At 70.2% G+C, this 57,671-nt stretch carries 45 protein-coding genes and 2 pseudogenes (1 of these 47 running past the window's edge); 16 read left to right on the top strand and 31 right to left on the bottom strand.

Annotated features, from left to right (window positions below; translation table 11 throughout):
* On the bottom strand, positions 1–601 hold the 5' portion of the coding sequence (locus ACFP1K_RS23950) for an LLM class flavin-dependent oxidoreductase (protein ID WP_380757071.1). It extends 290 nt beyond the left edge of the window; the window shows 601 of its 891 coding nt (coding positions 1–601); the start codon lies at positions 599–601; the stop codon falls past the left edge of the window.
* Between the two features lie 118 nt (positions 602–719).
* Positions 720–1,322: a TetR/AcrR family transcriptional regulator gene (locus ACFP1K_RS23945; RefSeq protein ID WP_380757069.1), complete on the bottom strand. Its 603-nt coding sequence runs from the start codon at positions 1,320–1,322 to the stop codon at positions 720–722.
* Between the two features lie 121 nt (positions 1,323–1,443).
* Between ACFP1K_RS23945 and ACFP1K_RS23940 the strand changes: the two genes are divergently transcribed.
* The 3 genes from ACFP1K_RS23940 (at position 1,444) to pdxR (ending at position 4,974) form a co-directional block, all read left to right on the top strand.
* Complete coding sequence (locus ACFP1K_RS23940; protein ID WP_380757067.1) at positions 1,444–2,004, top strand: hypothetical protein; 561 nt, start codon at positions 1,444–1,446, stop codon at positions 2,002–2,004.
* A gap of 1 nt (position 2,005) precedes the next feature.
* The gene (locus ACFP1K_RS23935; protein WP_380757065.1) at positions 2,006–3,445 is read left to right on the top strand and encodes a dihydrolipoyl dehydrogenase family protein; all 1,440 of its coding nucleotides are present in this window, start codon (positions 2,006–2,008) and stop codon (positions 3,443–3,445) included.
* A gap of 104 nt (positions 3,446–3,549) precedes the next feature.
* Positions 3,550–4,974: a MocR-like pyridoxine biosynthesis transcription factor PdxR gene (gene pdxR / locus ACFP1K_RS23930; protein ID WP_380757063.1), complete on the top strand. Its 1,425-nt coding sequence runs from the start codon at positions 3,550–3,552 to the stop codon at positions 4,972–4,974.
* Between the two features lie 44 nt (positions 4,975–5,018).
* Here pdxR and ACFP1K_RS23925 read toward each other — a convergent pair whose 3' ends face one another.
* The 5 genes from ACFP1K_RS23925 to ACFP1K_RS23905 form a co-directional block, all read right to left on the bottom strand.
* Complete coding sequence (locus ACFP1K_RS23925) at positions 5,019–6,374, bottom strand: FAD-binding oxidoreductase (RefSeq protein WP_380757061.1); 1,356 nt, start codon at positions 6,372–6,374, stop codon at positions 5,019–5,021.
* A 90-nt stretch (positions 6,375–6,464) separates the two neighbouring features.
* Positions 6,465–7,205 (bottom strand): FadR/GntR family transcriptional regulator, encoded by a 741-nt coding sequence (locus ACFP1K_RS23920; RefSeq protein WP_380757059.1) that lies wholly within the window; start codon positions 7,203–7,205, stop codon positions 6,465–6,467.
* 92 nt (positions 7,206–7,297) lie between these two features.
* Positions 7,298–8,068, bottom strand: a complete 771-nt coding sequence (locus tag ACFP1K_RS23915; protein ID WP_380757057.1) for a FadR/GntR family transcriptional regulator — start codon at positions 8,066–8,068, stop codon at positions 7,298–7,300.
* 189 nt (positions 8,069–8,257) lie between these two features.
* Positions 8,258–10,345 (bottom strand): family 43 glycosylhydrolase, encoded by a 2,088-nt coding sequence (locus ACFP1K_RS23910; protein WP_380757055.1) that lies wholly within the window; start codon positions 10,343–10,345, stop codon positions 8,258–8,260.
* Between the two features lie 105 nt (positions 10,346–10,450).
* Positions 10,451–12,970 (bottom strand): non-reducing end alpha-L-arabinofuranosidase family hydrolase, encoded by a 2,520-nt coding sequence (locus ACFP1K_RS23905; RefSeq protein ID WP_380757053.1) that lies wholly within the window; start codon positions 12,968–12,970, stop codon positions 10,451–10,453.
* A gap of 934 nt (positions 12,971–13,904) precedes the next feature.
* Here ACFP1K_RS23905 and ACFP1K_RS23900 point away from each other — a divergent pair.
* The 3 genes from ACFP1K_RS23900 to ACFP1K_RS23890 all read left to right on the top strand — a co-directional run bounded on the left by ACFP1K_RS23900 (position 13,905) and on the right by ACFP1K_RS23890 (position 17,464).
* Positions 13,905–15,212 carry a hypothetical protein gene (locus ACFP1K_RS23900; protein WP_380757051.1) on the top strand — a complete coding sequence of 436 codons (1,308 nt, stop codon included), beginning with the start codon at positions 13,905–13,907 and terminating at the stop codon, positions 15,210–15,212.
* Between the two features lie 360 nt (positions 15,213–15,572).
* Entirely contained in the window at positions 15,573–16,406 is an 834-nt protein-coding gene (locus ACFP1K_RS23895) for an SAM-dependent methyltransferase (RefSeq protein WP_380757048.1), read from the top strand.
* Positions 16,407–16,531: 125 nt separating this feature from the next.
* Entirely contained in the window at positions 16,532–17,464 is a 933-nt protein-coding gene (locus ACFP1K_RS23890) for an extracellular catalytic domain type 1 short-chain-length polyhydroxyalkanoate depolymerase (RefSeq protein WP_380757046.1), read from the top strand.
* A gap of 59 nt (positions 17,465–17,523) precedes the next feature.
* Here the strand turns inward: ACFP1K_RS23890 and ACFP1K_RS23885 are convergent, their stop codons facing one another.
* The gene (locus tag ACFP1K_RS23885) at positions 17,524–17,991 is read right to left on the bottom strand and encodes a MarR family winged helix-turn-helix transcriptional regulator (RefSeq protein WP_380757044.1); all 468 of its coding nucleotides are present in this window, start codon (positions 17,989–17,991) and stop codon (positions 17,524–17,526) included.
* A gap of 256 nt (positions 17,992–18,247) precedes the next feature.
* On the opposite strand from ACFP1K_RS23885, the gene ACFP1K_RS23880 reads away from it, so the two are divergent.
* Complete coding sequence (locus ACFP1K_RS23880) at positions 18,248–19,594, top strand: extracellular catalytic domain type 1 short-chain-length polyhydroxyalkanoate depolymerase (protein WP_380757043.1); 1,347 nt, start codon at positions 18,248–18,250, stop codon at positions 19,592–19,594.
* Positions 19,595–19,673: 79 nt separating this feature from the next.
* Here the strand turns inward: ACFP1K_RS23880 and ACFP1K_RS23875 are convergent, their stop codons facing one another.
* Positions 19,674–20,507 (bottom strand): PaaX family transcriptional regulator, encoded by an 834-nt coding sequence (locus ACFP1K_RS23875; protein WP_380757041.1) that lies wholly within the window; start codon positions 20,505–20,507, stop codon positions 19,674–19,676.
* A gap of 158 nt (positions 20,508–20,665) precedes the next feature.
* Between ACFP1K_RS23875 and ACFP1K_RS23870 the strand changes: the two genes are divergently transcribed.
* The 4 genes from ACFP1K_RS23870 (at position 20,666) to ACFP1K_RS23855 (ending at position 25,251) form a co-directional block, all read left to right on the top strand.
* Positions 20,666–21,559, top strand: a complete 894-nt coding sequence (locus ACFP1K_RS23870; RefSeq protein WP_380757039.1) for an amidohydrolase family protein — start codon at positions 20,666–20,668, stop codon at positions 21,557–21,559.
* Positions 21,556–22,014 (top strand): MaoC family dehydratase, encoded by a 459-nt coding sequence (locus ACFP1K_RS23865; RefSeq protein WP_380757037.1) that lies wholly within the window; start codon positions 21,556–21,558, stop codon positions 22,012–22,014. The genes ACFP1K_RS23870 and ACFP1K_RS23865 overlap by 4 nt, the downstream gene beginning before the upstream one ends.
* A 129-nt stretch (positions 22,015–22,143) precedes the next feature.
* Positions 22,144–23,493 carry an MFS transporter gene (locus tag ACFP1K_RS23860; RefSeq protein WP_380757035.1) on the top strand — a complete coding sequence of 450 codons (1,350 nt, stop codon included), beginning with the start codon at positions 22,144–22,146 and terminating at the stop codon, positions 23,491–23,493.
* 12 nt (positions 23,494–23,505) lie between these two features.
* Positions 23,506–25,251: an acyl-CoA synthetase gene (locus ACFP1K_RS23855; RefSeq protein WP_380757033.1), complete on the top strand. Its 1,746-nt coding sequence runs from the start codon at positions 23,506–23,508 to the stop codon at positions 25,249–25,251.
* Here ACFP1K_RS23855 and ACFP1K_RS23850 read toward each other — a convergent pair.
* The 20 genes and pseudogenes from ACFP1K_RS23850 to ACFP1K_RS23755 all read right to left on the bottom strand — a co-directional run.
* Positions 25,132–26,274, bottom strand: a pseudogene (locus ACFP1K_RS23850) (glycosyltransferase family 4 protein); the annotation flags it as partial. The gene ACFP1K_RS23855 and the pseudogene ACFP1K_RS23850 sit on opposite strands and share 120 nt — an antisense overlap.
* On the bottom strand, positions 26,271–27,578 hold the full coding sequence (locus tag ACFP1K_RS23845; RefSeq protein ID WP_380757031.1) for a lipopolysaccharide biosynthesis protein: 1,308 nt from the start codon (positions 27,576–27,578) through the stop codon (positions 26,271–26,273). The pseudogene ACFP1K_RS23850 and the gene ACFP1K_RS23845, both read right to left, overlap by 4 nt.
* Entirely contained in the window at positions 27,575–28,852 is a 1,278-nt protein-coding gene (locus ACFP1K_RS23840) for a glycosyltransferase family 4 protein (RefSeq protein ID WP_380757029.1), read from the bottom strand. Before ACFP1K_RS23840 ends, ACFP1K_RS23845 begins: the two co-directional genes overlap by 4 nt.
* Complete coding sequence (locus ACFP1K_RS23835) at positions 28,840–29,613, bottom strand: NTP transferase domain-containing protein (RefSeq protein ID WP_380757027.1); 774 nt, start codon at positions 29,611–29,613, stop codon at positions 28,840–28,842. Before ACFP1K_RS23835 ends, ACFP1K_RS23840 begins: the two co-directional genes overlap by 13 nt.
* Positions 29,610–30,275: an HAD family hydrolase gene (locus ACFP1K_RS23830; RefSeq protein WP_380757025.1), complete on the bottom strand. Its 666-nt coding sequence runs from the start codon at positions 30,273–30,275 to the stop codon at positions 29,610–29,612. The genes ACFP1K_RS23835 and ACFP1K_RS23830 overlap by 4 nt, the downstream gene beginning before the upstream one ends.
* Complete coding sequence (locus tag ACFP1K_RS23825) at positions 30,272–31,540, bottom strand: 2-phospho-L-lactate transferase CofD family protein (RefSeq protein WP_380757023.1); 1,269 nt, start codon at positions 31,538–31,540, stop codon at positions 30,272–30,274. The genes ACFP1K_RS23830 and ACFP1K_RS23825 overlap by 4 nt, the downstream gene beginning before the upstream one ends.
* A complete protein-coding gene (locus tag ACFP1K_RS23820; RefSeq protein ID WP_380757021.1) occupies positions 31,537–32,340 on the bottom strand; it encodes a glycosyltransferase family 2 protein in 804 nt (267 codons plus the stop codon). The genes ACFP1K_RS23825 and ACFP1K_RS23820 overlap by 4 nt, the downstream gene beginning before the upstream one ends.
* Before the next feature lie 68 nt (positions 32,341–32,408).
* A complete protein-coding gene (locus tag ACFP1K_RS23815) occupies positions 32,409–33,152 on the bottom strand; it encodes a hypothetical protein (RefSeq protein ID WP_380757019.1) in 744 nt (247 codons plus the stop codon).
* Positions 33,153–33,587: 435 nt separating this feature from the next.
* Positions 33,588–36,284: an RICIN domain-containing protein gene (locus tag ACFP1K_RS23810; protein WP_380757017.1), complete on the bottom strand. Its 2,697-nt coding sequence runs from the start codon at positions 36,282–36,284 to the stop codon at positions 33,588–33,590.
* Positions 36,285–36,660: 376 nt separating this feature from the next.
* Positions 36,661–37,878 carry an ROK family transcriptional regulator gene (locus tag ACFP1K_RS23805; protein ID WP_380757015.1) on the bottom strand — a complete coding sequence of 406 codons (1,218 nt, stop codon included), beginning with the start codon at positions 37,876–37,878 and terminating at the stop codon, positions 36,661–36,663.
* A gap of 20 nt (positions 37,879–37,898) precedes the next feature.
* Complete coding sequence (locus ACFP1K_RS23800; protein WP_380757013.1) at positions 37,899–39,737, bottom strand: glycoside hydrolase family 9 protein; 1,839 nt, start codon at positions 39,735–39,737, stop codon at positions 37,899–37,901.
* Complete coding sequence (locus ACFP1K_RS23795; RefSeq protein WP_380757011.1) at positions 39,734–40,702, bottom strand: N-acetylglucosamine kinase; 969 nt, start codon at positions 40,700–40,702, stop codon at positions 39,734–39,736. Before ACFP1K_RS23795 ends, ACFP1K_RS23800 begins: the two co-directional genes overlap by 4 nt.
* The gene (locus ACFP1K_RS23790; protein WP_380757009.1) at positions 40,699–41,961 is read right to left on the bottom strand and encodes a 6-phospho-beta-glucosidase; all 1,263 of its coding nucleotides are present in this window, start codon (positions 41,959–41,961) and stop codon (positions 40,699–40,701) included. The genes ACFP1K_RS23795 and ACFP1K_RS23790 overlap by 4 nt, the downstream gene beginning before the upstream one ends.
* Positions 41,958–42,839, bottom strand: coding sequence for a carbohydrate ABC transporter permease (locus tag ACFP1K_RS23785; protein WP_380757007.1), 882 nt, complete (start codon positions 42,837–42,839; stop codon positions 41,958–41,960). The genes ACFP1K_RS23790 and ACFP1K_RS23785 overlap by 4 nt, the downstream gene beginning before the upstream one ends.
* On the bottom strand, positions 42,836–43,777 hold the full coding sequence (locus ACFP1K_RS23780; RefSeq protein ID WP_380757006.1) for a carbohydrate ABC transporter permease: 942 nt from the start codon (positions 43,775–43,777) through the stop codon (positions 42,836–42,838). Before ACFP1K_RS23780 ends, ACFP1K_RS23785 begins: the two co-directional genes overlap by 4 nt.
* A complete protein-coding gene (locus tag ACFP1K_RS23775; protein ID WP_380757004.1) occupies positions 43,777–45,123 on the bottom strand; it encodes an extracellular solute-binding protein in 1,347 nt (448 codons plus the stop codon). Before ACFP1K_RS23775 ends, ACFP1K_RS23780 begins: the two co-directional genes overlap by 1 nt.
* Positions 45,124–45,357: 234 nt before the next feature.
* Positions 45,358–46,827: a cellulase family glycosylhydrolase gene (locus ACFP1K_RS23770; protein WP_380757002.1), complete on the bottom strand. Its 1,470-nt coding sequence runs from the start codon at positions 46,825–46,827 to the stop codon at positions 45,358–45,360.
* Between the two features lie 171 nt (positions 46,828–46,998).
* A complete protein-coding gene (locus tag ACFP1K_RS23765; RefSeq protein ID WP_380757000.1) occupies positions 46,999–47,382 on the bottom strand; it encodes a VOC family protein in 384 nt (127 codons plus the stop codon).
* Positions 47,379–48,149: an arsenate reductase/protein-tyrosine-phosphatase family protein gene (locus ACFP1K_RS23760; protein WP_380756998.1), complete on the bottom strand. Its 771-nt coding sequence runs from the start codon at positions 48,147–48,149 to the stop codon at positions 47,379–47,381. The genes ACFP1K_RS23765 and ACFP1K_RS23760 overlap by 4 nt, the downstream gene beginning before the upstream one ends.
* A 144-nt stretch (positions 48,150–48,293) precedes the next feature.
* Positions 48,294–48,851: a hypothetical protein gene (locus ACFP1K_RS23755; RefSeq protein WP_380756996.1), complete on the bottom strand. Its 558-nt coding sequence runs from the start codon at positions 48,849–48,851 to the stop codon at positions 48,294–48,296.
* 478 nt (positions 48,852–49,329) lie between these two features.
* Here ACFP1K_RS23755 and ACFP1K_RS23750 point away from each other — a divergent pair, with 478 nt between their 5' ends.
* The 4 genes from ACFP1K_RS23750 (at position 49,330) to pflA (ending at position 56,077) form a co-directional block, all read left to right on the top strand.
* Positions 49,330–50,259, top strand: a complete 930-nt coding sequence (locus tag ACFP1K_RS23750; protein ID WP_380756994.1) for an Acg family FMN-binding oxidoreductase — start codon at positions 49,330–49,332, stop codon at positions 50,257–50,259.
* Entirely contained in the window at positions 50,252–52,840 is a 2,589-nt protein-coding gene (locus tag ACFP1K_RS23745; protein WP_380756992.1) for a bifunctional acetate--CoA ligase family protein/GNAT family N-acetyltransferase, read from the top strand. Before ACFP1K_RS23750 ends, ACFP1K_RS23745 begins: the two co-directional genes overlap by 8 nt.
* Positions 52,841–53,027: 187 nt before the next feature.
* Entirely contained in the window at positions 53,028–55,289 is a 2,262-nt protein-coding gene (gene pflB / locus ACFP1K_RS23740; protein ID WP_380756989.1) for a formate C-acetyltransferase, read from the top strand.
* Positions 55,286–56,077 (top strand): pyruvate formate-lyase-activating protein, encoded by a 792-nt coding sequence (gene pflA / locus ACFP1K_RS23735; protein ID WP_380756987.1) that lies wholly within the window; start codon positions 55,286–55,288, stop codon positions 56,075–56,077. Before pflB ends, pflA begins: the two co-directional genes overlap by 4 nt.
* Positions 56,078–56,298: 221 nt before the next feature.
* Here pflA and ACFP1K_RS23730 read toward each other — a convergent pair whose 3' ends face one another.
* Both ACFP1K_RS23730 and ACFP1K_RS23725 read right to left on the bottom strand, forming a co-directional pair.
* Positions 56,299–56,766, bottom strand: coding sequence for a CBS domain-containing protein (locus tag ACFP1K_RS23730; RefSeq protein ID WP_380756985.1), 468 nt, complete (start codon positions 56,764–56,766; stop codon positions 56,299–56,301).
* A 130-nt stretch (positions 56,767–56,896) separates the two neighbouring features.
* A complete protein-coding gene (locus ACFP1K_RS23725; protein WP_380756983.1) occupies positions 56,897–57,403 on the bottom strand; it encodes a flavodoxin family protein in 507 nt (168 codons plus the stop codon).
* A 170-nt stretch (positions 57,404–57,573) separates the two neighbouring features.
* Between ACFP1K_RS23725 and ACFP1K_RS23720 the strand changes: the two are divergent.
* Positions 57,574–57,671: pseudogene (locus ACFP1K_RS23720) on the top strand (DNA-binding response regulator); the annotation flags it as partial.

Here is a 57,671-nt window from a genome sequence, read left to right as displayed (position 1 = left end):
GGGCCGGCACCGGACGTCCCTGCTCGCTCGCGATCTTCCCCAGCCGCCCGACCGCCTCGCGCAGCCAGGGCAGCGTGAAGCGCAGAGGATGCCACGCGTCACCGAGGCGCACGGCCCGGCGCAGGCCGGCGTCGCTGTTGCCGCCGATCCAGAAGGGGATGTGCCCGGCGCCGTAGTCGCCCTCGTCCTGCCAGGCGGCGCGGATCGCGAGCAGGTACTCGTCGGTCAGCGCGCCGCGCCGTTCGAAGGGCACCCCCAGGGCGGCGAACTCCTGGCGCGCCCAGCCCACCCCCATCCCGAGCACGAGCCGCCCGCCGCTGAGCCGGTCGAGGTTGGCGGCCATGCGGGCGACCAGCAGAGGGTGGCGGTACGGGACGATGAGCACCGTGGTGCCGATCCGGACGCGGCGGGTGATCCCGGCCAGCCACGCCAGGGTGGTGAAGGGCTCGTAGAACGGAGCCGGGTACTGCTCCGCGACGTCCGGGGTCACCGCGACGTGGTCGGAGACCATCAACAGGTCGAATCCCAGGCCCTCCACGGTCTGCGCCCACTGCCGCAGCGTGTCCGGGTCGGTGCCGGGACCGAAATTCGGTACGTTCACCCCTATTTGCACACCGGCCAGGCTATCCACCATGACCTGCCGGGGTCCCGGCAGCGATGAAGAAACCGATGACCTGCCTCCCCGCGCCGCGGGAGTGAGCCGCCGCGTCCTTGCCAGGTCAGCCGGAACGGCTGTACGCGGTGGTGGCATAGACCTCCAGGAGCCTCTCGACTCCGTGCAGGAACGTCTCGCAGATCAGTGTCGGGTCGAACAGGCAGCCGGCGGCCATGGCGCCGTCGCGCATCATTACGAAGTGGCGGGCGGCGGGGGCGGCGCCGGGGGTCTGGATCTTGGCCAGTAGGGCCGTGACGGTTTCCAGGAACCATTGGCGGTGGGCGAGGACGGCCTTGTGTACCGGTGATTCGGGGTCGGGGTACTCGGCGGCGGCGTTGAGGAAGGCGCATCCGCGGAAGCCGGAGGACTGGATGCCTTGGGCGATGGACTTGCTCAGGGCCTGGATGGTGTCGGCGGGCGGTAGGCCGGCGGTTACGGCCTCGTTCGCCTGACTGCGCATGGCGCGGTCGACCTCGTTCAGGTAGGCGAGGACGAGGTCTTCCTTGCCGGGGAAGTGCCGGTAGAGGGTGGCGCGCGTCACCTGCGCCTCGGCGACGATGCGATCGATGCCGACGGCGTGGATGCCCTCCGCGTAGAAGAGACGGGTGGCCGTGTTGAGCAGCCGGGACCGCGCCTCGGACGGCCGGGCTTCGGATTGGCTGGACATATGGCCATCCTAGTGGATAGAACGTTCGGTCTTGACAGTTTGCGCCGTAACTTGCCATGCTGTGGCGAGACAGAACGTTCGGTCTAGTCGAGAAGGCCGCTCATCCACCGAAAGGATCATCATGAGTGCTATCGCTGCTTCGCCTGGTATTTCCGGGACCGCGTCCGCACTGCGGCGGCTGTACTTCGTCCGGTTCGCCTTCGCCGTCGTCTGGGCTCTCGTGATGTTCACGACCGCCTCGAAGCTGGGTCCGCTCGCGGTCGCTCTGCTCGTGCTCTACCCGCTGTTCGACGTGGGTGCCGCCGTCGTGGACGCCCGCGCGTCGCGCGCCACCGGATCACCCGTCCTGCTGTACGTGAACATCGCGGTCAGCCTGATCACCGCCGTCGGGGTGGCCATCGCCTGCACGTCCGGTATCCCGGCGGTGCTGCGGGTGTGGGGCGCCTGGGCGATCGTGGCCGGGGTGGTCCAGCTGATCGTGGGTGTCACCCGGCGCAAGATGGGCGGGCAGTGGCCGATGATCATCAGTGGTGGCATCTCCGTGCTCGCCGGTACGTCGTTCATCATCGGTGCCGCCGCGGAGAGCCCGACGCTGACCAACGCGGCCGGGTATGCCATCCCCGGTGGCATCTTCTTCCTCATCTCGGCCTTCCGTCTCGGCCGGGCCGCGAAGGGAAACTGACATGGACGGCAACACTTACGACGTCGTTGTCCTCGGGGCCGGGCCGGCCGGGGAGAACGTCGCCGACCGGGTCGTGCGGGGCGGGCTCAGCGCCGCCGTCGTCGAGCGTGAGCTCGTCGGTGGGGAGTGCGCCTACTGGGCCTGTATGCCGACCAAGGCGTTGCTGCGCAGCGCGGCGGCGTTGCGGGCGGCGCGTCAGGTGCCGGGAGCGCGCGAGGCGGTGACCAGTGGTCTCGACGTGGCCGCGGTGCTGGGCCGCCGGGATTCCTTCGCCTCGCATTGGAATGATGACGGTCAGGTCGGTTGGCTCGATTCGGCCGGGATCGCTCTGCACCGTGGTCAGGGCCGGTTCGTGTCCGCGAAGGTGGTCGAGGTGACCGGCGGCGACGGCGTCCCGGTCACGTTGACGGCCCGGCATGCGGTGGTCGTCGCGACCGGAAGCAGTGCGCTGCTGCCGGACGTTCCCGGTCTGCGCGAGGCCGCGCCGTGGACCAGCCGGGAGGCGGCCGCCGCGAGCGCGGTCCCCGGCCGGCTCGCGATCATCGGTGGTGGCGTGGTGGCGTCGGAGATGGCGACCGCCTTCGCCGCCCTGGGGTCCTCGGTGACGATGCTGGCCCGTGGCGGTGTGCTGCCGCGGGCCGAGCCGTTCGCCGGGGAGCGGGTCACCGAGGCGTTGCGGGAGGCCGGTGTGTCGGTACGGCTCGGGGTGGAGGCCGCCTCGGTGCACCGCGACCAGGGCGGAACGGTGCACATCACGACGACCGGCGGCGAGCGGGTCGAGGCCGACGAGGTGCTGGTGGCGATCGGCCGGACACCGAACACCCAGGACATCGGTCTCGGCGCCGTCGGCCTGCCACCCGGTGCCTGGCTCCCGGTGGACGACACGCTGCGCGTGGTCGGGGAGGACGGGGCGCCGATCGGAGACGGGTGGCTGTACGCCGCCGGTGACGTCAACCGGCGAGCGCTGCTGACCCATCAGGGCAAGTACCAGGCCCGCGCGGTCGGCGACGTCATCGTGGCGCGGGCGAAGGGCGAAGCGGTCGAGGACGGCCGATGGGGCCGGCACGTGGCCACGGCCGACGAGCGCGCGGTGCCCCAGGTGGTCTTCACCGAACCGGAGATCGCGTCGGTGGGGCTGACCGCCGCCGCTGCCACGGCCGCCGGGGTACGGATCCGCGTCGTCGACCACGACCTGGGTGCCGTCGCCGGGTCCGCCCTGCACGCCGACGGCTACCGGGGGCACGCCCGCATGGTCGTCGACGAGGACAGGAAAGTGATCGTCGGCTGCACGCTCGCGGGTCCGGACGTCGCGGAACTGCTGCACGCCGCGACGATCGCGGTCGTCGGCGAGGTTCCGCTGGACCGGCTATGGCACGCGGTTCCGTCGTTCCCCACGGTCAGCGAGGTGTGGCTGCGGCTGCTGGAGGCGTACGGCCGCTGACCACCTGGTCCCGGCACGGCCGCAGGCACCGTCGGCGCCGGGCTGCCCGGCGTCACCTTGGCAGGAATCGGTACCCGCCGATATGGTCCGCTCATGTGGGCCGATTGAGGACCAATTCAGGGCTTGCCGAGGACCTGCTCATCGAGCTGGACCGCGATGCCGGGGTGCCACTGCACCGGCAGATCGAGGCGTCCATCCGGGCGAGCATCCGGGCCGGGCGGCTACGCGTGGGCGCGTCGCTGCCGCCTACGCGGACCCTCGCGACCGGCCTCGGGGTTTCCCGCGGGGTGGTCGTGGAGGCCTACCAGCAGCTCGTGGCCGAGGGCTATCTTGCCAGTCGATCGGGTGGTTACACCCAGGTCGCCGCTTCGATGCCGCCGACCGGCGCGGATGCCGCGGCTTCGACGGCGCGGGCGGCCGTGCGCGGAGCCGGCTTCAGGGTCGACTTCGGGTACGGGCGCACCGACGTGTCGCAGTTCCCGCGGGCCGCATGGCTGCGATCGGTCCGTACCGTGCTCACCACCACGCCCAACGACCGGTTCGCCTACCTCGACGGGCGTGGCGTGCCGGAACTGCACGGGGCCCTGTGCGACTACCTCAACCGGGTGCGCGGCACATCGTCGGTCCCGGGCAACATGGTGATCTGCAACGGCTACGGGCAGGGCATCTCGCTGCTGATCCAGGTGCTCGTCCGGCACGGTGCCAGGCGGATCGCACTGGAAGACCCCTCGTCCAGCGACGACGCCCGGGTGCTGGCCGCCGCGGCCGGTCTGGACGTGGTCGGCATACCGGTGGGTCCGGACGGCGTTCAGGTCGACGCGCTCCACCGGGCCGACGCCGATGCGGTCGTGCTCACGCCGTCGCACCAGTGGCCCACCGGCGGGGTGCTGTCGGCTGCGGCGAGGGCCGAGGTGATCCGCTGGGCGAAGAGCCGCGGCGCGCTCGTGGTCGAGGACGATTACGACGCGGAGTACCGCTACGACCGGTCGCCGGTGGGCGCCATGCAGGGCCTGGCGCCCGATCACGTCGTCTACTGCGGTACGGCCAGCAAGACGCTCGCGCCGGGGTTGCGGCTCGGCTGGCTGGTGGTGCCTCCCCGGCTGGTCGCCGACGTCGCCGCGGCGAAGGTCCTCGCCGACCGCGGTTCGCCGGTCATCGACCAGTTGACGTTCGCCGACTTCCTCGCGCGCGGCGAGTTCGACCGCCACCTGCGCCGGATGCGTCCGGTGTACCGCCGCCGCCGCGACGCGCTGCTGGACGCGCTGCGCACTCACCTGCCCGATCTGGAACCGGCCGGGGTCGCCGCCGGGCAGCATGTGGTCGCCTGGCTCCCGCCCGATCTCGACGAGGCGGCGGTGGTGACGGCCGCCGCCCGGCACGGGCTCGGCATCCACGGCGTCGGCCCGTACCGGATCGCCGGCGCCGGACCGGGCGGCCTCATCTTCGGCTACGCCATCCTCGGCGAGAGCGCCATCGCCGAGGGGGTCGCGCTGCTGGCGACGGCCATCCGGGAGGTACGGAGCCCCTGATCGCGCAGGGGCGCTCCCCCGGCGGCACGGCCAGGACGTGCGCGTCAGCATGCCGGGCGGATGTTCTGGTTCAGGTGGAACACGTTGCCCGGGTCGTACGCGGTCTTCACCGCGGTCAGCCGGGCCAGCTTCGCGGCCGAGTACGCCCGCCCCACGCCGCGCCGCCCGTCGGCCAGCTCCTCGGCCGTCAGCGAGTTGACGTACACCCCGCTCGCGTACGGCTCGAGCGACGCACCGGCGGCGCGGGCGGCGCCCATCATGGTGTCGTCCTGCGCCGGGTCGGTCCAGCGGGAACCGGCACCGAACTCGAACATCGTGCCGCGGTGGCTGAACGCCGCGTCCGCCTCCGGGACGTCGGCGATCGCGCCGCCGTGCGCCTGGAGGCCTACGCCCGGCAGGTACGGGCTCGCGCTCAGGTCGGTGCCGCCGCGCAGCAGGAACGCCTCGATCGCCGCGGTGGGGAATCGCCGCAGGTAGTGCCCCTTGGAGTAGCGGCGGTAGGCGTGGCCGCCGGTGGAGTCGTCGCGCCGCTGAAGTTCGAGGTACGACGGTGCGGTGACGCGCGACGCGACGGGACGCCCGAGCGCCCGCATCGCGGGGAGCAGCCGGCGGCCCTCGTCCGGGTCGCCGACCCACACGTACCCCAGTGTGGCGATCGGACCGGCGGGACCGCTGCCGACGCCGGCGGTGAACGTCGCCTGCCGGGGCGCGACGGCGTTCAGGTCGCGCCAGCCCTCGATGACCGGGACGGCGTCCTCGGCGCGGAAGTCGAACTCGGCGACCAGCGTCCGAGTGCCGGTGCGGTGCAGCTGGAACTCGAACTCGGTGACGATGCCGAAGTTGCCGCCACCGCCGCGCAGGCCCCAGAACAGGTCGGGGTTCTCGGTGCGGCTGGCGGTCACCACGTCCCCCTCCGCGGTGACCATCGTGTAGGAGATGACGTTGTCGCAGGCCAGGCCGTGCTGGCGGGCCAGCCAGCCCATGCCGCCGCCGAGCGTGAGCCCGCCGACGCCGGTGTGCGATACGTTGCCGGCGGTGGTGGCCAGGCCGTACGCCTGGGACGCCCTGTCCAGCGAGCCGAGCAGCGCGCCGCCCTGGACCCGGGCCCGGCGACGGACCGGGTCGATCCGCACGCCGCCCATGGGCGTCAGGTCGATCATGAGACCCCCCTCGGGCACGGCGAAGCCGGCGACGTTGTGGCCGCCGCAGCGCACGCCGATCTCCAGGTCCGTTTCCCTGGCCAGGCGCACGGCGGCCACCACGTCGGCGACACCCGCCGCGCGGACGATCATGCGTGGACGCCGGTCGACCATGGCGTTCCAGACGGTGCGGGCGGTGTCGTAGCCGATGTCGCCGGGGGTGAGGAGCCGGCCGTCGAAGCGGGTCGCCGTCGTTGTCATGCCACTCAGCCTGACAGGAATCGGTACCCGCAATGAGGTCCGATCCTGCGGGCCGTTTGAGGACCAATTCGGGGGCGGGCGAGGATCCGCTCAGTCGGTCTGGGAGAAAAGGCGTTGCTGGATTCCTCGGCGGTAGTCGTCCAGCGTGTTGTCGATGTGGGCGGCGGCGGCCTGGGCCGCGGTCTCCGGGTCGCCGGCGCGGATGGCCTCGTAGATGGCCTGGTGTTCCTCGACGGCTTTGGCGGCGTGCCCGCCTATCGATCCGCTCAGGCCGATGATGCTGGACTGGGCCTGCAGCCGGCGGGCCTCTCGGACCGAGATCTGAAGGAACATGTTGTGCGAGGCGGCGGCGACGGCGGTGTGGAAGGCATCGTCGCCTTCGTTGAACAAGTCCTCGCGTCCGGTGTCGAAGCCGTGGCGGCACGTGTCGGCCGCCTTCTCGATGACGCGGAGCTCCACCGGGGTGGCGCGACGGGCGGCCAGCCGGCTGGTCTCCATCTCCTGCGTCCGCCGGAACTCGAACAGCATGTAGACGTGGTCCAGGTCGGTGGGCAGGAAGAACGACGCCCAGCGTCCGGTGCCCAGCATCCCCTCGTCGTCGGCGACGTACAGACCCCGGCCCTTGTGGGCCCGCACCCGGCCGAGCGCGGAGAGAATCTTCACCGCCTCACGCACCACGGTGCGGCTCGTTCCCAGCTGCCGGGCCAGCTCGTTCTCCGTCGGCATGCGGTCCCCCGGACGCAGGCGCGACTGGGCGATCAACTCGAGCACCCGCTCGGCCGCCACTTCATAGCCCGGCCGATAGCCACCCTCGTGCGAGGTGCCCGCCACAGCGCCTCCTCCTTGCGATTCGCTACTCAAGTTCATGGGCACCGGGTATTGGGAGCGGGATGGGCTCGACCCAATCTCCGATGCCTAGGATGCTAGCGTCGCAGGCGCACGGGGTCGCGGGTGCCGTCGCGGCGGACGAGCCAGGCCTCGGTGATGTGTGTGAACATCGCGCCGGCGGCGCCGCCGGGGTCGTGGGCGGCGATGCGCTCGTAGATGCGGCGATGGCCGAGGTTCGACGCCACGCACAGGGCTCGTTCGGTCTTGCCCATGTACCGGGCGGTGTTGATGACCTGGTTCTCCAGCGAACGCACCACGCCCCGCGCGATGCGGTTGCCGGAGGTTTGCATGATGGTGTCGTGGAAGGCCCGGTCGACGTCGGCGTAGGTGACGGGGTCGTCCACGAGTTCGTCCATCCGGGCGACGAGTGTCCGCAGCCGTTCGATGGTGTCCTCGTCCGCTACGCGAGCGGCGACGCTCGCCATGTCGGACTCCAGCAGCCGCCGCGTGACGACGAGGTCGTCGAGGATCGCGAGGCTCTCGTCTTCGGCGATGGTCGCCGCGAGGACGAGTTCGTCGAGCATGTCCCACATGGTGAGCGGAGTCACCATGGTGCCCGCGCCCTGGCGGACCTGCACGAGCCCCTTCTCCTGGAGGATTTTCACGGCTTCGCGGACGACGGTCCTGCTCACCGAGAAGGCCTCGCACAGCGCGGGCTCGGGGGGTAGCGGGGTGCCCGGTGGATAGACCCCGCGGACGACGCGCTCCACCAGCTCCGCTGTCACCGCCTTGGCGAGGCTGGCGGGACGCCGCACCCATGCCGGCGGTGCCGGAACGCTGCGGGGCGTTTCCTGGGATGCCGTCATCTCCCCCTCCGGTGTCCCGCCGAGGACGGCGCCGTCGCGACAGTATACGTCACCCGTATGGACGTGATACGTCATACGACTCACGTTGTCGCGCGCACGGACGGCGGTCCTCGTCGGGGGCCAGGCGACTCAGGAGGGGCCCTGACAGTGGGGTGCACCGCCACAACGGTGCACCCCACTGGGATTGGGTTACGGGGTCGTCAGGTCGAAGCGGCGTACGGTGACGGCGCCGCCGAGGGCCTGGGTGGCGTAGTTGAAGATGCCGAAACGGTGGCCGGGGAAGAACTGCCAGGCGTTGCCCAGGGTCAAGGCGGAGCCGAACGAGGTGAAGTTCACGCCGTCGGTGCTGTAGGAGAATCGGGCCTGCCTGCCGGTTCCGGGGCGGATGTCGGCGTTGGCGCGCAGCCAGATCCGGCCGCCGGAGACGGCGGCGGACGCGACCTCGGTCCCGGTGCCGGTGGTGTTCCAGCTGCTGTTCATGGTCAGGCCGTTGGTCATCACCACGCGGGTGGCGCCGTTGTCGCGCCTGACGCCGATCCAGGCCGAGGAGTCGCGCAGGATGGCCAGGCCGCTGCGGTCACCGTCGCGCATCGTGGAGTAGTCCAGCTCGATGGTGGCCGTGGAGGACGGTCCCTGGGTGCGGTGGGTGAGGGTGTTGCGGGCGTTGTAGAGGTCGTTGGTCACCGTAGCGGTCTGCAGGCGCAGGCCGTTGTTCACCTGGTACCGCGTGGTGTCGGGGTTGTGGTTCCACTCCCACTGCGGCCCGAGCGCCGTGCCGGAGAAGGTGTCGGTGCCCGTCAGCGGCTTGACCTGACGCGGCGGGGCGGGCAGGTTCGGGCGGGGGTAGGTCGCGCCCCAGCCGCCGTTGACGGTGGTCACGACCGGCCAGCCGTCGGAGGTCCAGGTGATCGGGGCCATGGCGGGCACCCGGCCGCCGGGATAGGCGTCCACGAAGGCCATGTAGTACCAGTCGCCGTTCTGCGTCTGCACGAGCCCGCCCTGGTGCGGCACGCCGCCGCCGGAGATGGGGCTCGGCATGTTGAGCAGCACCTGGCGCATCTCGTACGGGCCGAACGGTCCGTTGGTGGACTTCAGCACGTACTGCCCGTTGGCGGGACGGGTGAGCCAGATGTAGTAGGCGCCGTTGCGCTTGTAGAAACGGGCCCCTTCCAGGGTCCCGACGCTGGACGGGGTGCTGAACACCTGCTGCGCCCGGACCTGGCTGGTGCCGTCGGCCGACAGCTGGGCGACGCTGATGTTCGAGTTGCCGTAGGCGACGTACATGGTGTCGTTGTCGTCCACCAGCAGGCCGGCGTCGTAGTAGCAGTTGTTGATCACCGAGCGCTGCTGCCAGGGGCCCTCGACGGCCGAGGCGGAGTAGACGTAAGTCCGGGCGAAGTCGATACAGCCGAGCCAGTAGAACTGGTTGTTGCTCTTGCGGTGGCCGAAAGCCGACGCCCAGATGCCGTCGACGTAGGCGCGGTCACCGTTCAGGCTGTACTTGTTGCCGAAGTCCAGCGAGGGCACCGAGTGACCGGCGAACTCCCAGTTCACCAGGTCGTAGGAACGCAGGATGGGCGCGCCCGGCGAGTAGTGGAAGGTCGAGGACGACATGTAGTACGCGTCGTCGACCCGGATGATGTCCACGTCGGGGAAGTCCTGCCAGACCACGGGGTTGTTGTACGTGCTGCCTCCCCCGCCGCCGCTGCCGACCTGGACCAGCTGCCACTGCTGGTTGTTGCCGCCCCAGTCGTCGTACTGCACGATGGCACCCCCGTCGGCGGTGGAGGCGCTCTGCACTTCGACGGCCTTGTTGCTGTTGCGGTTGATCAACCGCACGTACCCGCCGGAGGAGTCGGCCAGGCGGAACTGCTGGTTGGTGCCGTTGCCGTCGGCCCACTGCACGACGGCGGCGCCGTTGGCGGTGGAGAAGTTGTAGACGTCCAGCACCTTGCCCGAATGCCGGGACTTCAGCCGGTAGTAGCCACCGCCGGAATCGACGAACTGCCACTGCTGGTTGTTCGCGTTCGTACGCGACCACTGCACGAGCGAGCCGCCGTCGCTGGTGGAGAAGCCGGACACGTCCAGCGCCTTGCCGCTGTTGCGGTTGACCAGCACGTACCAGGCGGTGGTGTCGACGGTCGCCGCCGACGCCGTCGTGGGATTCACCGCCGAGGTCGTGCCGGCCAGCACCGCCGCGACGACGACGGTGGCGATGCGCCGCCACAGACTTCGCCGCCGCGGAACGGCCCGTGAGAGCTCACCGGTCGCAATCATGGTCCTCCTTCAGATTTGGTTCACACAGCCCCTGGCCGTCGCGGGCGAGCCTCCGGTGCGGCGGGTCGTGCCGCACCGGAGGCCCCGCTCAGCGGTGAAGGGAGATCAGCAAGTGGAGTCGGTCTGGGTCAGCAAGCCGAGTCGCCAGGGCAGGCTGTTGTAGTCGCCGCCCGCGTTCGGGTCCATGCCTTGGTAGAGGTACTGCATCCGGCACGGGCTGATGGTGAGGGTCTGGTCGGTCATGGTGCGGACCATCTCGCCGTGGCTGATGTCCCGGGTCCAGGCGGTGCCGTTGAAGGTCACGTTGTTCGCCCGGGCGAAGGGGTTGCTCTCGCTCGCGGCCAGCGGAGTCCAGGAGCCGTTGATGCCGCCGGAGGTCCAGGACCGGAACCAGCGCCGGCCGTCCGATCCGATGGCCTCGACGATGAGCAGGTACTGGTTCTGTCCTTGGACCTTGTAGACGTTGGCGGCTTCGAACAGGTTGTTGCGGTTGGAGTCCTGCAGGGCGATGACGGTGTTGGTCATGCCGTTGGGGAAACTGGCCAAGGTGGTCTGGGAGCGGTACAGGTGACCGTTGTCGTCGGAGGAGAACAGGTAGCAGTTGGCGGAGTCGCAGATGACCCACATGTCGACCCAGTAGCCGTTGCCGATGTTCTGCCGGATGATGTCGGGCATCGCGGAGTAGAAGTCACGCGGCGCGCTCCACCCGTCGGGGTTGCCGATGTCGGGGTTGGTGGAGTACGAGGCGTTGCCCGTCTGGTAGATCAGGTACCACAGGCCCTGGGGAGCGAAGTAGAACACCTGGGGCGCGGCGCGGTAGCCGGCGCCGATGGGGGTGCGGTCCAGGTAGTAGTGGGTCGCGTTGGCGGCCTGGGACCAGTCGGTGAAGTTGAGGTACACCAGGTTGTAGCCGGAGGACTGGGCGGTGCTGGCGAACACGTGGTAGCGGCCGTTGTGGTACACCACCGTCGGGTCCTTGATGCCGGCGATGTTGTGGCTGGAGTCCGGCTTCGGCGAGATCAGCACGTTGCTCGAACTCCACCGGAAACTCGACGGCAGCGAGCCCCCGCCGGAAGTCGGTGTGGGAGTAGGCGTGGGGGTCGGAGTGGGGGTCGGGGAACCCGGGGTGCCGCTCCACGTCCATTTCTGGTTGTCGCCGTTCCAGCAGGTGTACATCTGGAGCAGGGTGCCGTTGGCGGTGCCGGCGTTGGAGGCGTCCAGGCAGAGTCCGGACTGTACGCCGGTGATGGTGCCGTCGGAGTTGACGCGCCATTTCTGGTTGTCGCCGCCCCAGCAGCCGTAGATCTGCACCTTGACGCCACTGGCGGTGCCGGCGGCGTCCAGGCACTTGTTGCCGTAGACCCGGAACTCACCCGCGGAGGTGTAGGTCCACTGCTGGTTGCTGTTGCCGTGGCAGTCCCACAGGGCCACCTGGGTGCCGTCGGTGGTGCTGGAGTTGGGGACGTCCACGCACCGGCCGGATCCCACCCCCCTGATCTGCCCGGAACCGCCACCGGGCGTCGTCGGCGTGACGGTCGGTGTGGGAGTCGGTGTGGGAGTCGGTGTGGGAGTCGGCGTCGGGTTGGGAGTCGCGGCGTTGAGTGCGTTCAGTACGGCGTCGTAGGCCGGTTTCTTGTTGCTGCCGCTGAACAGCAGCGGGGTGTCGCCAGAGCGCCAGGAGTCCTGGTCGCGGACGCCCCAGACGGTGATGCCGTTGCAGCGGGGGACGGCCAGGCAGTCGTTGGTCACCGCGGCGTAGGTGGAGGCCGAGGCGCCCTGGATGTCCAGCTCGGTGATCTGGACGTCGACGCCGAGGGCGGCGAAGCTGGAGATCGTGGTGCGGAAGTTGCTGTTGTAGGGGCTTCCGCTGTTGAAGTGCGCCTGCAGGCCCACGCAGTCGATCGGGACACCGCGCTGCTTGAAGTCGCGGACCATGGTGTAGACGCCCTGCGTCTTGGCCCAGGTCCAGTTGTCGATGTTGTAGTCGTTGTAGCAGAGCTTGGCGGCGGGGTCGGCGGCACGCGCGGTGCGGAACGCCACCTCGATCCAGTCGTTGCCTGTCGACTGCAGGTTGGAGCTGCGGCGGCCGCCGCCGTTGCCGTCGGCGAAGGCCTCGTTGACCACGTCCCAGGCGTAGATCTTGCCCTTGTAGTGGTTCATCACGCCGTTGATGTGGTCGATCATCGCCTGGCGCAGCGAGCTGCCCGACAGCGACTGCATCCACCCTGGCTGCTGGGAGTGCCAGGCCAGCGTGTGCCCGCGGACCCGCTTGCCGTTCTGCACGGCCCAGTTGTAGACCCGGTCCCCGTTGGTGAAGTTGAACTGCCCCCGGTTCGGCTCGGTGGCGTCGATCTTCATCTCGTTCTCGGCGGTCACCATGCCGAACTCGCGGTTCGCGATGGTGGTGTACGCCGAGTCGCCCAGCCTGCCCGCACTGATGGCGGTGCCGAAGTACCGGCCGCTCTGCGCGGCCGCCGCACCGAGCGTGCTCGCCGCGGCGTCGGCGGGAGCCGTCACCGTCAGCGCCGCGACCGTGCCGGCCACGCCCAGGGCGCCGGCGATCATGATCCGGAGGCCTTTGGCGAGCTGCCGGGTTCCAGACGAGGGTATGGCGTTCGTGCCCATGACTGGGTGCTCCATTAACTGGACAACGGAAAGCGAGGTCACGCGGGGAAACCCCGCGGAATCGACGCCGCTCCCTGTCACCGGGAACACACCACTGGGACGTCGCGGAGGGCGGGCCTGCCGTGTACCACCACCTGGCAGGAGGGACCGCCCCGAGGAGCCAGTGTGGAAACATCCCCGAAATGTGTCAAGGCCTACTGAATGTTTCGACGCGCTCCGCGATGCTCTCTCCGCGCACATCCCCCTCGGGCGCGCGTCTCGGCCTGGCACGGCTTCGCGCTCCGACCGTCACGACGGGGGCGGCGCAGGAACCTGAAACTTTCATCACATCGCCCTCACCGGTCAGGTGCGGCAACGCATGGAAACGTCAGATGAGCCGCGCACGCCCCTCACTCTTCTCCGACACGCGATGTGTCGTACTCTTGACGGCCCCTCCCGTCTCGTATTTGATCCGCTCCACCACCATCACGACCCGCTCGGCGAATTACCTAATGACGGAGGACAGGTTGTTAGCGCTCACAGATTGACTCTCGGCCGAAATCTCGTCCTCGGACGGTGCACCCATGGACAGACACCACGTCTGTGGATCCGATCCGCGGAGAGGACCCGGCCCCGACAACAAATCTGGATGTGCCAGACACATCAGGCGTCACATGGCTACTCGGCCGAGTCCCCTTTGATGAGGAGGCGGGCCGACCCCTGACAGGTCTCGCCTCGGTGATACTTGCCCCGCCGCACCACACCTCCAGGCAGAGAGAAGAGAGGAGTGCCCGGCGATCTAACAATGTTAGCGATCACATCTTGTGCTACAGCCCAATGTGGACGCTCCCGCGCCGGTGAGATCCCCCGCCGGAGAACGCGGCCGCCACACTCGACTGCCGAAATCGGCGACGACGCGAGCAATCCGATCCAGTCAACTGCCAAGGGCTCAGACATGCCGAGGACCACCTCTGGAACCATCGCCGTCGACTTCTCCGCCACTGCCGGCCCGCCCAGCCACCGCGCCTCCGGATGGACCTACGGCATGACCGAGAACGCGTCCGCACCCGCGGACTGCTTCCTCCGGGACCTGAGATTCCGGTACATGCGCGCCGGAGGGGCGCGGCTCGACCGTCCGGGCGGGTGGGTCGCGGGCAGATACGACCGCCGGTGGGACGCGACCCGGGCCCAGTTGCTGCGTACCAGGGCGCTGGGTGGTGAATTCATCCTGCTCGTCCACGATCTGTGGGGGGCGGACGGCTACAAGATCCCGCGGTTTCCCGGCGACGACGGCGACTGGACCGACTACGACACCTTCCTCAACCGTCTCATCGACGATGTGCGGGCCACCGGGACCCCGGTGCAATGGGACCTCTGGAACGAGCCCAACATCACGTTGTCCTGGAACCGGCCTCAGTCCCAGTACTTCGAGCTGTGGCGGCGTACCTACCGGCGGGTCCGGGCCGCCTTCCCGGCGCACCTGATCGTGGGCCCCAGCTACGCGTGCGTGCCGTCCGCCGCGAACATGTTCTGGAACCGGTATCTGGACTTCATCCGCGCCGACGACGTGATCCCCGACATCGTCAGCTGGCACTCCCTGCCGGGTGACCCGGTCGCGGATGTGACCGCGGCGAACGCCATGCTCGACGCGCGCGGTATCCCGCACCCGCGTCCGTACCAGATCAACGAGTACGCGATATCCCGTGAGCAGAATCCGGGTGGTGGCGCCTGGTACATCGCGCGCCTGGAGAGAGCCGGCGCCGACGGCCTGCGAGCCAACTGGGCTCGCGGAGGGAGCCCGCACAACGACCTCGCCGGCCTGCTCGTCCGCGACACGGCCGGCCGGTATCTCCCCAAGGGCGAATGGTGGGTCTACCGCTACTACGGCTCACAGACCGGCCAGATCGTGTGCGTGACTCCCGGCGCCTCGTACGACGCGTTCGCCACCGCGACGACCGCGGTCGCGCGGATCCTGGTCGGCGGCGGGGAGAAGGCCGGGAACGTCACGGTCGCCCTGCGGGGCCTGCACGCCACGCGCGGCATCGTGCAGGACGATCAGATCAGGGTGCTGGCTCAGCGCATTCCGTACAACTGCGGCTGGGAGGTCCAGGGCCCGGTCACCGTTCAGGACTCCGTCGTGTCCCTGTCGGGCGGCGGCACGACGGTCGACCTGCCGCACACCGACATCGAGGACGGCTTCACCGTCACGCTTCTCCCCCCTCGGACGATTGTTTCCCATCCGCCACCGCTCAGCGGTATCTGAGCCAGGGCGGCTCCGCCGCGTGTCCTGTGGTGACGACCGCCGGCCAGCGTCACGTCGTGAACTGGCGCCCAAAGTCCCTTTTCACTTAGTCTCATCCTCGGCGCGCCGGATGGATAGGATTCATTGTTGCCCATACACCTGGAACCTCGCGGGACCAGGTGAACCGAGCGTTACATATCTGACGTCCCCTCGGCCCGCACGACCAGCCATGGTGCCCACTGAGGCTGCACGCCGTGGCTGTGTGCATGTCGGGTGAGTAGCCCTGAGAACCCGCCGGCGGGCCGTGGAGCCGAGGTATGGATGAAATTCATCCGGCCCGCACGCCGCCTTGGATCCTCGACGAAGAAAGCAGGGTCATTCATGTCGGATTCAACGGAGTTCACGGCCGCTGAACTTGCCGCGCGGATCAACACCAAAATCCCGCACTCGGCGCGCATATACGACTATCTGTTGGGTGGAAAGGACAACTTCGCGGCCGACCGTGCGGCGGCCGAGCAGTTGGTCAAGGTGTCACCGGGAACACGAGAGGGCGTTCTGGCGCACCGCGCATTCCTCCGCCGGGCCGTGCACCACCTCGCCGCGGACGCGAAGATGGCGCAGTTCCTCGACATCGGCACGGGCATCCCCACTCAGGGCAACACGCACGAGATCGCGCAGAAGGCCAATCCAGAAGCCCGGGTCGCCTATGTGGACAACGACCCCATCGTCCTGGTGCACGGCCGCGCCCTGCTGACCGGCAGCCCTGCCGGGATGACCACGGTGATCGAGGCGGACCTCCGGCAGCCGAAGACGATCCTCTCCCACCCCCAGGTTCAGGAGGCCATCGACTTCGACCGGCCGGTGGCCCTCATCCTGGCGGGGGTCATGCACTTCATCACCGACGAGGAGAATCCTCACGACCTGGTCGAGGAGTACAAGGCCGCCGTGCCCTCGGGCAGCCGGCTGCTGCTGTCGCACATCACGCTCGACTTCGCCCCCAGCCTGAGCAATGAGGACTTCACCAAGCCCTACGACAAGAGCACCGCCCCCATGGTGCCCCGCACCCTGGCCGAGGTGGTGCGGTTCTTCGAGGGCTGGCACATGAGCGACCCCGGCGTGGTCGAAGTGGTGCAGTGGCGCGCGGACCGCGACCAGGCACCGATCCCGGGCGGCGGCCACGCCTGGGCGTACGGCGGCGTCGCCGTCAAGCCTTGAACGGGGCGGCCGGTCATGTCCCCCCGACTCGCTCCGCTGCCTCGCACGAAATAGGCACGCGGAAATGTTAGCGATCACAGCAGTAAAAACGGAAAGGTTGCTTCAGAGATGACAATCGAGGGAAAATGAAGCGGCAAACCAATCGACTCGGCGGCATCAACGTCACGACCGTGGTCTTAGCCATGGTCACAGCTGTTGTAACGACGGGGTCCATGGTCGTGGGCCCTGTGCCGGCGACGGCGGCGGCACTGAAACAGGTTACTGATTTCGGCCCCAACCCCGGCGATATCCAGATGTATCTTTACGTACCTAAGAACGTGTCACGCCACCCGGGCATCCTGGTGGCGATGCACGGCTGCAACGGCTGGGCTCCCAGCTTCCACCAGGACACGGAGTTCGCCTCGCTGGCCGACCGCTACGGCTTCATCGTCATCTACCCGCAGGGGAACAAGAGCGCCAACGGCCTGTCGAACTGTTTCGACGTGTGGTCGGACGAGGCCCTTCACCGCGGCCGAGGCAGTGACCCGGTGTCGATCGTCTCCATGGTGAACTACGTGGTACGACGCCACAACGGCGACCGGCGGCGGGTGTTCGCCACCGGCTTCTCCTCCGGAGCGATGGAGACCAACACCCTGCTCGCCACGTACCCGGACGTCTTCAGGGCCGGCGCGCCGTTCTCGGGTCTTCCCCACGGCACCCTCGGGCCCGGCGGCGGATGGGGCGGCAAGACGCCCCAGGAGTGGGGTGACCTGGTACGTGACGCCTACCCGGCCTACACGGGCCCCCGGCCACGTGTGATGAGCTGGCACGGCACCGTCGACTCCGTGCTGCCCTACACGATGCTGCAGGAGCAGGTCGAGCAGTGGACGAACGTGTTGGGACTGAGCCAGACACCCGTCTCCACCACCTCTCCGCAGCCCGGCTGGACCCGCAGGGTCTACGGCTCCGGGCAGGTCGAGGCGTACACCGTCGCCGAAGCCGATCACAATCTGCCGCTACCGGGGATGGCCGCTCACGCCATCCGCTTCTTCGGCCTGAACCACGCCCGGACGCCGTAGGCGCGGACGCCGTCGGGGCGCGGCCTGGCCGGCTACGACGTCGTCACGCCCGGAAAGTTTCAAGGCGTGTCGGGACGCAGGGCTCGTGCGCACATGGTGAGATGTTCCACCAACGTCTTGCGCATCGTGTCATCGATCTCCGCGAGCATGACGTCCTCGATGCCGTCGAGCAGGCGGTCGCATCGCCGAAGCGCGGACAGCCCTTTGCGGGTGAGATGGGCGCGCAGCACCCGTCCGCCGTCCGGATGCGGGTCGCGGCGGATCAGTCCGCGTTGTTCCAGGTCGCGGACGACGAGGTTCATCGCCTGCGGGGTGACGAAGGCGATGCGGGCCAGCTCTGCCGACGAGACTCCGTCGCGCATGCGCAGCTCGCTGAGTGCCATGTACTCCGTGGTGGTGACGCCGTCCCGGGCCAGCGCCTCGTCCAGACGGGCGCGGATCCGACGCTCCAGGCGGTACACCAGGTAGCTCAGTCGCGGTGTGGGCACGGTCGGCTGGTCGGCGCGAGGGGCACGGCGAGGGGTCACCAGGAGACGATAACGCGTGGTCCTCGGGCTGAAAGTTTCGCGACCCCTATATCAAGCTACTTGATAACAAGTAGCTTGATATGCAGCGTATAGAGGTTGTTTCCGGGTGTGGAACGGTGTGGCCCCGTACGGGGGAGCCTTGACCGCCAGGCGAGGCCACATCTATACCGGCTGCTTGTAAGGCCTCGTGAATCGGCGGCGCCGCGGCCCCGTGCACCAAGCAGAGAAACATTCCGACCTCAACAAAGGAGAGCGGATGAAGCGAGTCATCGCAATGCTGGGCGGCGCCTGCGCCGTGCTGCTGTCCGCTGTCGCGGCCCTGGTGTTCACACACCCCGCCGCCGCGGCCACGCTGACCGAGGTCACCGGCTTCGGTGCCAACCCCGGCAACCTGCGCATGCACATCTACGTGCCCGACAACAGACCCACCAACCCCGCCATCGTGCTGGCCATGCACCCCTGCGGCGGCTCCGGGCCCGGCTTCTACTCCTCCAGCGAATTCGCCTCACAAGCCGACCGATACGGCTTCATCGTCATCTACCCATCGGCGTCGAAGAAGGGCAACTGCTTCGACAACTGGTCCGAGGCGTCGAAGGTGCGCGGCGGCCAGACCGACCCGGTGTCGCTGATGTCCATGATCACCTGGGTCCAGCAGCAGCGCGGCGGCGACCCCAACCGGGTGTTCGCGACCGGCAGCTCCTCGGGCGCCATGATGACCAACGCCATGCTCGCGCTGTACCCGGAGGTGTTCAAGGCAGGCGCCGCGTTCATGGGCGTACCGTTCACCTGCTTCCCCAACGAGGCGGCCTACTCTCCCGGAGGCAACCCCGCGCCGTGCGTCAACATCAGCGCACAGCAGTGGGGCGACCGGGCACGCAACGCCAACCCCAGCTTCCGCGGACCCTGGCCGCGGATGCAGCTGTGGCACGGCACCAACGACAACGTGGTCGCCTACTCCGAACTGGAGGAGGAAATCAAGCAATGGACCAACGTCCACGGCCTGAGCCAGACCCCGACCTCCACCGACACCCCCCAAACCAACTGGAACCGCCGCCGCTACGCCGACACCACCGGCACCGTACGCGTCGAGGCCTACAGCATCCAAGGCGCCGGCCACTCCCTCCCCTCAAGCGGCATGGCCGCCAACGCCGTGCAGTTCTTCGGCCTCACCACTAACCCCACCCCCACCATCACCCCAACCGTCACCCCGACCGTCACGCCGACGGTGACCCCGACCGTCACGCCGACCGTGACCCCCACCGTGACGCCGACCATCACGCCGACCTCCGGCGGTATGTGCCGCGCGACCTACGTGCCCAACACCTGGAACAACGGCTTCACCGCCAACGTCACCATCACCAACACCGGCGCCACCACGGTCAACGGCTGGACCGTCACCTGGACCTGGCCCGGCAACCAGCAGGTCACCAGCGCCTGGAACGCCGGCATCACCCAGTCCGGCACGCAGGTCACCGCGCGCAACGTGTCCTACAACGGCACCATCGCCCCCGGCGCCCAGACGAGCTTCGGCTTCCAGGGCACCTACAGCGGCACCAACAATCCGCCTACCCGCTTCACCCTCAACGGCGCGACCTGCACCTAGACGTAGCCCCGTGAACCACACGGCAGTGGTGCGAGCCCACCTCCGGGCTCGCACCACCCAGGGGGAGGCGAAAAAGGTTTCAGAGAGCGAGTTCGCGCAGGACGACGTCCGCCAGCCTCCGGGCACGCGGGTAGTACTCATGGGCGAGCGTGTGGAAGACCTGCTCGGCCCGGATCGCCGGCCAGTCGCCGGGCAGGTGCTCGGTCGGCAGGTGGGGATCCTGGCGGACGAGTTGCAGCCAGTCGGTGTGCAGCAGCAGTTGCCGTGCGAGGTCGTCGGGTGCGGAGGAAAGCGGCCGAGGTACGTCCCACTGCGCGAGGAACGCGCGGTAGCGCCGGGCGATCTGCTCGATGTCGAACGCCTTGCTCACCAGGTCGGCGGCCTCGGTCGGCTTGAACGCCCTGGCGGTCAGCACGGTGACGTGGTCGCCCAGTTCCAGCGAGGCGAGGATGCCGGTGACGTCCCTCTCCCCGGGCGCGATCCACAGCCCGCTCTGCAGCAGGCCGAACCCTCCCCAGACGAGCCGGGAGCGCAGGTCGTGCCGCGTGCTGCGCCGGCTGTCCGGCAGCGAGAACCCGACGAGCGTCCACGTGCCGTCCCAGCCCCGGTTCACCGCGCCGGTCTCCCACACCCGCCGTCGCCCGTCCGCGAGGATCTCCGCGGCGTGCGGGGTGAGCCCGAAGTACACCCTCCGCCCCCGCCGGTGCCGTGCCAGCAGGTTCCGCTTCACCATGCGGGCGAGGGTCGAGCGCACTGCCTCCTCGGAGACGCCGAGCCGGGCGAATACGTCGATGACGCTTCCGGAGTAGACGGCCACGTCGCGACCCAGCACGTAGAGGCCGAGGAAGCTGAACATGAGGGACTGCGGGCGCACGGATGGCGCCGTCTGGTCGTCGTCGACGGCGAGTGTCACAGCAAAAGGGTACGGTTACAAAGTTGTGTGTATCTTTGACGATCGTCATATTTTCGCCATACATTCGGCATCGGTGCCGTCCGCTCCCGAGAGGTGATGTCCATGGCCCGCCCCCGAGGTACGCGGTGCGCCCGCACCGAAGGTCCCGGAGAGCCGAAATGGCGACCATGAACGTCGGCGAGCTGGTCGCGGTCGACATGCACACCCACGCCGAGGTATCCGCCGACGGGCACACCTCGCTGAGCCCGGAGCTGTTCGGCGCCTCCGAGAAGTACTTCAAGGAGCACCCGAGGCCGGCCATCCCCGAGATGGCCGCCTACTACCGCGAACGGAAGATGGCGGCGGTGGTGTTCACCGTCGACGCGGAGCACGCCACGGGACACCCGCGCATCTCCAACGAGGAGATCGCCGAACACTGCGCCGAGCATGCGGACGTGCTCATCCCCTTCGGCAGCGTGGACCCGTGGAAGGGCCGGGCGGGCGTCCGCGAGGCGCGCCGGCTCGTCGAGAAGTACGGCGTGCGCGGCTTCAAGTTCCATCCGAGCCTCCAGGGCATGTCACCCGGCGACCGGGCGGCCTACCCCCTGTACGAGGCCATCGAGGAACTGGGCGTGCCGGCGCTGTTCCACACCGGCCAGACCGGCATCGGCGCCGGTGTTCCGGGTGGGGGCGGGATCCGGTTGAAGTATTCCAACCCGATGCTGGTCGACGACGTCGCCGTGGACTTCCCCGAGCTGCGGATCATTCTGGCCCATCCGTCGTTCCCCTGGCAGGACGAGGCGCTGGCGGTCGCCACGCACAAGCCGTACGTCTACATCGACCTGTCGGGGTGGTCGCCGAAGTACTTCCCGCCGCAGCTCGTGCGGTACGCGAACACGCTGCTGAAGGACAAGGTGCTCTTCGGTTCCGACTACCCGGTGATCACTCCGGACCGCTGGCTGTCGGACTTCGACAAGCTGGAGATCAAGCCCGAAGTCCGTCCCCGGATCCTCAAGGACAACGCCGTACGCCTGCTCGGGCTGGGTGCGGAGGAAAGGACGACACGGTCATGACGACGACGGTGCACGGTCCAGGCGAGATCAAGGCGCTCGCCGGGACGGATCTCGGCCACAGCGGGTGGCTGGAGATCACCCAGGCCCGGATCGACGCCTTCGCCGACGCGACCGGCGACCGCCAGTGGATCCACGTCGATCCGGTGCGGGCGAAGGAAGGGCCGTTCGGCGGGCCGATCGCGCACGGATACCTGACCCTGTCCCTGGTCATCCCGCTCTTCACCGAGCTCCTCGACGTCCAGGGGGTGAAGATGAGCATCAACTACGGCCTGGAGAAGGTCCGCTTCCCCAGCCCCGTCAAGGTGGGTAGCAAGATCCGTCTCGCCGCCGTCGTCGTGGCGGTGGAGGACGTGGCCGGCGACGGCGTCCAGATGCTGCTCGACTTCACCGTCGAGATCGACGGCTCCGCCAAACCCGCCTGCGTCGCCCGCACCGTCTACCGGCACTACATGTGAGCGTCCACGGCCAGGCGTGATCCTTGCTCAGCCCATATTCGGCAGAGTATTGACGAACGTCAAAAAGATGCCTAATCTCCGGGGCCAGTAAGCGATGCTCGGCTCGCTTCCCAGACAAGGAGCTCGGTCATGCCGAACCTGTCAAGCACACCCCCCAACCGGATCCAACTCCGACGAGCGGTGGCGTCCAGCTTTGTGGGCAGCGTCGTCGAGTACTACGACTTCCTGCTGTACGCCACGGCCTCCGCGGTGGTCTTCAGCAAGGTCTTCTTCTCCGCGCTCGACCCGCTCACCGCCACGGTCGCCAGCTTCGGCACGTTCGCCACGGGCTATCTGGCCCGGCCACTGGGCGGGGTGATCTTCGGCCACTTCGGTGACCGGCTGGGCCGCAAGCGCATGCTGGTCCTGACCATGATCCTGATGGGCGTCGCCAGCGTGCTCATCGGCCTGCTCCCCACCTACGAGCAGATCGGGGTCCTCGCCCCCGTCGCGCTCGTGACGCTCCGGATCCTGCAGGGCATCGCCGTCGGCGGCGAATGGGGCGGCGCCGTGCTGATGTCCGCCGAGCACGCCACCAGCAGGCGCGGCCTGTGGGCGAGCTTCACCAACGCCGGAGCCCCCTTCGGCATGGTCCTTTCCACGGGGGCGCTCACCGTCACGGCCGCCGCCCTCTCCGACACGGCGTTCCTCAGCTGGGGCTGGCGGATCCCGTTCCTGCTCAGCGTCGTCCTGCTGGCGATCGGCCTGTTCGTCCGGCTGCGGGTCGAGGAGACCCCGGTCTTCGAGGAGGCCAGGGAGCGCACCTCCCGGGCGCCGCTGCTCGACGTGCTGCGCGACCATCCGAGGGTGTTGTTGCTCGGGGTGGGTGTCGGCCTGTCCGCCTTCGTGGCCCAGGGCACCCTCACCACCTACCTCATCGCCTACAGCGTGCGGACCGGCTTCACCCGGCAGACCGTGCTGAACTGCCTCACGCTCTCCTCCGCGCTCGCCGTCCTCGGCATCATCGGCTGGTCGGCCCTGTCGGACCGGGTCGGCCGCCGGCCGGTCGTGCTGACCGGCGCACTGCTCATGGCCGTGTACGGCTTCGTCCTCTTCCCGATGGTGGACACCGGCAGCACGGCCATGCTCGCCGTCGCGCTCGTGCTGGGCCAGTCGGTCCTCCACCCACTGATGTACGGCCCGCTCGCGGCGCTGTACACCGAACTCTTCGCCACCGGGAGCCGCTACACGGGAGCCTCGCTCGGGTACCAGCTCGCCGGGCTCGGCGCCGGTCTGGCCCCGCTGCTGTTCGCCCAGCTCGACGCGTCGGGCGGCGGCGGGACCACCACGATCTCGGTGATCATCGCCGCGTGCTGCCTGCTGACCGTGGTCTGCATGCTTGCCCTCCGCGAGACCAGCCGCCGCGACCTGACCTCGGTCCTCCCGGCCGTGCCGGTCCCCGGCGACGCGGCGGGCACGACGAAGCCGTCCTCGGTCTGACGGGGGCCACCGATGCTCAACGCCGGGCTGGGAGGCTGGCCGGCCCGCCGGGCCCAGATGAGCCCGGACCGCACCGCGTTCGTCTTCGCGGGCCGGTCGGTCAGCTACGCGGAGATTCACGAGCGGACGACGCGGCTCTCGTCACGGCTGCGCGAGGCCGGTGTGCGGGCCGGGGACCGGGTCGCCTACCTCGGCCCGAACCACGTGGCCTTCGCCGAGACCATGTTCGCCACCCATCTGCTCGGCGGGATCTTCGTCCCGCTGAACGCCCGGCTGGCGGCACCCGAGATCGCCTACATGCTGGACGACTCGGGGGCTTCGGCCCTCATCTACGCGCCGGAGACCACCGCCGTGGTGCGCGGCCTGACGAATCTGCCGGCCTCGCGCACGGTCGTGGCGCTGGAGTCGCCCGCGCCGGGTCAGCAGGAGTTCGAGTCCTGGTTGTCGGAGGGCGATCCCACGCCGATCGACGTCGCGGTGGCGCTCGACGACATCGCCCTGATCCTGTACACGTCCGGGACCACGGGACGTCCCAAGGGGGCGATGCTCAGCCACGCCAACCTGGTGTGGAACTGCTACAACATGATGATCGGCGTCGATGTGGCGAGCACCGAGGTGACGCTGGTGAGCGCGCCGCTCTTCCACGTCGCGGCGCTCGCCCAGACGCTGCTGCCGACCTTCCTCAAGGGCGCGAGCTCGGTGATCATGCCGGCCTGGGACGTGGACCTCTGCTACGACCTCATCGAGAAGCACCGCGTCACCTGGATGTTCGGGGTCACCGCGATGTTCGCCGCGTTCGCGCGGTCCCCGCGCTGGGCCGACGCCGACCTGTCCTCGCTGCGCACCCTCATGTCCGGCGGGGCGGCCATCCCCGTCGGGCTGATCCGCACGTACCAGGAGCGGGGCCTGGTCTTCTGCCAGGGGTACGGCCTGACCGAGACCTCGCCGGGCGCGACCTTCCTTGAGGCAGGCGAGAGCGTACGCAAGGTCGGCTCGGCCGGCGTGCCGGCGTTCTTCACCAACGTGCGCGTGGTGCGTCCCGACCTCACCCCCGTGGCGGCCGGCGAGCCGGGCGAGGTGCTCGTCCAGGGCCCGAACGTCACCTCCGGCTACTGGCGCAACCCCGAGATGTCCGCCGCCGCGCTGACCGAGGACGGCTGGTTCCACTCCGGAGACATCGCCACCCTCGACGACGAGGGACATCTCTACATCGTCGACCGGCTGAAGGACATGTACATCTCGGGCGGGGAGAACGTCTACCCGGCCGAGGTCGAGGCCGCGCTCTGCGAGCACCCGGCCGTCGCCGAGGCCGCCGTGGTCGGCGTCCCCGACGGCAAATGGGGCGAGGTCGGCCGCGTGTTCGTCGTCCCCCGCCCCGGCTCCGCCCCCTCCCCCACGCACCTGTGCGACTTCCTCCGCTCCCGCCTCGCGAAGTACAAGATCCCGGTCTACTTCGACTTCGTGGACGCGCTGCCGAGAACAGGCTCAGGCAAGATCCGGAAACCGGAACTACGCACGCGCCCCCTGTTCCCGCCCCCCTGCCGTGCCGAGCGCGACGCGGTAGGCCGTGAGCGTCTCGTCGGCCGCTCTGCTCCAGCTGAGGCTCTCCCGGACGAAGCTCTCTCCCCGGGCGCCGAGCGTACGGCGCAGCTCCGGGTCCGTCATGACCTCGATCACGACGCGGGCGATGTCGCCGGGGTCGGCGCTCCGTACGAAACGGACGGCGGGGCGGGCGGGGTCGCCGAGGAAGAGGCGTGAGAACCCGTCGCCGAGGATCGTGGGTCTGGCCAGGGCCATCGCCTCGGTGGCCACCAGGCCGAACGGCTCGAAGAGCGAGGGGAAGACGCAGGCGTCGGCCATCTCGTAGAACTCCAGGAGCGCCTTGCCGTCGACGAACCCGCCGGACGTCAGGACACGGCCGTCCAGGCCCGTCTCGGCGACGATCCGCGCCACACCCGCGTCGTCCCCCTCCCCCACGATCACCAGGCGCAGGCCGGGGACGGCGGGCGCGATCTTCCGCATGGCCTCCAGCAGCGGATAGACGCCCTTCTGCCGTTCGATGCGGCCGACGAACAGCAGCACCGGGTCCCCGGCGGCGATGCCGAGCCGGGCCCGCAGGGCGGCGGCTCCCGCGCGGAGCCCGTCGCGGTCGAACGCGGGGTCGGCGAGCACCCGTTCGTACGTGCCGCCGAGGCGCACGACGTCGATCGGCGTCCGGTCCCAGCCCGCGGCGGCCAGCTCCGCGCGCACCTCCGGGGTGGCGACGACGACCCGCCGGGAGATCCGCGCCAGCCACCGCTCGACGGCGGCGAACACGTTCAGCGGGTCGGTGACGGTGCGCTGCGCCGCGACGCCGTACTCGGTGGTGTGCACGTGGAAGACGACCGGCAGCCGCAGCACGTAGTGGCAGAGCAGTCCGCACAGGAAGTTCGTCGAGTCGTGCACGGCGACCAGGTCGGGCCGCCCGGCCCGGCCCGCACGGCGCAGCCGCAGGAAGTACCGCCAGTTGCTGACCACGACGTTCAGCGCGAGCAGGGCGAACTCGGCGCCCCGGGTGCGGTTGAGCCGCCGGCGGCGGCCGATGGCGCCGAGGACGCGGCCGAGCGGGCGGTAGACGGTGACGCCGTCGCCCCGCTCGTGCACGGGCTGGTGGCCGTCGTTGAGGGTGAAGACGGCCAGCCGGTGGTCGCGGGCCAGGTACGGCGTCATCAGCTCGGCGTAGCGGCCGAGCCCGGCGGTGATGTTCGGCGGGTACTGGTTGACGACGCAGGCGATCCTCATCGATCGGCCTCCTCTGTGAGTGGGGTGACCGCCACCGGGCCGTCCGCCCGGTACACCCGGCCGGCGGCGGCCGCCACGACGGCCACCAGGATGAGATTGCTCAAGGCGAACGCCACCAGCCCTCCGATCAGCCCCTGCCAGGCGATGCACACCGCCTGGCAGGCGAGCGCGGCGGGCGTCCCGGCGGCGAGGCAGGCGATGAACACCTTGGCGCCCCGCACCCCGTCCATCGACAGGGCGACGAAGTAGAGGTTGAAGACGGTGTGCGCGCCGATGCCCACGGCCGACAGCGCCATCAGCCCCACCGAGTACGGGTACTCCCTCCCCATCACGAGAAAGAACACCAAGCTGGCCGCGAAGGAGAAGACCGCCGTGGCCCCCGCGACGGACGGCGCGAGCCGCGCAATCCTCCGCATCAGGGCGGGCTTGGCCGTCGTGGCCAGCATAGGCAGCAGCACCAGGCCGATCCCGTCGGTGAACACCACGCCGAGCAGCCGCTTGGGGAAGCCGTTGTACAGGGAGTACACCCCGACGTCGGCCCGCCCGGCCCAGTGGTTGAGGAAGATCACGTCGACGCCGAAGAGCACGGCGGTGAACGTGGCGATGGCGGTCACGTACGCGCCGTGCCGGTAGAGCGACCTCGCGAGGGCCGGCGACCAGGAACGCGGCGCCACCTCGAACCCGGCCACGGCCACGACGGCGAAGACGAGGTTCGTCACGATGAGCGCGCCGAGATACACCTCGGCGTCCACGATCCCGAGCACGAGCAGGCAGTACGCCGAACCGGCCAGGTAGGCGACGGCGACGGCCAGCTTGAGCGCGGCCACGAGCCTGAACCTCTTCAGCCCGCGCAGGAAGCTCTCGGTGAGCTGGTTAACGGTCATCGACAGCGCCAGCGCCAGGCCGAAGGCGAGCGTACGGGTGTCGACGCCGAGCGCCGCGGTCAGCAGCGGCGCGGCCAGCATCCCGGCGGCGAACAGGGCCGTCCCGAGCACCAGCGTCGAGAAGAGCGCCGTCGTCACCAGGGCCGGCCGGTCCGCCGGTTCGGCGCGCGGCAGCTCCTGGAACATGACGTAGTTGAGGCTGGTGAGCATGGCGACGGTGGCGATCAGCGCGATCGACAGGACGAGGGTGAAGTGGCCGAACGCGGCGGCGCCGATCCCCCTGGCGATGACCAGCGTGGTGGCCGCCGCGGTGCCGCTGGCCAGGGTGCTCACGAGCGTGGGCCCGGCCGCCCAGCGGTGGCCCTCGACGGCCCGCGCGACGCGGGCGCGCACGTCCCCGGCCGGCCGGCGGCGCGTCACCGGGCCAGCTCGGCGTACGCCGCCAGGGTGAGCTCGGCCGTCCGTGCCCACGTGTACCGCTCGCGGACGTGAGCGGCGCCGCGCGCGCCGAGCCGGGACGCGGCCCGCCGGTCGTCCAGGCACCGCAGCAGCGCGCCGGCCAGCTCCTCCGGCGAGTCGTGCTCGCACCGGACCGCGCCGTCCCCCACCACCTCCGGGGAGTAGCCGGGGCCGACGACCACGGGCCGGGCCAGCGCCATCGCCTCGACCGCGACCAGGCCGAACGGCTCGTACGTGGACGGGAACGCGCACACGTCGGCGGCCAGGAAATGGGCGAACACCTCGGCGGAGCTCAGGAAGCGGTACCCGGCGATCACGTGGCGGCCTGCGCCCGTCTCGTCGATCAGCCGCGCCACCTCCGCGTTCTCGTCGGTGCGTGGAGCCTGCGCGCCGATGAGCACGATCCGCACGTCGTCGCGCTTCCCGGCGATCAGCGGGGCCGCCCGGATCAGTGTGCGGACGCCCTTGTGCGGCGACAGCCGGCCGGCGAACACCACGAGCCGTCCGTCGCCGCCGGGCAGGTAGCGGCGCCGGACCGCCTCGCGGAGCCGGTCGCGCTCGTCGCCGGTGAGACCGGCCAGCCGCGACAGCTCGGGGTCCTCGAAGCCGTGCGGGATGACCCGCAGCCGGCCGGGCGGCCATCCGCACGCCACGAGATCGTCGCGCATCCCGGCGCTCGGCACCACGATCAGGCATGCCATCCGCGCCTGGGCGGTCTCCAGCGCGGCGATGCCGGCCGCCACCGCGGATCGGCGCCGGGCGGGGGCGGCGTTGAGCTCACGGGTGTGGACGTGGAACACCACCGGGGTGCGGGCCAGCACCCGGCAGAGGATCCCGGCGACGCAGCCCATCCAGTCGTGCACGGCGACGACCGACCCCGACGGCCCGGCGCCGGCCCTGATGACGCGGGCCGCGACGCGCACGTTGAACACGAGCATCCCGATCACGCGGGCGACGCGCAGGACGGCCGCCGGCGCCCGGGTGACGCCCCCGGCGCGGCCCTCGGCCCGGCCTCCGCCGGGTGTGCGCACCCGGTGCAGCGTGACGTCGCCCATCCGCTCCGTCCGGGGCGCCACGTGCCGCGCGGTGGCCCCGAACACCTCGACGGGCGTGCCGAGATGCCGCATGGCGGCCATCATCCGCTCGGCGTACCGCCCGAGCCCGCCGACGACGTCCGGCGGCGCCTCGGCGCAGACGACGTAGACGGGGCGCGGCCGGGCCGTCAGCTCGCGCATCGGCCGCCGGCCTGCGTGTCTCGCAGGTACGCCTGCCGGGCGAAGTCGAGGTCGGCCTGGGTGTTGATGCCGCGCGCCTCGCCGGGGTCGTCCACCGGCACCACGGTCAGCGGCCGTCCGGCGGCCCGCGACAGGCAGGGAAGGAACGGCAGGAAGTTGACCTCGCCGGTGGCGGCGCCCGGGGTGGCATCCCGCAGATAGCGCGTCCACTCCTCCCGCAGCCCGTCCGTGCCGAGGCAGAACACGCCGACGTCGCTGAGCCCGCCGGGGCGGCACTCGTCGCCCTCGCGCGACTGCCGCACCCGTACGAGCGCGGAGCCGGCGATCTCGTACTCGACGTACGGATCCGCCATCGGCACCAGCGGAATCGTGAGCCCGGCCCCCCGGTGGGCGGCCACGACGCGGCGGACGGTCGCCGGGGACAGGTTCGCCTGGTCACCCCAGACCACGAGGATCGCGTCGTACGGCTCCCAGTACGGGGCGGCGCCGAAGATGGCTCCTCCCATGCCGGTCGGCTCGTCCTGGACGCTCACCGAGACGGCGCCGCTCCCGATCTCCTCGGCCGCGAGGTCCCGGAACGGTGCCTCGCCTTCGGGGGAGACGACGACGTGGACGTGCTCGACCCGGGGCCGCAGCCGCCGGTGGAGCAGGTGCCAGACGGTGACGCCGCCGGCGATCTCGACCATGATCTTCGGGATGCCGAAACCGAGCCGGGTGCCACGACCGGCCGCCGGGATCACCGCGCAGACGCGCTCACTCACCGCTGCTCCTGGTGGAAGAGGGACACGATCTCGTCGAGGTCCGATACGGCGATCGCCCCCGCCGCGGGCTCGGCGCCGTGGACCTGGAGCGTCACCAGCCCGGCGCCGACCGCGGACGCCACCCCGTGCGCGGAGTCCTCCACGGCCACGGCGCCGGCCGGGTCGACGGCCCAGCGACGGCAGGCGTACGCGTAGAACAGCGGATCGGGCTTGCTCACCGGGACGTCGTCGCTGGTGAGCACGGCCCGGAAGTAGCCGCCGAGGGAGCAGGCCGCCAGGACCCGCTCGACCGACCCGCGGCTGCCGCCGGTGACCAGGTACACCGTGCGACCGTCCTCCGTGAGGCGCTCCAGGAGGCGGCGGGCGCCGGGCAGCACGGCGACCGCTCCCGCCTCGGCGTACTCGCGGTAGAGCCGCTGCTTGCGCCGGGCCAGCCGCCCGGCCGCGACGGGGTCGCCGGGGACCAGGTGCGACGCCACCTCGGCGGTGCTCGCGCCGGCGTGGGCGGCGTACCGGAACGAGGCGAGCGCGCCGGGCGCGATCTCCGTGATCGCCTGGCGGAACGCGGACTCGTGCGCCGGGCACGAGTCCACGAGCGTGCCGTCGAGGTCGAACAGCCAGGTCCGGCGGCCGGCGACCTCACCGGCCCGCGACGGGGTCACTCGGCTCCCGCCAGTGCCGCCTCGCCGCAGATGGCCGTCAGGGCGTCGACCGTGCTGCGTCCGCCGTGCACGCCCGGACGGCCGGGGTCCTCCAGGTCGGCCGTGACCCACCGCGCCCCGGCCCACTCGCCGCAGTCGATCACGGCTCGCGGCACCGGGGGCACCGGCGGCAGGCCGTCCGACGGCGGGACGGGGCGGGGACACAGGACATGGGTGACGGTGCGCCGCTCGTTGCGGGGGTCGCCGAGGTAGGTCAGGGTGAGGTCGACCAGATCGGGCGCGGTCAGCCCCTGGATGTCGTGGTCGTCCCGGGTGTTGACGACGAACACCTTGGCCACGGCCCGGCTCGCCGCGATCGCGTCCGTGACGCCTGGCGTCAGGTAGCTCGGCAGCAGCGACGAGTGCGGGGTGCCCGGCCCGTACACGAGCAGGTCGGTGTCCCTGATGGCGTCCAGCGCCTCCGGGCTCGGCGTGACGTCGGCGCGGTGGCGGGCCAGGACCTCCCGCACCCCCGCGGCGGGCAGCGCCTCCAGCTCGGCCCGGCACCGGGGGCCGATCGGCTGACGGAGCAGGAACAGGTCGGTGATCGCCTCGTCGTCCTGCGGCGCGACGATGTCGGCCTCGTCGGCCAGGAGGCGGCCGTCCCGCTTGAGCGCGGCGAGGAAGGCGTTCTCGCCGCCGGTCACGTTCAGCAGCCGGACCGGGGAGCCGAACGTGCGGGCGCAGGAGCGGACGGCGGCGTTGAAGTCCTCCCCCGTGCGGAGGTACGCACCGGCGAACACGAGGTTGCCGAGCGCGCAGTCGGACAGGTCGATCCCGTACGGCTTCGCGCCGAGCCGGCGCGCGAACAGGCGCAGGTCCCGCGTGATCTCCTCGCGCGCCTCCGGCCGCAGCGCGTCGAACGGCGTGCCGGACGGCGGACGGCCCGCGCGCCGCCCGGACGAGGCGATCTCGTCGATGAGGTCCCCGAGGCGCTCCGGCGTGATCCCGGCCGGCAGGCGATGTTCGAGGACGGACATCAGCGCGGCCTGCTGCGGATCGCCGCGGTCGAGGTGGAGCAGGCAGTTCTTGCGGAAGTCGGACGGCCCGAGCATCCCCGGGAGGTAGCGTCGCAGCGCGCCGGTGGACAGCCCGTTGTCGTACCCGTTGATCACCAGGGACAGGCCGAGCCCGGGGATGCTCAGCAACCTGCGCGCGATGCTGGCCCCGCCGCGCCCCCCGCTGAACATCGTGACCGCGCTCAGGGGGCGTGGACGAGTGCTCATCGGGTTTCCTCCGTCACACGGGACTTCACCGGCCGCGGCGGCGCCCCCGGCGCGCGCAGCACGCCCCGGCGCAGCAGCCAGTTGCGGTATCCCACGTAGCCCACGAACAGGGCCCGGTCCCGCGCCCCCTTCCAGAATCGCCACCCGCGACGGCCGCCGCCGCGCTCGCGGTGCTCGATGGGAAGCTCCATCCAGGTGTGGCCCAGCTCGGCGACCCTCGCGGTGATCTCCGTCGAGCAGTTCATCCCGCCGGACTCCAGCGGCAGGGCGCGGAACAGCGGGCCGCTGACCACCTTGAAGATCGAGTTGAAGTCGCGGTAGCGGGTGCGGAGCAGGGCGTTGCTGACCGCGCCGCTGGCCGCCGATCCCCACCGGTACGGCAGGCCGTCGGCCTTCCTGATCCGGGCGCCGGAGAAGGCGAGCACCTCACCGGCCTGGATGCGCGGGATGAACGCGTCGAGATTGGCTATCGGGAACTGGCCGTCCGAGTCGAGCAGCACGACCCAGTCCAGCCGGGTGCGGGCGATCGCGGCGGCGATCGCGGCGCCCGCGCCCCGATTGCGGTCGAACGAGACGACGACGAGCTCGGGGCAGTCGGCCCGCAGGGCCGCGAGGATGGCTCCGGTCGCGTCGGTGCTCCCGTCGTCGCACACGACGATCTCCCACGTGCCGACCGCCGGGTGCCGCTCCAGGTAGTCGCGCCACTCCGTCACCGCCGCCGCGATGGTGTCCGCCTCGTTGTACGCGGGCGCCGCCACCGAGATGTCGACGGCGCGGGCCCCGGCATGCGTGTTCGGCAAATCTCACCTCCCGGAAGGGCTTCGGATGCGGGTGTGACGGCCATGACGAGACGGGCCGCCGGAGCCGGTCACCGGACCGGCGTGAGCTCCCCGGCCCCCAGCAGGCGGGTGATCCAGCGATCCAGGGGAAGCAGGTTGATCCCGGCGACGACCGGAACGTGCGCGAGGGCGAACAGGATGGTCGCGCCGAACGAGATCGGGCCGCCGGTGATCAGGTTGATGTGGGGCGCGTCGATGACCTTGGGGATGGCCACCGGGTTGGCGACGAACCACATGATGTCGAGAAACCCCGAGAACAGGATGACGACGCCGGTCGCCATGATTTTCAGGCAGCGGCCCGGACTGCCGCCCCCGATCCGGTAGGCGGCGGCGACCGTGAGGACGATCGCCGGATAGAGCAGCAGATAGAGGTGCGTGTAGAAACTGTCGCCCAGCGCGCGTGCGCCGTCGCCGAAATAGAACCAGCTGATCCGCGGGATCAGGTAGCCGGTGAAGAAGACGAACGGGATGTAGACCAGCCACTGCAGGCGCGGCGACACCCACGGGAAGAACGCGATGGCCACGCACAGGCAGGCGAACGCGAACAGCTTGGCCACGAGCTCCCACGCCGTCTGGATCTCCCGAGCGTGGGGGGTGGCCAGCCACACGAAAGCGGCACCGGCCGCCCCGGCGACCAGGGCCAGCCACCACAGGTGCCGGACCCATCGGCGCCGCCCGCGGAGGACGATGTCGGGGACGCGCCCGGGCCGACTCGTGATGACGTTCCCGTCCAGGAGCGACCCGGACGGCGGGCTCTCGTCACGTGCCGTCATGGAGAATCGACACCTTTCCTCCAGACGACGGGCGATGCGGGATGATTCATGCGCTCGGGCCGTACGCCGCGGGAGCGCTCCCACTCAGTATGGCAGCAGCCTCTCTAATAGCGCCTAAGTATATGAAAATGGGACCTCTCTTTCCTCGCCATCTTCAAGGCGGATTCAGAGATACGCGCGAATGCCCAGGTGGACCGTTATAAGGAATTCGACTTCCGAACGTATTTTCTAAGCAGGGAGGCCAATATGTGAGCCCATCTCATATAAAGCGTCCCCAACTCGGCTTTCGGACAATTCGTCGTGCGATTCGTAAGAGGGTGCGCTTCTCCGCCCCGGGCCCCCGGGAGCACCCCCCCGAGCACGAAAGCCTCCGCGACGGCGAGTCGCGGAGGCCCTGTGCGAGATGGCAGCGTCACGGCCCGGTAGGGCCCTGTGTCAGCTGCGCAGGCTCCACTGCTGGTTCGTGCCGCCGTTGCACGACCACAGGATGAGTTTCGTGCCGTTGGCGCTGGCGCCGCCGTTGGCGTCGAGGCACAACCCGGACTGCACACCGGTGATGGTGCCGTTTGAGTTGAGGTTCCACTGCTGGTTGGTCTGTCCGTTGCAGTCCCAGATCACTACCTGGGTGCCGTTCGTGGTGCCCCTGTTGTAGGCGTCCATGCACTTGCTGCCGAAGACCTGCAGCTGCTTGCCCGACGTGTACGTCCACCGCTGGTTGGTGCCGCCGGCGCAGTCCCACAGCTGCGCCTGGGCGCCGTTGGTCGCGGTGCCGCCGGTGATGTCCGCGCATCGACCCGACTGGCCACCCACGATCATGACGTTCTGCTGGCCGCCCCCGCCGCTGTTTCCTTGCCTGACGAGCGATTTCGACTCAGCCGATCGATTCCCCTGGGCGTCCACGACATAGAGCCGGTACTCACCGGTCGACGTCGGAACGGCTATGGAGGTCGCGGTTCCGCTCGCCCTGGTCATCGTGCTACCGGCGACGAAGGAGGTCGTACCGTAGGGCGCCAGCCATACCGACTTGCTCGCGTCGCCGGTGCTCCGGATGGGAATCGATGTCACACCGGTGCCGACGAACGTGCTGGCAGGCAGGACGTAATCCGGCAGAGAGAGATTGCTCTGGGGGATGATGTTCCTGTACGCGTCCTCAAGCCCGGAGTTCACGGCGATGCCATAGGCCTGCGACGGCCAGACATAGTCGGAGGACACGAGGATGTCCTGGACCGTGCTGTTCGGCAGGTTCTTGTTGGAGACCTTGTTGATGGGGCCGTACGTCTGCGTGATGCTCAGGTCGTGCTTACGCCCGAAGTCGTCGGAGTTGATGAGCCACGTGACGTTCTTGTCCACGCTCAGGACGTTGTCGCGGAACGTCATGTACGCGGAGCCCTCGTCCGGGTGGAGCCCGTACTTGTGGCCGGACGGGACGCCCTGCAGATAATTGTTGGTGATCGTGGTTCCCGGCTGGCTGCCCAGCGTGTAGATGGGAGCCGTATCGCTCAGGCGCTGCACCGTGTCGATGATGTGGTTGTAGCTGATGGTGTTGTTCTTCGCCGTGGTGGTCGGCCGGTTGGGCGCGATCGAGCCTGACGATCCGTCGAAGTTCCACCACCCCCAGCCGAGCGTTATACCGGACCACGGGGTTTTCTCGATGCGATTGCGCTGGATGGACAAGCCGTCGGCGAAGTACGCCGAGATGGCGCTGTGCCCGTTGAACAACACAGCACTGTCGTAAATGTAGTTGTTCTTTATCTCGATGTTCTTGGGTGCTCCCTCGACCTGAGCGGAATACTTCTCGCGATTCGTCGAGGTGTAGTCCCCGATGTAGACATGCTGGGGATGGCCCACGGTGACCGCGGATCCGGCGATGTCGTTCAAGTAGTTCCCGATCAACTGCGTGTTCACCACGTCGTTGACCATGTTGATGCCGTCGACGCCGGTGTGCTGTATCCGGTTGTTCTGCAGGACCAGCCCGTCGGCGTTCTCGATCTGAATGATGCCGGGCGCCACGTCGACGTTGCGGTAGTAGTAGGCGTGGAAGTTCTGCTTGGCATACGCTTGTGCGCCGAGATTGCCCTGCTGGGCCTGCTTGAACACCGAGCCGGCCACGTTGAACAGGTTCCAGTCGGAGTGCTGGACCGTGAGGCCGGAGAATGTGATGTTCCGGGCGCGGCTGCTCGTGGAGGTGCCGGCGACCTTGAGAAGGGTGGACACGTTGTTCGGCGCGAAAACCGCCGCGGTCGCCATGTCCTCGGAGCCTGCCTTGTAGTAGTACAGCGTCCGGCTCGTCTTGTCGAAGAAGAACTCGCCCGGCGTGTCCAGGAACTCGTAGGCGTTCATGAGCTTGTGGGTGCCGCCGATCTGAGCGTTCCCGTTGAAGGCGCCTTGGGCGATGGCCGCTCCCGGCTGCTGGAACAGAGCGATACGGTTCGAGCTGTCAGAGGTGACCTGCCGGACCCCCACGATGGCCGTGGTCCAGGTCGTCCCCGTTTCTATCTCGATGTCGTCCTGATTGCCGGCGATGGCGGGGAAGTCACCGAGACCGTACTTCGCTCCCGCGCACTGCGAACCCGATTCCCATGCCCAGGACGCCTGCCCCGCCGTGATGTTGTAGCTTCCGGAGCACCCCGCGGAGCTTATTGTCTTCGAAGCCATGAACGCTCGCTTGTCGTTGACATAGAGCGCGCGGAGCTTGTTGCCGCGGTTCAGCGGGGCTTTCCAGATGTTGCCGCTGTGCTGGGTCCAGCCGGTTACCTGAACGCCTCCGCTGAGGATCGGCACCTCGTTCTGGTACGCGGCGTATATGACCCGGTAGCCATTCGTGCCGGAGTCGGCCGACGTGAAGTCGATCGTACTGCCGACCGGATAGTTGCCGCCGCGGAGATACACGTAGATGTCGCCGGTCATGTTGGCGTTCACCGTACGGACGACGTTCCTCGCGCCCTGCAGGGTCCTGAACGGTGCCGTGATCGTTCCGGGGTTGGCGTCGTCACCGCCGGGGGCGACGTAATAGGTCGCCTGGACCGCTGCCGAGGCCGGGCTCTCACCTGCGAAGGCCGGCAGCAACACGGCGGCGACGAACACCGCGAGTGCTGCCAGCACTTTCCCAGTGGTGGACAAGGCTGACTTCACGCTCTGTTCCTTTCGCTGTTGCGAGCAGAGTGTTCGCCGACCATCACCCGCCGTAGCGGAACGCGTCGGGGCGGCCGGTGCGCACCTCCGTGGCAGGCATGGCGTTACCATTTTGTGACGTCATAACATATGACGTATGCCGACTGATGTTTGGGAGTAATGTCGCATTAACAGGGGTGTCTCGCAACAGTCGTATGGAGCCGAGGGGATCCCTGCCGGATCGGCCCACGTCCCGGGCAGGTCGAGAGAGGAAACCGCTCACATCAGCAGTGGTGGATCACACTGCCGCTGTAACTTTCACGGCGAGTGTGATCACACTCGCGGGTCCACCCGGGCGTGACCACGGGCGGAGCGGGCGCGGATCGCCGAGGGCGGGTCAGCGGGAGGCGGGGAGGCCGTCGCCGACGACGCCGCCGAAGATCTCGTCGCGCACGGTGGCCAGGGCCAGGTCCATCGCGCCGGCGAGGACCGGGTTGCCTGCGAGGGCCGACAGGCGTACGCGGGGGTGGGAGTGGGTGAGGGCGTGCAGTTCGCGCTCGATCAGGTCGCGGAGGTGCTCGCCGCCCGCGGACATCAGGCCGCCGGCGAGCACGATCAGGCCGGGGTCGACGACCGACGCGATGGCGGCCAGGCCCACGGCGACCCGGGCGGCCACCAGGCGGAGACCGGCGCCCGCCTCCTCGGCCGCCCGGCCGGTGCCCTGCTCGGCGAGGGCGGCGGCGGCCGTCACCGCTAGCCGGAAGTCGGGGGCGTCCACCCCGTAGGTGCGCAGCAGGTCGTGCACCGCGGGGCCGCCGACCAGGGCCTGGTAGCCGTGGCGGCCGAATCGGCCGGCGTCGCGGGCCGTCGCGGCGCCGGGGGCGGGCATGTAGCCGACCTCGCCCGCGCCGCCGGAGAAGCCCCGGTGCAGCCGGCCGCCGATCACCAGGGCCGCCCCCAGCCCTTCGTCGGCCCACAGCAGCACGAAGTCGGGGCAGCCGGTCGCCGCGCCGCGCGCCTGCTCGGCCAGGGCGACCAGGTTGACGTCGTTCTCCACGGCGACGGCCGTGCCGAGCCCGGCGGTCAGCGTGGGCAGCAGGTCGGGGATCCGCCAGCCGGGCAGGTCCTCGTCGGTGGCGTAGCACAGGGTGCCGGTGGTGGGGTCGACGGCGCCCTGCACGCCGATCACCACCCGGCGCAGCGGTCCCGGCGTCCCGGCCCCGGCGATGGCCGCCCGGAGCCGGTCGATCAGCGGGCCGGGCGGGCCGCCGGGGGCGGGGAGGGTGTGCTCGCCGCGGATCTCTCCGGTGATGTCGGCCACCTGGACGCCGATCCGGTCCTGCGTGACGTCGAGGGCGGCGACGTACGCTGCGGCCGGGTTGATCCGGTAGGTCTCCGCCGTACGGCCGGGCTGCCCCGCCCTGACCCCGTCGCCGACCACCAGGCCCGCCTCCTGGAGGCGGGCCAGCAGCTGGAACGCCGTCGGCTTGGACAGGCCGGTCAGCTCGCCGATCTCGGGCCGCGTCAGCGGTCCCCGCTCCAGCAGGACCCGGAGGGCGGTGCGATCGTTGATCGCCCGCATCAGGCTCGGTGTCCCGTGCAGGGGAGCCCTCACCTCACCTCCCGCGACTGCGCTCACCGCGACATCAAGGTCATGGCGTACAGCGCGACCGCCGCGAAGTCGTCGGCCGGCTCGGACGCCTGCCAGGAGCGGACGTCGTCCACGAACCGGCTCCCCCGCCCGGTGAACTTCTCGTACCGGTCCACCTCGTCGGCCGGGCACGGCGGCATCTCGTCGAAGCGCTCGCCGAGGCCGTCCTCGAACAGGTCGGCGCTGTTGGGACCGTTCACCACCGCGCCCACGGCGGGCTTGCCGGTGATGCTGGCGATCTGGTGGTGCGGGCAGGCGATCGAGTTGTCGCCGACCTCGGCGACGAACGACACTCCCCACGCGTTCGCGCCCAGCGCCCAGTTCCGCTGGCCGGTGCCGAAGGCGTCGTAGGAACGGTCGCCGGTCACCGACCGGTACAGCCGCGAGGTGGCGGCCAGGCCGAAGGCGTGCGGCACCGAGTCGAACTCGTCGTAGCCGGCCCCGGCGCGGAAGGGGTCGGTGGCGGCGCGCCGGGCGCCGATCTCCAGCTGCGCGCGCAGCCCGGCGACCAGGTCGGCCTCGGACACGGCCAGGCCGCTCGCCCCGGCCCAGCGCATCGCCTTGACGAGGTCGACGTGCGCGAGGGCGCTCACGTCGTACAGGTTGAACGTGTCGCCGGTCTCCTCGCCGAGGTACTCGGCGGCCCAGTGCGCGGCCTCGGCCAGCCACCGGCCGGCGCGCGGGTCGCCGAGGCGCTGCGCGGCCAGGGCGAGCTGCGCGCCGCCCAGCTCCATGTCGTCGCGCCAGACGCTCTCGGGGTAGAAGGCGTGCGGGAGCGAGGTCACGAGCTGCCCTACGCCGGTGGTCTTCGCCATCGCGTAGACGGAGGCGGCCTTGGCCAGCAGCTCCTTGGCCCGCTTGATGGACGGCTCCAGCTGGGCGGCGAGCGCGAACGCGGCGGCGGTGCGGCCGGCGAGGTTCGGGCTGATCGGCTTGCCGGGGGCGGCGGCGCGGAACACCGGCCGGTGCCGGATGAAACGGTGCCCCTCGCCCGTGTCGCCGTCGTCGGCCTGCGGCAGCCGCCAGACGTCGTGGTCGCCGTAGAAGGTCTCCGCCTCGTTGCCCGCGCCGATGCCGACCTGGATGTAGAGCGTCTTGGTCTTCTCGTCCCACATCTTGTCGAGGTACCCGAGGCCGTGGGCGGCCTCGGCGCGCAGGTGCGGGACGTACGCGCCGTCCCGTTCGGCGGCCCACAGCAGGGTGTCCACGTAGGAGAGGATGTGGGTGAACTTGAGGTAGTCGCCCGCGTCGAACCAGCCGCCCTCGACGTCCACCGGGCCGCCGATCCTGGTCAGCCCGCCCTTGATCTGGTCGGTGTCCGGGCCGGTGAACTCCGGCCAGTCGTAGACCGAGGCGGCCCGGTCGTTCAGGTGGCTCGGCCCGCCCCGGGCTCCCGCGCCGTCGCGCTGGAGGCCGAAGAAGTCCACCACCTTGCGGGCGGGGGCGGCCAGCAGCCCGGCGGGGGCCACCTCGAACTCCGGCGAGGTCACCGCGCCCACCTTGACGCGGTAGGCGCCGGGGGTCCGCAGCCGGGTGAGGTCCAGGTCGAGGACGTGCGGGTAGCGGGTGTTCCAGGAGCCGAGGTCGCGGCCGGTCGTACCGCTGAGGACCGTACGGCCGCGGCGGTCCACCACGCTGAAACGGCCGGCGGATGCCGTGCCAGCCTGCGCGGTCATCAGGTAGGCGTGCTTGGCCTCGGCCGGCGCGAAGCCCACCTGGTCCACCCGGATGAAGGCGGCGGGGGCGGCGTGCGCGGGGGCGGCGGTCGCGAGCCCGGTGGTGAGCGTCGCCAGCGCGAGGGCGGCGGGAATCAGCCTCTTCATCTGCTCCTCCTGAAGTGGTCACGGACTCGGTGGCCGGCGTTCTCCGCCGCGCCGAGCAGGTCCAGGCCGGCCAGAGCCGCGCCCGCCACGGGGGGCAGGGCGGCGACGACCAGGTCGGCGCGCGGCGCGGCCGTGGCGAGGCCGGCTTCGATCCGGCCGAGCATCATACGGTGCCCGGCGGTGAGCACCCCACCGCCGAGGACGACCTCGGCGGAGGTGTCCAGCAGGTCCAGGCGGCGCAGGCAGACCTCGGCCATCACGACGACCTCCGTGGCCTGCCGTTCGACCAGCGCGGTGGCGGCGGCGTCGCCGTCCGCGGCGACCGCGAACAGGCCCGGCACCAGCTCGTGCAGCCGGGCCCGGTCCAGCTCGCCGAAGTGCAGGGCGAGCACCAGGTCCGTCACGCCTGCCACGCCGAAGTGCGACGTCACCAGGCCGGCCAGCGCGGTCGCCGGGCCGCGGCCGTCCTCGGCCCGCGCGGCGTGCCAGAGCACCTCCTCGGCCAGTTCCTCGCCGCCGCCCCAGTCGCCGCTCACCCTGCCGAGCGCGGGGAAGCGCGCGGTCTCACCGGTGGGTGAGACGCCGGCGGCGTTCATCCCCGCCCCGCACACCACGGCGACACCCCACGGCCGGGAGGCGCCCGCGCGCAGCACGGCGAAGGTGTCGTTGGCCACGGTCACCTCCTTGGCGCAGCCGCGCGCGGTGAACTCCACGCGCAGCGCCGCCTCCTCGGCGGGGAAGTCGGCCCCCGCCAGGTAGGCGCACATCGCGTCGGCGTACGGCGGGGCCGCGCCGCCGAGCAGCGCCCGCGCGGCCTGTTCCACCACCTCGGCCGCCGCGGCGACCCCGACGCTGTGCGGCACGAACGGCCCGGCGCCGCCGGTGGCGAGCACCGTGCCGTCCTCCGCCACCAGCGCGAGGTCGGTCTTGCTGTTGCCCCCGTCGACCGCGAGTACGGTTCTCACTCCGCGGCCGCCCAGGGCAGGTGCGGACGGTTGGCCTCGACGAGGAGGCCGGTGAGCTCCGCGGCGAGGTGCTCCTGCCCGACCAGCGGGTGAGCCAGCAGGGCGTCGCGCACCCGGCCGGGCCCGCCGTGCAGGGCCGCCCGGAGGGCCAGCTCCTCGTACGCCGACACGTGCGCGATCAGCCCGGCGTAGAGCGGCTCGACGGGCTCGACCGGCAGCGGCGCCGCGCCCGCGGCGGTGATCCGCGCCGGGACCTCGATGACCGCCTCGTCGGGGAGGAACGGCAGGGTGCCGTCGTTGCGCGCGTTGACGACCTGGACGTCGCCGCGGTCGCCGGCCAGCGAGGCGATCAGCGCGACCGCCGCCTCGGAGTAGAAGGCGCCGCCGCGCCTGGCCAGCAGCTCGGGCTTGGTGTCCGCCGCCGGGTCGGCGTAGATCCCGAGCAGCTCGGCCTCCATCGCCGCCACCTCGGCGGCACGCGACGGCGAGACCCGCTGCTCGGCCACGACCAGGTCGTGGGCGTAGAAGTAGCGCAGGTAGTAGGACGGCACCGCGCCCAGCCGCTCGACCAGTTCCAGCGGCAGGCCGATGTCGGCGGCGATCTCCTTGCCGTGGTCGGCGAGCAGCCTGGGCAGCACGTCCACGCCGTCCAGGTGGACCGTCCGCTCCCAGGTCAGGTGGTTGAGCCCGACGTGGCCGAGCGACACCCGGGCCGGTTCGACGCCGAGGTGCGCGGCGAACCGGCGCTGGAACCCGATCGCCACGTTGCACAGGCCGATCGCCCGGTGCCCGGCGTCGAGCAGCGCCCTGGTCACGATGCCCACCGGGTTGGTGAAGTCGACGATCCAGGCGTCGGGGGCGTGCCGCCGTACCGTGTCGGCGATCTCCAGGACCACCGGCACGGTCCGCAGTGCCTTGGCCAGGCCGCCGGCGCCCGTGGTCTCCTGGCCCACGCAGCCGCACCGAAGCGGCAGCGTCTCGTCCACCTCGCGGGCGGCCTGCCCGCCCACGCGAAGCTGGAACAGGACGGCGTCCGCGCCCGCCACACCCTCCCGCAGGTCGGCGGTCGCGGTCACGGCCGCGGGATGCCCCGCCCTGGCGAGCATCCTGCGCGCCATGCCCGCGACCAGGGCCGTCCGCTCGGCCGCCGGGTCCACCAGCGCGATCTCGGTCAGCGGCAGCTCGTCCCGCAGCCGCGCGAACCCGTCGACCAGCTCAGGCGTGTACGTCGAGCCGCCCCCGATCACGGCGAGTTTCAACCCTTGACTCCCGTCAGAGTGACGCCCTCGATGAAGACCCGCTGGGCGAAGAAGAAAACGATGATCACCGGCGCGGTCACCAGCAGGGTGGCCGCCATGGTGAGGTTCCACTGCACGCTGTGCAGGGCCTTGAAGGTGGCCAGCCCGAGCGACAGCGTCCAGCCCTCCTGGTCGACCCCGGCGTAGAGCAGCGGGCCGTAGTAGTCGTTCCAGCAGTAGAAGAAGGAGAACAGCGCGACCGCCGCGATCGCCGGCCGGGCCATCGGGAGGATGACGGTGAACAGGATGCGCACGTCGGAGCAGCCGTCCACGCGCGCCGCGTCGGTGTAGTCGCGCGGGATGGTGATCAGGAACTGGCGCAGCAGGAAGATCGAGAACGCGTCGCCGAAGAGCATCGGGATGATCAGCGGCCACAGCGAGTCGGTGAGGTCGAGCCGGGCCCAGATCAGGTAGATCGGCACCGCGACGACCTGCGGCGGCAGCATCATGGTGCTGATCACCACCAGGAAGGCGAGCTTCCTGCCGCGGAACCGGAAGCGCGCCAGGGCGTAGGCCGCCGGGATCGACGACACCAGCATGAACAACGTCGCCAGCGAGGCGTACACGAACGTGTTGAACGTCCAGGTGAGCAGCCCCGACCGGGCGAAGACGGCCTCGAAGTTGGCCCAGTTCCAGGTCTGCGGCCACAGTGCGCTGGTCAGCGCCTGCTCGTCGGTCATCAGGGCGGTCAGCGCCACGAAGGCGATCGGTCCGAGGAACATGATCGCCAGCGCGATGGCGATCGCGTGCTGCGCGATCCACATCAGGCCGCGCCGGCGCCGCCGTACGGCGGGCACGGTCCGGGCGAGACGGGAGCCCGCGGTGACGGTGGCGGTCACGAATCCCCCTCCGCCCGGCTGAACTGGCGCAGCAGGATCAGCGTGAAGACCATCGACACGGCGAACAGCAGCAGCGCGTGCACGCAGGCGAGCCCCATCGACCAGTCGCGGAACCCGGTGTGGAACAGGTGCTGGGGCAGGGTGAGCAGCGCGCCATCCGGGTAGCCGGGGGTGAAGGTGGTTCCCGCCGAGTCGGTCGCGCCGGAGGCCACCCGGGAGGCGATCATGGCCTGGGCGAAGTACTGCACGGCGTAGATCACCCCGGTGATCGCGGAGAACATCAGCACCGGCGAGATCGTCGGCAGCGTGACGTTGCGGAACTGCCGCCAGGCGCCCGCCCCGTCGATCGCGGCCGCCTCGTACAGGTGTCTCGGCACGTCCAGCAGCGCGGCCAGGAAGATCATCATGGTGTTGCCCACGCCCCAGACGGCGAGCAGGGTGAGGCTGGGCTTGGCCCAGGCCGGGCTGCCGAACCAGTCGGGGCCGGTGATCCCGACGAGGGCGAGGAGCCGGTTGACCGGGCCCGTCGCCGGGTTGAGCAGGTAGACGAAGGCGACCGTGCCCGCCACGGTCGGCACCAGCGAGGGCAGGTAGAAGATCGTCCGCAGCACGCCGGCACCCGACTTGATCTTGGTGAGCAGCTGGGCCACGCCGAGCGCGAAGAAGAGCTGCGCCGGGACCATGAACGCCACCAGCCACAGGGTGTTCCTGGCCGACTGGTACACCCGCTCGTCGGCGAAGGCGTACCGCCAGTTGTCCAGCCCGACGAACTCCAGGGTGAACAGGTCGTAGCGCTGGAAGGAGAAGTAGACCGTCGCCAGCAGCGGGTAGGCGAAGAAGACCAGCACCCCGACGATCCACGGGGCGAGCCAGAGGAGGGCGCGGGCGCCCTCGCCGCGCCGCCACCGGGGCGGCGCGGCGTGGGTGGACGCCATCATCAGCCTCCGGAGAGCTTCAGCTTGTCGTTGATCCGCTTGTCCACACCGGCCAGCCCGGCGTCCATGTCCTTGACCGCGCCCTTCTCCCACTGGATGAGGAAGGTGGAGAAGGCGTCCTGGTTGAAGACGCTGTTGACGCTGGCCGGCAGGGTCGTGGTCTTCGGGTGGGCGAAGATGCCGAGGAAGGTGGCGAACCTGTCGTCCTTGGCCAGCTTCGGGGACTCCATGGCGGCCTTGGTGGTGGGCACGTTGCGCAGCGCGTTCGACAGCGTCACCAGCGAGTCGGTGTCGGTGGTGAGGTGCTTGATCAGCTCCCAGGCGTGCTGCGGGTGCTTGGCACCCCTGGGCACCCCGATCACCGTGCCGGCGGTGAAGCCGCTGCCGTACAGGTCGGGCTTGTCGTCGGCGACGGGCAGCGGCGCGGTGCCGTAGTCCAGCGACTTCGCCTCGGGATCGGCGGCGATCATGGCGTTGCGCCATTCGCCGTCCACGACCATCGCGACCTTGTCCTTGAAGAAGGGGTGCTCGGAGCCCCACTCGTCGCCAAGGCCCTTGCGGAACTTCTCCAGGTTGTCGTAGCCGTACCAGTCGACGAGTTCCTTCTGCCAGGTCAGAAGCTCCTTCCAGGCCGGGTCGGAGCCGATCGCCGAGGTGCCGTCCGGGTTGTACCATTTGGCGCCGACCATCGGGCCGAGGTGGGAGGGGCTGTTCTCGTAGTACTGGAAGCTCGGGATGAAGCCGGCGACCTTGATGGTGCCGTCCGGGTCGCGGACGGTGAGCTTCTTGGTCAGCTCGGTCAGCTCGGTCAGCGTCTTGGGCGGCTCGTTCTCCTTCATCAGGGCCTTGTTGTAGTAGAGGCCGTAGGCGTCGGCCAGCAGCGGCATGGTGCACCGCTTGCCCCCGAACTCGGTGTAGGTGCGCGACGCCTCGGGTAGCACGCTCAGGTCGATGCCGTCCTGCTTGATGACCTGGGTGAGGTCCTGGAAGGCGCCCGACCTGCACCACTGGGCGACGTTGTCGGTGGTGAACGACGCGGCCACGTCGGGGGCCTTGCCGCCGCGGATGGCCGCGGTGATCTGGTCGTCCTGGACGGCCTTCTTCGCGGTCACCTTGATCTGCGGGTACTTCTTGGTGAAGCCCGCGATCGCCTCCTCGAACGCCTTGGTCTCGGCGTCCGTGGAGAAGCCGTGCCACAGCTCCAGCGTGGCGGCGGGCAGGGCGGCGGCCACCGGTCCGGTGCCGGTCGTGGTGGGCCGGGCGCCGAGCGAGGGCGCCTCCGTGCCCGCGGTACAGGCGGCCAGCGACAGGGCCAGCAACCCGGCCGCCGCGAAGGGAACGAAGCGCACGAGGATTCTCCTATGACCAGGCGAGAGAGGGGCGTACGGTCACGGTGCACGCGGAAGTTAGTAAATATTCCTAACTTTGAACGGACCATAAAAGCTCACCTCAGGCTGGTCAAGAGGCGACATCAACTCGTGACCGGGGAGATGCCGACGCGCGTCCCGCCGAGTTGGGAAGGACTCCTGACTAACGGCGGGGGGCGTGTCTCCGCACCGGGACGCGCCCCCGCCTAAGGCGGCTCAGAAGTCGTCGGCGGTGCGGATCCGGTCGCGGACCCAGACACCGGCCTCCTTGAGCCTGCCGGTCCCGGCGAACGAGCCGTTCGGGCAGGTCCCCGTGGTGAAGACGGCCCCCGTCCGGAAGTCGTCGGAGAAGTTCCAATTCACCCAGCTGATCTTCTTCTGCGCGAGCAGGTCGAGGTACTGCTGCGACCTGGAGAAGTTGTTCGCCCCGTCGCCGGAGGCGGTCTGGGTGCCGAACTCGGTGACGAAGATCGGCAGCAGGTCGGCCGCCCGGGACAGCGTGTTGAGGTACTGGGTGCCGTGCGAGGCGGCGTAGAAGTGGAAGGTGTACATGATGTTCGTGCCGGTGACCGGGTTGGCGCGGATGGTGTCGGTCTGGTCGCCGGGGCCGGAGACGCCGAGCGACGACCACGCGGGGGTGCCGACCAGGATCGGCGCGTCCGCGTCGTACTGCCGGATCACCGGGACGAGCTGGTTGGCGTAGTTACGGATGACCGGCCAGGTGACGGAGTCGCCGTTCGGCTCGTTGGCGATCTCGTAGAGCACGTTCTCCTTGGCGTTGTGCCGCTGCGCGATCTCGGTGAAGAACGTCCTGGCCCGGGCGAGGTTGAAGTTCGGGTCGCCGGGGTCGAGCATGTGCCAGTCCACGATCGCGTACATGCCGCGGGCGGTGGCCATGTCGATCAGGGAGTGCACCCGGTCGGTGAACAGCCGGGGGTTGGTCTCGTAGCCGTCCTCCTGGATGTACATGGAGATGCGCAGGACGTCGGCCTTCCAGTCGCCGGCCAGCGCGTCGAGCGAGGCGGCGTTCAGGCACTGGTTGTACCACTGGATCCCGTGGCTGCTCATGCCGCGGAGCTGGATCTGCTTGCCGTTCTTGTTGCAGAGCTTGATGCCGCACACCCGCAGCTGGCCGTTGGCCGCGACGGGCGTGCCCCCGCCGCCTCCCCCGCCCGTGGGCACCCCGAAGACCTCCAGCTCCCACAGGGAGTAGCCGTACTGCGTGCCGCGCCGCGTGCCGTACACCCGCACGTACCGGCCGGCGCCGCTCACCGTGAGGTCGTCGGTGCCGCCGTCGCCGGTCGAGGTGGAGTGGACGTCGGTCCAGGCGGACCCGTCGGGCGAGGTCTGCACCCGGTACGCGGTGGCGTAGGCGGCCTCCCAGGTCAGGCGGACCCGGGAGACGGTGTGCGCGGAACCGAGGTCCACCCGGATCCACTGCGGGTCCACACCCTCCGCGCTGGCCCACCGGGTGGTCGCGCTCCCGTCGACCGCCTTGGCCGCCTCCAGGCCGGACGCCTCGACCGACGAGGCCGTCACCGCCTTGCCGCCCGACACGAGCGGATCGGCCGCCACCGCACCCGAGCCGGCCGCGACCGCTCCCTGCGGCACCAGGAACGGCACGAGTAAAGACAGCACCAACGCGGCCACGACCGCGGCGATCCTCGCACCTGCACTTCGCTTCACTGACGACTCCCATTCTCCGGGCGGTGCCGCAATGATTAGGAAGGTTTCCTAACTAGGCTAGGAGCGTAGGTTGACCCGCCATCTGACACAAGACCCAAAACCGCGGCAAGGTGAACGCGCCGATCCCGGCGCGAGGCGGTGGCCCGGCCCTTCCGGCATTGACCTCCGGAGTCAGCGTGGAGCCGATTCAAAAAGCTCGACGAGGTTGCCGGCCGGGTCGGTGAGCAGGATCTGTCGGCCGCCGGGGCCCGCGATGACGTCGCCGCGGAAGGACAGCCCGGCGGTGCGCAGCCGGGCGATCTCGGTGTCGAGGTCGTCGACGATGAGATGGATGCGGTTGCGGCCCGGCGCGGCGGAGTCCTCGGGGGTGGCACGGGCGCCGGAGCTCGCCGGGCCGGACAGCAGCAGCCGTAGCGGGCCGCGGACCACGTCGGCGAAGGCGGGGGCGAAATCATTGCGTACGCCGAAGCCGAGGTGGGTTGTGTAGAAGTGGACGGCGGCGGCCACGTCGTCGACGACGTAGCGGACGGCGGCGAGCTCGTCGGGTGCTGTCACGGTTGAGCCTCCGGTTTCGTGGCGTGGGTGAGGACGGGCAGCAGGTAGCGGATACGGGTGTCGATCTCCGCCGCCAGGTGCCTGAACTGGTCGACGTCGTCGGTGGCGGCCGGGTCGGCGATGCTCCAGTGGATCGGCCGCGGCCGGTCTCCGAACTCGGGGCGGACCTCACGGACCCTGTCGCACAGGCTGATCCGGTGATCGAAACGGTGGCGGGCCACGGTGTCCAGATGCCGCGGCCGCCGGCCGGCGATGTCGATGCCGTAGTGCTCACGCAACGCCCGCACGGCGTTGGGATGCGTGCGCGGTGCCGGGTGACTACCGGCGCTGGCCACCTCCACGCGCCCGCCGGCGCGGTGGCGCAGCAGGGCCTCGGCGATGGGAGAGCGGGCGCTGTTGCCCGTGCACGCGAACAGCACGCTTGACCGGGCCGGGGATTCCGCGATCGCGGCAGGTGGCGGGGTGAGATCGAGGCGCAGCCCCGGGTGCAGGGCGGCACCGGCGCCGGCCAGCGCGTCCGCGCAGCGTTCCAGGTCGAGGTGGTGATAGTGGTCGCGGGCGTCGAAGCTGCTCCGGCGGGCGGTGACCAGCCCGCTCCCACGCAGCAGCCGCAGATGGTAGGAGACCAGATTCTGCGGCTGACCGAGCAGTTCGACGAGCTCGCGGACCCGGTAGTCGCTCACGGCCAGCTCGGTCATCATCCGCCACCGCAGCGGGTGAGCGGCCATCCGTACGAACGCCGGGGCCGTCCGAACCGGGGGCATCATGACCGGCAGAATACATCAAATCCATTTGATGGATCTGTCCGCGCGCGGCTTGATGTGGAGTCCTACGCGAGCTGCGGCCAGCGGACACGAAGGACGCCCATCCGGATGGATGGGCGTCCTGGAACGGGGGATGATGCATGATCGCTACTTGAGGATCGGGTACCTCTGGACGATCGTGGTGCGCGACCACCAGGTGCCGATGCCCAGGGTGTCGCCGGCGGAGGCCAGCGCGAGGCCGATCAGGACGACGGCGTAGATCAGGTGCTCGTCCATGAAGGGGTTGTTGGGCAGGGGCAGCTCGGCCGCCCACATCAGCACCAGCAGCGCGGTGCCCGCCACGGCGGCGATCCGCAGCCCGGCGCCGAGGATGAGGGCCGCGCCGATGCCGAGCAGGCCGAGCATGAACAGCCAGTCGACCCAGACCTGGCCGGCCAGGCCGGAGAAGAACCCGCCGAGCGCGTTCTCACCGGTGCCCTTGAGGAAACCGGTGGTGGGGCTGCCACCGTTGATCCATGCCTTGGCGGACGGGGTCGCGAAACCCCAGCCGAAGACCTTGTCGAGGAAGGCCCACAGGAAGGTCCAGCCGATCGCGATGCGTGCCACGGCCCAGACGTAGTCCACCGTGCGGGACCCGGCCGACGGCGTGAGCGAACCTGGGGCGTGGGAGGTGTGGACGGCGCGACGTCTTTCGGTGGCAGCCATCGTAGGGCCCCTTTCCGGTGATTCTTTGTCGTTGCTTTCACCCCCTATGACACTCTCTTCGCGCGCTCCGCCTTAGAGCTGTAAGGCTCGGGCCGAGGATCCGCAAGGCCCGTCCTGCGTGGGACCTTCGGCCCTGGATCGCGCTCGCGCGAGCGGACACGCTGAACGAAAGCCCGTCGTCCCGGTGTCCAGGCGACGGGCTTTCCTGTTCTCGCGGGACTCCGGTTCATCGCGAACCGGCCCTCCCGCACGATGCCCGTCACCGCACCCATCGCGAAGCCGATCGGGAACGGCTCCCCCGGAAGCGGGTAAGCCGCAGGTAGGAGGGGTTCCTCGCGTGGCACCAGGCGGTCTGGAGGCCGGCCACGACGAGCGGCAGGCCGCGGACCTAAGTCCCTCGGTGGCGGGTCGTCCGGCTCTCCCCCGGCCAGGTGGGTTGGCGGGAGTCTGGCGGCAGAGCGTGTGAGGGAGGCGTGCCATGATCGCTCCGCTGTGCGGCGGGCTCGGGGTCAGGCGGTTGCTCGTCGCGGCCGGGCAGGCGCCGTCGGTTCAGAACACCCAGCCGTGGTCGTTACGTTTCGTCCGGCGGGAGTCGGTCGAGTTGTACGCCGATCCGGGGCGGCGGCTCACGGTGAGCGACCCGCGCGGCCGTTCCCTGACCGTCAGCTGTGGCGCGGCGTTGTTCAACCTTCGCCTGGCGATCCGGCAGGCGGGATACCGCCCGCTGGTCGCGCCGCGTTCCCACCCGGGCCCCGGGCCGCTGGCCATGGTGTTCATGACCGAAGCCGGGCCACCCGGGCCGGGGGGGCACCGCCTGTACGAGGCGATCCCGGTGCGCCGGACCAACCGGGAACCCTACGACGCGGCACCGATCGCCCCCGGGGTGCTGGCCGAGCTGCGGATCGCGGCTAGCCGGGAGGGTGCTTGCCTGGTCCCGCTGGACGGGCAGGCCGTCACCGACATGCTGGAGTACGCCGCCATGGCCGAGGACCAGCTGGCCCTGGACCCCCTGTACCTGGCCGAGCTGGCCCGATGGGGCCTGCCCGCGTTCGTCCGCGGCCCGGCACCTGCGGGGGACCCGCCGTTGACGCGGCGCTTTGGCGCACGGGAGCGCAGTGCGGGGTTCGAGCCGCGACCGCAGTTCGCCGTCCTCACCACGGCGGGCGACCGGCCCGCCGACTGGCTGCGCGCCGGGCAGGCACTCCAGCGGGTGCTGCTGACCGCGACCGTGCACGGGTTGTCGGCGTCGTTCCTCAACCAGGCACTGGACCTGCGGGACATGCGCGGGCGTACCGATCCGCGGCACCGCCGCGGCCACCCACAAATGATCATCAGGCTCGGCCACGGGCCGGCCGTCCCGCGGGCACCACGCCGTCCCGCCGCCGAACTGGAGATCCACCATGCTTGACGAGTGCGACGTACTGCTACGCGACGGCGCCATCGCCCACGTACGCCCCCTGGCCCCCACCGACCTCACCGCCCTGCACCAACTGGTCGACCGCACCTCCGAACTATCGGCCTACCTGCGGTTCTTCGCCGGGGGACGCGCGACGGCGCACGCCTACATGGAACGCGTCACCGCTCCCGGCCACCCCGGCCGCGTGCTGGTGGCGACGCTCGGCGGGCGGGCGGCCGGCATCGCCGAGTACATCCCCTGCGGCGACGGCACCGCCGACATGGCGGTCCTGATCGACGATGAGGTCCAGGGCGACGGCCTCGGCACGCTGCTGCTGGAACACCTGGCGGCCCACGCCGCCGCCGAAGGCTTCGGCACGCTCGTGGCCCAGGTGCTCGTCCGCAACACCCCGATGCTCCGCCTGCTGCGCGACGTCGGGCTGGACGTCCAGATCCGCTACGACGGCGCCGAGGCCGACGTCCGGGTGAACCTGACCCCCGGTGCCCGCATGCTGGCCAACGTCGCCGCCCGCGACCACCAGGCCGGACGCGCCTCACTGGCCCCGCTGCTGACCCCCGCGTCGGTCGCGGTGATCGGCGCCGGACGCGACCCCGCGGGCATCGGGCACAAAGTGGTGCGCAACCTCCTCGACGGCGGTTTCCCCGGCTCGATCCACCCGGTCAACCCCAAGGCGGCGGCGATCGCCGGGCTACCCGCCTACCCGGACGTGACGGCGGTACCGGTGCCGGTCGACCTGGCGGTGATCGCCGTGCCCGCCGGGGCCGTGCCCGGCGTCGCGCGTCAGTGCGCGGCGGCCGGGGTCAAAGGCCTGGTCGTCTTGTCGGCCGGTTTCGCGGAAAGCGCCGGCAAGGGTGCCGAGGGAGAGTTGCTGGGCATCTGCCGGTCGGCCGGCATGCGCCTGATCGGCCCCAACTGCCTGGGCATCGTGAACACCGCGGCGCACCTCAACGCGAGCTTCCTGCCGCACACCCCCCAGCAGGGCGGTGTCGCGGTGCTCTCCCAGTCGGGGGCCGTCGGCGCGGCACTGCTGGACCGGCTGGCGGTCTCCTGGTTCGTCTCGGTGGGTAACAAGGCCGACGTCAGCGGCAACGACCTGCTGGAGTACTGGGAGGACGACGACGCCACCACGGTGATCGCCCTGTACCTCGAATCATTCGGCAACCCCAGGAAGTTCGCCAGGATCGCCGCCCGGGCCGGCCGCCGCAAGCCCATCCTGCTCGTCAAGAGCGGCCGCTCCGACGCCGGGGACCGCGCCGTCCGCTCCCACACCGCCGCCGCGGCCACCCCCGACATCGCGGTCGACGCCCTGGTCCACGCCGCCGGAGTGATCCGGCTCGACACCATCCGCGACCTCATCGACACCGCCCGTCTCATGTCCACCCAGCCACTACCGGCCGGACGCCGGGTCGCCATCGTCGGCAACTCCGGCGGCCCCCAGGCCATGACCGCCGACGCCTGCGAACGCAACGGCCTGATCGTCCCCGAACTCACCCCCGACCCCGAACTGGCCGGCCGCATCCCCGCCGCGTCGCTGCGCAACCCCGTCGACCTCACCGCCGACGCCCACGCCGCGGACATCGGCCTGGCCATCCAGAACGCACTGACCGAACCGGAGATCGACGCGGTACTCGTCGTCTACACACCCCCGTTCGGCTCCGGCGCCGACGCCACCAAGACCGCCATCGCCCAAGCCGCACGCAACGCCACCAAACCCGTCCTGGCCTGCGTCATGGGCCAAGACGGGCTCATCGACGGCCACGTCCCCGGCTACGCCTACCCCGAGCAGGCCGTCCACGCCCTCGCCCGCGCCGCGGCCTACGCCGAGTGGCGCCGCACGGCTCCGGAGACGTCCGCTCCCGTCCTCGGCGATCGCGCCGCCCGCGAGATCATCCAGGGCTCCGAGGGGTGGCTCGCCCCCGACGTGACCGAGCGCCTGCTGCGGCACTTCGACGTGCCCGTCCTGGCGTCGGCGACGGTGCACGACGCCGAGTCGGCCGCCGAGGCGGCCGCCGCACTCGGTGGCCCCGTGGCCCTCAAGGTGACCGGCCCCGTCCACAAGAGCGACATCGGCGGGGTCCGGCTCGGCCTGCGCGGCCCCGTGGAGGTGCGGGAGGCCTACCGGGAGATGGCGGCCTCGATCGGCACCGCCATGACCGGCGCGATCGTGCAGCCCATGGCCACCGAAGGCGTGGAGATCATCGTGGGCGGCGTCAACTACCCGTCGTTCGGGCCGCTGGTCATGATCGGCATGGGTGGCGTCGCCGCCGACCTCATCGCCGACCGTTCGTTCCGGATGCCCCCGATCACGCTGGAGACGGCCGCCGAGATGATCGCCGACCTGCGCTGCTCTCCCCTGCTGTACGGCTACCGAGGCCGCGGCAAGACCGACACCGCGGCCCTCGCCGGCCTTCTCACCCAGGTGGGCCACCTGATGGCCGCCCTGCCCGAGGTGGCCGAACTCGACCTCAACCCCGTGATCGTCACCCCCGAAGGCGCCGTCGCGGTGGACGCCCGCATCCGCGTGGCGCCCGGCGCGCACCTGCCCTCGCCCTACACCCGCCGGCTTCGCTGAAAAGAAGGAAGCGTCATGCGCACCACAGTGAACACCGTCAGCGGAGCGCCGGCTCATGGAGGAGCACGACGTCAAGCGGCTTTCCTGCCGGGGGACCTTCGTCCCCCTGATCGGGGACCTCCGCTCGATGAGATCCCGGCCGTGTCAGGCGAACGTGGAACCAGAGCCCGATACGAGGAGGTTTCCGATGACGGTCACCGTGGACCGGGAGCACTTCGCCCCGGTCATCGCCTGGCATGGCTTCCATGGGACGACGTGGCGCGCGGGCATCGACGTGCGGGCGTTCATCCAGGACAACTACACGCCGTACGAGGGTGACGAGAGCTTCCTGAGCGGGCCGACCGAGCGGACCCGGGCGGTCTGGGGGAAGATCGCCGAACTGCTGCCGGAGGAGCGGCGGCGGGGTGTGTACGACGTGGACGCCGCCACGCCGTCCTCGATCACCGCGCACGGGCCCGGCTATATCGACCGGGAGCGTGAGCTGATCGTCGGCCTGCAGACCGACGCGCCGCTCAAGAGGGCGATCATGCCGCAGGGCGGGCTGCGGATGGTGGAGAACGGGCTGGCCGCCTACGGTCACCAGCTCGACCCGCGCGTGGTGGAGATCTTCACCAAGTACCGCAAGACGCACAACGACGGCGTCTTCGACGCCTACACCCCCCAGATCCGCGCCGCGCGCCGCTCGGGGATCGTCACCGGCCTGCCCGACGCCTACGGCCGGGGACGCATCATCGGCGACTACCGCCGGGTCGCGCTGTACGGCGTCGACCGTCTCATCGATGCCAAACAGGACGAACTGCACAGCCTGGACAGCGAGTTCTCCCTCGACACCGTGATCCGCGACCGCGAGGAACTGGCCGAGCAGATCCGGGCCCTGAAGGAACTGCGGCAGATGGCCGCGTCCTACGGCCACGACATCTCCCGCCCGGCCGCGACCGCGCGCGAGGCGATCCAGTGGCTGTACTTCGCCTACCTGGCGGCCGTGAAGGAGCAGAACGGCGCCGCGATGTCGCTGGGCCGCACCTCCACCTTCCTGGACGTCTACCTCCGGCGCGACCTGGACGAGGGCCTGCTCACCGAGGAACTGGCCCAGGAACTGATCGACGACTTCGTGATCAAGCTGCGGATCGTGAGGTTCCTGCGCACCCCCGAGTACGACCGGCTGTTCTCCGGCGACCCGACATGGGTGACCGAGGCGATCGGCGGAATCGGCCAGGACGGCCGCACACTGGTCACCCGGACCAGCTTCCGCTACCTGCAGACGCTGCGAAACCTCGGCCCCGCGCCCGAGCCGAACCTGACGGTGCTCTGGTCGCCGCGGCTGCCCGAGGCCTTCAAACGGTTCTGCGCCGGGCTGTCGATCCAGACGAGCGCCATCCAGTACGAGAACGACGACCTCATGCGCCCCGTCACCGGCGACGACACCGCGATCGCCTGCTGCGTGTCGGCCGCCCCGGTCGGCAAGCAGATGCAGTTCTTCGGCGCACGGGTCAACCTGGCCAAAACACTGCTGTACGCCATCAACGGCGGCCGCGACGAGATGACCGGCGAGCAGATCGGCCCCGCCACCCCGCCCATCACCGGCGACTACCTCTCCTACGACGAGGTCGCCCCCGCGTTCGACCAGATGATGGACTGGCTGGCACGCACCTACGTCGGCGCGCTCAACGTCATCCACTACATGCACGACAAGTACGCCTACGAACGCATCGAGATGGCGCTGCACGACCACCCGGTGAAGCGCACCCTGGCCTGCGGGATCGCCGGCCTGTCGGTCGCCGCCGACAGCCTCTCGGCCATCAAGCACACCCGCGTGCGCGTCATCCGCGACCCCAGCGGGCTGGCCGTCGACTACGTCGCCGAAGGCGACTACCCGGCATTCGGCAACAACGACGACCGCGTGGACTCCATCGCCACCGGCCTGGTCCGCACGTTCATGGCCAAACTCCGCGAGCACCCCGCGTACCGGAACGCCGAGCACACCCAGTCGGTCCTGACCATCACCTCCAACGTCGTCTACGGCCTGCACACCGGCAACACCCCCGACGGCCGCCGCACCGGGGAGCCGTTCGCCCCCGGCGCCAACCCGATGAACGGCCGCGACGCGCACGGCATGATCGCCTCAGCACTTTCCGTGGCCAAACTGCCCTACGCGGAGGCCGGGGACGGCATCTCACTGACCAACACGATCACCCCCGAAGGCCTCGGCCGCACCCAGGACGAGAGGATCGGGAACCTCGCCGGCGTGCTCGACGGATTCATGGACGCCGGCGGCTTCCACATGAACGTCAACGTGCTGACCCGCGACGTCCTGCTGGACGCCATGGACCACCCCGACGAATACCCCGACCTCACGATCCGCGTGTCCGGCTACGCCGTGAACTTCACCCGGCTGACCCGCCCGCAACAGCAGGACGTGGTCGACCGCACCTTCCACGGATCACTGTGAACACCAGGAAGATCACCCTGGCCGAGGCGGCGGGCGAACTCCGCCCGCCGCCGACCCCGGCCGGCACCGGAGTGATCAGCACGTGGGACCTGTCCGTCGGCGTCGACGGCCCGGGGACCCGCCTGGTGGTGTTCACCTGCGGCTGCCCGCTGCGCTGCCTGTACTGCCAGAACCCCGAGACGTGGCGGGTGCGCGACGGCCGCCGGGTGACGGTGGACCAGGTGATGGCCGAGGTCCACAAGTACCGCCGCTTCATCGAGGTCGCCGGCGGCGGCGTCACGATCAGCGGCGGCGAACCCCTCCTCCAGCCTCGCTTCACCGGGGAGCTGCTGCGCCGATGCCGTGACCTCGGCCTGCACACCGCGCTGGACACCTCCGGCTCTCTCGGCGACCGCGCCTCGGACGCCCTCCTGGCCGACACGGACCTCGTCCTGCTGGACATCAAGTCCGCCGATCCGGAGGCGTACCGCGACCTCACGGGCGGCGACCTCGGACCGACGCTGCGTTTCGCCCGCCGCCTGTCCGACCTCGGCACGACGACATGGATCCGCTTCGTCCTGGTCCCCGGACTGACCGACGCCCCGGAACAGGTGGACGCCCTGGCCCGGTTCGTGTCGGAGCTCGGCAACGTCGAACACGTCGACGTGCTCCCCTTCCACCGAATGGCCACGGAGAAGTACCAGCGCCTCGCCCTGACCTTCCCCCTGGCCGACGTCAAGCCCCCCACACCGGAACTCCTCGCCCGCGTCCACGCCCAGTTCGCCGCGCACGAGGTTCCCAGCATCTGACCACGACCTTGATACGAGGACGCGAGACCCTCAGCGAATCGCAGCAGAACATTCGACGGCTGCCACGGGAGGCCGAGTTCTTCTCCTTTCGGCACCAGGCCGCGCGACGCTGCCGGCCACCACGTGACGAGGAGGGGAACCACGCGCACCGAAGCGAAGGACATCATGCGGCGTTCATCGAGGCCGGAGGACCCTCGACCGGGGTCCTCCGGCCTCGGTGTTCAGGCGGGGGTGGGGAGCACGGGGTGGAGGTGGAACATGGCCGTGTGAATCTCACCGTTGGTCCGGGCGGGGAGGATCCGGCCGGCGACCGCCTTGAGGATGTCTGACGTCGTGATGATGCCGACCGTGTGCCCGTGATCGTCTACGACGGGCACCGCGTCCCGGTCCGCGTCGAGCATGACGGCCGCCACCTCGTCGAGAGGCTTCTCCCGCAGGACGCGGGGCAGCCTGCTCGCCTTCAGGAAGTCGCGGACCTCCCGCTCCGCGAGGCCGGCCAGCGTGCCCGGCCAGCCCATCGCGAGGTCGTGCACGGCGAGGATGCCGTGCAACCGGCGCTCCTCGTCGACGACCGGGATGTGATGGACGCCCGCGCGCCGCATCAGCTCCCACGCCATGAGCGGGGACTCGTCCGGGGTGACCGTGACGACCACTCCGCTCATCACCTCGGCGGCGGTATACGTGATCATCGCTCCTCCTTTCCGGGGGCGCACGATGGCGACAGGGCAGTGCGCACTATGCAGCACACCGTGGCCGAAGGTCACCGGGGCCGGGGACCTTCGGACCGAGGTCGGGTCCGCACGTGCGAAGGGTCTCTCGTCACGCTGTCGCCATCGTGTCGGCGAGTGACTCGCCCCACTGGTGGGCGCGCAGCGACTCGCTCTCCTCGAGCGGGCCCTTGTTGCCGGTGACGTAGAAGCTCATCGGCCGTCCGGCGACGTGTAGACGGTGCCGTCGGAGCGCCTTGTACGCACCCTTGGCGGCGGAGCCGGAGAAGTGGGAACGGATCTTGGTGTCGAAGGCGGTGGCCGCGATGGGGGCGTTCACCCGCAGGGTTTCGAGCCACTCGCGTATCCCCTCGCCGTGGGAGACGAGTCCGCCCTCGGCCTGATCCTCGGCGGACTTGCGTGTACTCGCGCGCGACATGCCGAGGACGTGCGTGGGCCCGCCCACGACCAGCAGGGTCACGTCATCGGGCAGCTCGTGGGGGGCGCTGCCGACCTCCAGGACTTCGACGGGCATGCGGCTCATCAGCCCGCGGGCGACCTCTTCGGCGATCTTCTTGGTGTTGCCGAACATCGATTCGTACACGACGAGCGCACGCATCAGCGCTCATCTCCTCTCAATGAGTGGAATCACCTCGTTCGAGGGCTTCAAGTCTCGCCGTGCCGGCCGGGCGTCCCCAGGGCCGAAGCTCCCCGATGGCACGGACCTTCGACCTCGCCCTTCCAGCGTGGGGCCGGCGGTGCGCTATTGCCGGGGACCTTTGTCCCCACCAGGTGTGCCGTGAGGTGCGGTCGCGGCTGCCGGAGCTGGCGTGCCTGATGCTCACCTCCTACGCCGACGACGACGCGCTGTTCGACGCGGTCATGGC

Source organism: Sphaerisporangium aureirubrum (assembly GCF_042658925.1).
Taxonomy (GTDB): Bacteria; Actinomycetota; Actinomycetes; order Streptosporangiales; family Streptosporangiaceae; genus Sphaerisporangium; species Sphaerisporangium aureirubrum.
The sequence above is the reverse complement of the archived record's forward strand: the minus strand, read 5'-3'. Positions and strand labels throughout refer to the sequence as shown.

Bases quoted from the DNA above. Each gene is read 5' to 3' on its own strand.
- ACFP1K_RS23945 (WP_380757069.1), bottom strand. From the start codon at position 1,322: ATGTCCAGCCAATCCGAAGCCCGGCCGTCCGAGGCGCGGTCCCGGCTG.
- ACFP1K_RS23940 (WP_380757067.1), top strand. From the start codon at position 1,444: ATGAGTGCTATCGCTGCTTCGCCTGGTATTTCCGGGACCGCGTCCGCA.
- ACFP1K_RS23935 (WP_380757065.1), top strand. From the start codon at position 2,006: ATGGACGGCAACACTTACGACGTCGTTGTCCTCGGGGCCGGGCCGGCC.
- ACFP1K_RS23925 (WP_380757061.1), bottom strand. From the start codon at position 6,374: ATGACAACGACGGCGACCCGCTTCGACGGCCGGCTCCTCACCCCCGGC.
- ACFP1K_RS23915 (WP_380757057.1), bottom strand. From the start codon at position 8,068: ATGACGGCATCCCAGGAAACGCCCCGCAGCGTTCCGGCACCGCCGGCA.
- ACFP1K_RS23910 (WP_380757055.1), bottom strand. From the start codon at position 10,345: ATGATTGCGACCGGTGAGCTCTCACGGGCCGTTCCGCGGCGGCGAAGT.
- ACFP1K_RS23905 (WP_380757053.1), bottom strand. From the start codon at position 12,970: ATGGGCACGAACGCCATACCCTCGTCTGGAACCCGGCAGCTCGCCAAA.
- ACFP1K_RS23900 (WP_380757051.1), top strand. From the start codon at position 13,905: ATGCCGAGGACCACCTCTGGAACCATCGCCGTCGACTTCTCCGCCACT.
- ACFP1K_RS23895 (WP_380757048.1), top strand. From the start codon at position 15,573: ATGTCGGATTCAACGGAGTTCACGGCCGCTGAACTTGCCGCGCGGATC.
- ACFP1K_RS23890 (WP_380757046.1), top strand. From the start codon at position 16,532: ATGAAGCGGCAAACCAATCGACTCGGCGGCATCAACGTCACGACCGTG.
- ACFP1K_RS23880 (WP_380757043.1), top strand. From the start codon at position 18,248: ATGAAGCGAGTCATCGCAATGCTGGGCGGCGCCTGCGCCGTGCTGCTG.
- ACFP1K_RS23870 (WP_380757039.1), top strand. From the start codon at position 20,666: ATGGCGACCATGAACGTCGGCGAGCTGGTCGCGGTCGACATGCACACC.
- ACFP1K_RS23865 (WP_380757037.1), top strand. From the start codon at position 21,556: ATGACGACGACGGTGCACGGTCCAGGCGAGATCAAGGCGCTCGCCGGG.
- ACFP1K_RS23860 (WP_380757035.1), top strand. From the start codon at position 22,144: ATGCCGAACCTGTCAAGCACACCCCCCAACCGGATCCAACTCCGACGA.
- ACFP1K_RS23855 (WP_380757033.1), top strand. From the start codon at position 23,506: ATGCTCAACGCCGGGCTGGGAGGCTGGCCGGCCCGCCGGGCCCAGATG.
- ACFP1K_RS23840 (WP_380757029.1), bottom strand. From the start codon at position 28,852: ATGCGCGAGCTGACGGCCCGGCCGCGCCCCGTCTACGTCGTCTGCGCC.
- ACFP1K_RS23825 (WP_380757023.1), bottom strand. From the start codon at position 31,540: ATGAGCACTCGTCCACGCCCCCTGAGCGCGGTCACGATGTTCAGCGGG.
- ACFP1K_RS23815 (WP_380757019.1), bottom strand. From the start codon at position 33,152: ATGACGGCACGTGACGAGAGCCCGCCGTCCGGGTCGCTCCTGGACGGG.
- ACFP1K_RS23800 (WP_380757013.1), bottom strand. From the start codon at position 39,737: ATGAAGAGGCTGATTCCCGCCGCCCTCGCGCTGGCGACGCTCACCACC.
- ACFP1K_RS23780 (WP_380757006.1), bottom strand. From the start codon at position 43,777: ATGATGGCGTCCACCCACGCCGCGCCGCCCCGGTGGCGGCGCGGCGAG.
- ACFP1K_RS23760 (WP_380756998.1), bottom strand. From the start codon at position 48,149: ATGATGCCCCCGGTTCGGACGGCCCCGGCGTTCGTACGGATGGCCGCT.
- ACFP1K_RS23755 (WP_380756996.1), bottom strand. From the start codon at position 48,851: ATGGCTGCCACCGAAAGACGTCGCGCCGTCCACACCTCCCACGCCCCA.
- ACFP1K_RS23750 (WP_380756994.1), top strand. From the start codon at position 49,330: ATGATCGCTCCGCTGTGCGGCGGGCTCGGGGTCAGGCGGTTGCTCGTC.
- ACFP1K_RS23745 (WP_380756992.1), top strand. From the start codon at position 50,252: ATGCTTGACGAGTGCGACGTACTGCTACGCGACGGCGCCATCGCCCAC.
- pflB (WP_380756989.1), top strand. From the start codon at position 53,028: ATGACGGTCACCGTGGACCGGGAGCACTTCGCCCCGGTCATCGCCTGG.
- ACFP1K_RS23730 (WP_380756985.1), bottom strand. From the start codon at position 56,766: ATGATCACGTATACCGCCGCCGAGGTGATGAGCGGAGTGGTCGTCACG.
- ACFP1K_RS23725 (WP_380756983.1), bottom strand. From the start codon at position 57,403: ATGCGTGCGCTCGTCGTGTACGAATCGATGTTCGGCAACACCAAGAAG.